The organism is Holophaga foetida DSM 6591 (assembly GCF_000242615.2).
In the GTDB taxonomy this organism is placed as follows: Bacteria; Acidobacteriota; Holophagae; order Holophagales; family Holophagaceae; genus Holophaga; species Holophaga foetida.
Genome location: NZ_KI912269.1, coordinates 403775 through 458899, shown reverse-complemented (window position 1 = coordinate 458899; position 55125 = coordinate 403775). Strand labels below are relative to the sequence as shown.

Here is a 55125-nt window from a genome sequence, read left to right as displayed (position 1 = left end):
TTCCCGGAGAATCTGCTGCGCTGCTGTTTGGGGGAAAGTGAGGGGCAGAGTGGGGGATTCTCCGGGATCCATCGATTTGTTAATAATAAAATATTTTGTAAGCGTTCAGCCCCCGCAGGGGGATGGACGCTTACAAATTCAGTCCATATGAGCCATTAGGTTGTACTTTTCGTTCAGGGTGGCCATGCTCATGGAATGAGCGAGAACGAGCGTCAGCTGATCTCTGAAAACCAGGCCCTAAAGGCAATGGTGGAACAGCTTTTGGGGCGCGTGGCGGATCTGGAGGCGCGCATCACCCAGAACTCCGGCAACAGCTCCAAGCCCCCCAGTTCGGACATGGGTAGGAAGCGCAAGCCACCGGTAGATCCGAGTGGACGGAAGCGCGGCGGTCAGCCGGGTCACGCCGGAAAGACCCGGGAGCAGGTTCCGCCCGAGGAGGTGGATGAGGTGAAGGACGCCGATCCCGAGGCCTGCGAGCGTTGCGGGGAATCCCTGGAGCAGGCCCCCCGGCGGGATGCCATCATCCGGCAGTTCTGCGAGTCGCCAGCGTTCCGGGCCTTCATCACGGAGCTGAGGCAGTGGTCCAAAGCTTGCCCCCGGTGCGGGCATGTCACCCGCGCGGCTGCGCCGGTGGGGACCCCAAAGGGTGCTTTCGGCCCCCGTCTCCAGGCGCTCACCGGGGTGCTCTCGGGGCGCTTCCGGCTGACCAAGCGGGAGATCATGGTGATGCACCGATCCGTCTTTGGCGTGCGGATGTCCCTGGGTTCCGTGGCGGCCTGCTGCAAGTCGGTGAGCGAGGCTGTGGCCCCGACTGCCAGAGCGATCCACGAAGAGGTGAAGGCCTCCCCAGTGGTGCACGCCGATGAAACGGGGTTCGGTCGCTGCGGAGAGGATCGGATGTGGCTCTGGGTCGCCGCAACGGCGGAGGCCGAAGCCTTCCGACTTCTGCCAGGACGGGGCCAAGCGCAGGCCAAGGACATCCTCGGCGAGGACTACCCGGGCATCATCCAGCGCGACCGATGGAAGCCCTACGAGAAGTTCCTCAAGGCCAAGCACCAGCTCTGCCACAGCCACATTCGACGTGACGTGCAGGGGATGTTGGAGAGCAAGGGTGAGACGGGAACCCAGGGCTGCATGCTGAAGCTGGCCAGCGACAAGGCTTTCCATCTGTGGCACCAGTGTGAGCAAGAGGAAATCAGTCGGGAGGAACTGGCCAAGGGGACACAGTCGATCCAGGCGGAGATGCGGGAGCGGTTCGAGATCCTGGCGAAGCACCCCGATACCACCAAGAAAGCACGGGGGACAGCCAACGATCTGCTCCGGCAATGGGATCGACTCTGGACCTACCTGACCCATGAAGGGGTGGTGCCGACCAACAATGAAGCCGAGAGGGCGATCCGCAAGGCGGTGCTGTGGCGGAAGGTGAGCCTGGGGGTGGAGAGCGAGCATGGCGCCCGCTTTGTGGAGCGCATGCTGACCCTGGCAGGCACGGCCCGGAAGCGCGGCGTGGACCTGCTGGAGTGGCTGACTCAGGCCATGAAGGCCAGCCTCGTCGGAATCGCCGCACCGGATTTCACAGCCTGATGCGGTCCCCGTGGAATCAGAAACCCCCTCCATGCGGAGGGGGCTGAACGGCTACAATATTTTTAATATTGTGGAGGGGGCATGCCTAGCGGTGACTCTCTGAAGTGGGTACCCGGGTGGTGTGGGCGCATGCTGTCTGCGGCGTTTCGCATGGTGCTCGTGGCGTTATTCCTGCTCGTCTGCTCTACTTCGTCCGCTCAGTCTCCGGCGGCCACGCATCTGGTTGCAGAAGGGGGCGAATGCCTCATGTACTCCATGGCCCTGTGGGGAGACGCGTTAAGGGCGAGGGCGCCGGAATTCAGCCTGGAAGTCCGGACAGGGGGCGAAGCCAAGGCCATGCGTGATCTGGGGGAAGGAACCGTCCAGATGGCCATGCTGGCGCGGGATGCCACCGCTGATGAACTCGGCTTTTTCCGGAACCGATGGGGGTATCTGCCCACCCGGATTGCGCTTGCCATGGATGCACTGGTCCTTGCGGTCCATCGGGACAATCCCATCCAGGCGATCCATGTGGAGGAAGCCGATGCGATCTATTCCGAGGACCGGACCATGGGATGGCCCAGGGATATCCTGAAGTGGGGGGATCTGGAGGGCTGCGGTGCAAAATGGGCTCAACGCCCCATCACCCGGTACGGCAGAACCCTCGATTCGAGTGTGACGGGGCTTGTCCTCATGTACTTCCCGGAGCAGAAGATCCTCAGGATGCCCATCCAGCTCCTTCCGGACGGCATGGCCATGGCCGAGACCCTGGCCGCAGACCCCAATGGCATCTGTGCGGCCAATCTGGTGGAGAACTTCGCGTCCATCAAGTTCCTTGCCATGTATCCGGCCGGCTCCAGGACCGCTGTGTTTCCCACCCAGGAGGCGGTCTCCTCCGGCGAATATCCCTATTCGCGCAATCTGTATGTGTATGTCAATAAACCCCCCAGGCGGGATATGGATCCTCTGCTGAAGCAATTCCTGTCCTTCGCCCTTTCCCGGGAAGGTCAAGAAGTCGTGAAGGCCGTCGGCCAGGCCCCTCTTGGGAGAGACCTGAGAATTCTCAATCTCACAAAGCTTTCCAAATCCTCTGTGAGTGATCTGCTGAGGGTTCGATGAGATGAAATATATTAAGGATGTAAATGAATAATAAATTTAGTGTGCCGTCGTTTGAACTTAGTGGCGAGGTTCGGCAGGAATTGATCCAGATTGCCTTCTCCCAGAATGAACCCAGGGCCAATAGGGTCAGGGCAAGAGTTCTGCTCGGCCACGCGGGGGGAGTGGATCTGGTGATGATCGTAAAATACTTGAAAGTTCACCGAGCACAGGCGATCCGAACCATCGAGCGTGCGCTTCAGGAGGGGGTGCTCGAATCCGTACTGCCCCCGCTTGACGCCCAGGGCTGCCGGGATGCTTGAACCCGGGTAACGGCGGTGTAACCGTGACCCTATGGATTTGTCTAGTCGTGAAAGCCTTGCGCGATGAGTTGGCCCCCTCCGAAAGGACGGGGCTTTGTTCTTGTGGCGTCAGATACCTTCGGTTCTGGGACAGGTGATGGCTCCCAGGGAGACGGGCACGATGTGCCCATCCTGAATCGGTCCAGTCACCGTCAAAAGCCCACACCATGCGGAGGGGGCTTTTGACGGTCAGTGAGGATGCTTGCGACTCATCACCCGCGGCGAGTGCCCTCTTCCCGGAACGGGGAGTAGTGTGTGTGCAGCAGCTTGTGGGCGAGGGGGGAGTTGGGCTCCCCGAAGAACTCGTCATAGAGGCGGTGGATGTCGGGGTTTTCCTGGGACTTGCGGTGGCTGGAGGTCTTGTCGATGTCCACAAGCACCTGTTGGCGATCATTCAGGGTTCCGACCTTTTCGGGCACGGGATGGCCAGCTCCGCAGATGCAGCCACCGGGGCAGGCCATGACCTCGATGAGGTCGTAGCCGGTCTCTTGTCCTTGTGCTATCTCTTCCGCCAGCCGGGCCGCGTTGTGGAGGCCACTCACCACCGCCACTCTGACCCGCGAGTCCTGGGTCTCGATGGTGGCTTCTTTGAGGCCCTCGAATCCGCGGATCTCTTCGAAGTCGAGCTGGGTGCATCTGGCCTGGCCGGTGAGCTTTTCCACCGCTAGGCGCAGGGCGGCCTCTGCAACCCCACCCGAAGCGCCGAAAAGGACGCCTGCACCGGACACCTGCTGATAGGGAGGATCGAAGGGCACCATGGGGATCGTCGAGGGGTCAATGCGCTTCAGGTAGAGCATCTCGAGGATTTCCGTTGAGGTCAGGACTGCGTCGACATCACGGATGCCGTCCGGGGCGAACTCCGGGCGGGCCGCTTCGTGCTTCTTTGCGATGCATGGCACGATTGAAACCACGAAGAGGTTCCTCCTGTCTGCTCTGGAAGTGCTGGCGAAGTGGTTCTTCACGGTGGCGCCCATCATCATCTGCGGCGATTTGCAGGACGACAGGTGGGGGATAAGGTCCGGATAGCGGCGCTCCACGAAGTTCACCCACCCGGGGCAGCATGACGTGAACTGAGGAAGGACCCCGCCCGATGAGACGCGGTCCAGGAATTCCGTGGTTTCCTCCATGATGGTCAGGTCGGCCGCAAAGCTGAAGTCGAACACTTTTCCGAATCCGAGCTTCTTCAGGAGGCCCGACATGAAGTTCGAAGCCTGATCGAAGGGAATGCCGAACTCGGCCGAAATGACGCTCCTGACCGCCGGGGCCACAAATGCAACTGTCGTGAGGTTTTGGTTATTTATAGCTCGAAAGACGCTCTCCTTCTCGCTTTTTGCGATGAGTGCACCGCATGGGCAGGCATTGACGCACTGGCCACAGCTGACGCAATCGGTATCCTTCAGGGGCAGGCCGTTCCGGGTGGCGACGATCTGTCGGCCTTCCCGCGCATGGAAGGCGAGGACATCCGGGCCCTCCACCTGCTGGCAGACCGCGATGCAGCGACCGCACGCGATGCACTTGTTGTGGTCGCGGACGATGAACGGATGGTCTTCTGTGATCTCAAGGCGTGGGCGCTCATGAAGGGGGGCTGTGAAGACGATTTCATGGGCGCTGGCCTCCTTGCGAAGGGCGCAGTCATAGCGCTCGTGGCACCCGCACTTCATGCAACGGCGGGCCTCGGCTACGGCACTTTCCTCGTCGAATCCGAGTTCCACTTCGGCGAAGGATCGCAGCCGGGCGTAAACGGGGAGTGCTGGCATGGGGTGCCGCTCCAGCCTTGGGAAGGCTTCCATCTCCCACCTGGGAAGGTCTTCCAGACTGCCACGGCTGCAGCTGTAATCAACACTGCCCTCCCTGACATAGCCGTGCCGCAGGAGGTCGTCCATGGCTTCCGCGGCGCGACGGCCCGCAGCCACGGCCTGGATAACCGTAGCCGGTCCGGTGACACAGTCGCCGCCTGCGAACACCCCTGTTTCGGAGGTCTGCGATGTCTTGCCGTTGATTTCGATATCTCCCCAGGGATTGAGCTTTACCGGGAGATCATTGAAAAGGAACTGGGTGTCGGTGCTCTGGCCGATCGCGCCGATGATCGTGTCGGCCTCAAGGCTGAAGTCGCTTCCCTCGATGGGGATCGGTCGGCGGCGTCCGGAACGGTCCGGTTCTCCCAGCTGCATCTTGAGGCAGAGGACCTGCTTCCTGCCATGGGCGGCTGTGATCGCCTGGGGGGCTGTCAGGAAGAGCATTTCCACCCCTTCGTGGAGCGCCTCTTCGATCTCCATGGGTTCCGCTGGCATCTCCTCCTGGGTCCGGCGGTAGAGGAGTTGCACCTTCTTTGCCCCCATGCGCTGGGCGACCCTGGCGCAGTCGATGGCGGTGTTGCCGCCTCCCACGACCACCACGGTCTCCCCCAGATGCACAGGGGCTCGCTTGGTGACTGCCGCCAGGAAGTTGATGCCCTGCCAGACCCCATCCTGGTTTTCGCCCTCGAGGTTCATCGATGTGGCCCGCCATGAGCCAATGGCCAGGAATACAGCGTCGAAGTTGTTGCGCAGCTCCTCGAGCCGGAGGTGGGTCCCCAGCGATCTGCCTGTCTCCAGCCGCACCCCCAGTTTCTGGATGTGGTTGATCTCGGCGTCCAGTGTCACCTTGGGCAGACGATACTCTGGAATGCCATAGCGCATCATGCCTCCGGCCTCGGGTTGGCGCTCGAAAACGGTCACTTCGTGGCCGTTGATGGCGCTGTAGTAGGCTGCGGACAGCCCACTTGGGCCCCCACCGACAATCGCGATGCGCTTGCCGGTGGGGGCCTCCTTCTCTGGGAGCCACGCGGTGTCGCGGCTTATGTCCCAGTCGGCGATGAAGCGCTTGACGTGGTTGATCGCCACCGGGGTGTCGACGAGGTTCCGGCGGCACTGCGTCTCGCAAGGATGCGGGCATACCCGGCCGCAGGCCTGGGGAAAGGGGTTTCGGTCCTTGATCACCCGCAGCGCGTTCTCGAAGTTCCCGTGGCTTGCGTGGCGGAGGTATTTCTGGATGTCGATACCGGCCGGACAGGTCTGGACGCAGGGTGCCACGCAATCCGCATTGTGGTCTGCCAGGATCTGCTGAAGCCGCACCTTGCGATAGCTTTCCAGCTTCGGGTTCTGGGTATGGATGACCATACCCTCGCGGATGGGGGTCTGGCATGCCTTCACTTCGCGGATGACTTCGCCTTCAACCACTTCAACGACGCACAGTCCACAGTTTCCGATGGATCTCTCCAGTCGGATGTCGTAGCAGAGGTGAGGAATGTGCAGATTCTCCTGCAGGAGGGCCTGCAGGATGGTCAGGTCGCTGTAAACCTGGATTTCCCGGTGATTGACGTTCACCTTGATTCGCTTGTGTGATGAAAGATGGTCCATGGGGGCTCCGTGGTTAGGCTTGCGTTTCTGCTGGGCCTCCGGTGTCTGGTGATCCATGAACGCAGAGCACCGCCTATCGCTATGGCGATGAACTGGATGGTCCCTTTTGACCTTATGGGTTGGCTCCAGCCTTCCGGTGAGTGCTGGTGTGAACCAGATAGCAAGCTCTGGTTGGTTCCTGTGAACGATGTTTTGGGGTGTGCCCCTGAGCGGGTCCTGCGGCCCGTCGTGGTTGTATCGTATCAAAAATTGATCACGGTAAGTTGAAAAAATGATCACAAGCTGAAACCAAAGGGTTTGCGTCTGATTTTTGTGGTGAATATCTTCTCGGCGCCTCCTGCTCCTGTTGCTCGCGGAGAGCGTGGGATGTGGGGGGGGGTGGTTCTTCGGACGCAAACGTACTTCCCCCTGCGGGCACGGGGCCTTCCCTCAGCAGCTTCAGCCCCACTTCGGGTCCCGTGGGCACCTCCGTGACCCTGACGGGGACGAATCTCGCCGACACCACGGCCGTGAGCTTCAACAGCACACCCGCGGCCACTTTCCAGTCGGTGAGTGCCACCCAGGTCACCGCCGAGGTGCCCACCGGTGCCTCCAGCGGTTCGATCTCCCTGACCACGCCCCAGGGGACGGCCACCAGTGCCACCAGCTTCACTGTCACCCTGGTGGCGGCCGAATGTCCGGTGACCACCCCCGCCGAGACCTTCACGGCGACGGATGCGCCGGTCACCCAGACGCTGGACAGCCTCGACCTGGTGACGCCCTGGGGTTACGGCCGGGCGGCGAACGCCTCCAGGACCTATCCCCTGGTGGTGAATGGCTGCTGGGGCGAGGGTAATCTCTTCCCGACGGCCACCCGCCAGGAATACCCCTCCTTCTACCTCGACTTCAACAACTACTCCACGGAAGAGCATGGTGCCTGGCTGGGCGATCTGATCGATCAGGCCTTGCAGGCGGGCTACCGCATCGATCCGAACCGGATCTATCTGACGGGCTTTTCCCAGGGCGGCTCCGGCAGCTTCAAGCTCGTCCGCGGCATGCTGACCAAGGGCAAGCTGTTCGCAGGGATCATCCGGGTCGCGGGCCAGAGCGAGTCTCAGCTGGCCACGGCGGCTGTGGGCAAAAGCGCGCTCTGGTACCACATCGGCTTGAGCGACACCGCAGATAGAGTCCAGGTCGCCCGCACGACCTATGCCAACCTCAAGGCCGCCTATGCACAGGCCGTCGAGTCCACCACGACGGATACCCTCACGGGCCACAACCGGACCACTAAGACCCTGACCCTGAACGGCATCGCCATTGTCAAATACAGCGAATACGAGGGCATGGGCCATGACCCCAGCCCCTGCTACCGGGATCCTGCGCTCTTCGATTGGCTCTTCAGCCAGTCTCTCGCCTGCCGCTGAGGTGAGAGGGCATCGTATGCCGGAAGTCTAGTCAGCCCCCAAAGTCCACGTGATCCGGCAGCTCGTTCCGATCGGCCTCGCCTGCATGGGGGAAGTGATCGGCAAGCCGCTCCCCGATCAGGGAGATACCGTTCTCCAGCCCCTCGGTGAAGGCGCCCCGTCGGAAGGAGGCCTGAAGGCAGGCCGCCACATCGCTCCAGAAGTCCTGACCGACCTTCGCGTGGATGCCCTCGTCGCCCAGGACCATGAAGCGGCGTCGGCTGGGCACCAGGAAGATCAGGATGCCATTCCGCTCAGCAGCCTGATCCATGCCAAGCCGATGGAAGGCCTTCCAGGCAACTCGGTCCACCCGCCCCCAGAAGAAAGGCGCCACCGAGACACGGATCTCCCCCGATGTCGCGCGCTCGGCGGATTCGATGGCCGCGACAATGCGGGCCTGGTCCAGGCACTTCACCAGGCTTCTCCGCGTCATCCAGAACATGGGCCCCTCCCCTCGATTACCATGAACCCGAAGCCCCACCACCCCCCGAACGTCCACCCCCCCCGGACCATCCCCCCGAACCGCCACCACCTCCCCCGCGGCCTCCGGAGAGAAGGCTGAAGATGAGTCCGATGGCCAGGCTGGGATGGGTCACCAGGAGGACCAGGAAGCCCAGCCCCAGGATGGCCAACAGGATGATCTGGCCAAGACTGAGGCTTCGCACGCCCTTTTGCCGGGCACCTTCGGCGCGCGCCCCCTCCCGGGTTTCGCCTCCCAGTTTGGCCAGGAGTCCGTCGACCCCCGCTTCCACAGCCCCGTCCCAGTCCCCCGCGGCGAGCCTGGGTGTGATGGCCTCCCGGATGATCCGGGAGGCCACGGCATCGGGCACCTGGCCCTCCAGTCCGTAGCCCACCTCGATGCGGAGCTTGCGGTCCCGGGCCAGGATGAAAAGGACGAGCCCATCATCCTTTCCGCTGCGTCCGGCCTTCCATGACTCGAAGGTGCGGGCCGACCAGTCCTCCAGGGCACCGCCTCCGATGCTTCCCCCAATCCACACCAGGACCTGGTGTCCGGTGGCCTTTTCGTACTGCGCCAGGCGCCGGTTCAGGATGGCCCGCTTCGCGGGAGAGAGCACTCCCTGGGTATCGGTCACCCACTGCCTGGGGGCCGGAGGAAGGGGCTCCTGGGCATCCAGCCCCAGGCTGCCCCAGAGGAGCAGCAGGGGCAGAAACAGGGAGAGGAGCCTGTGCATGTTACTGGAAGGAGACCTTCGGAGCCGTCTCGGCCCCGGCCTGGGCCTTGAAGTAGGCCTTGTCCCGGAATCGGTCACCCAGGAAGCCCGCTACGATCAGGGTCGGGAAGCTGTTCCGCTTGGTATTGAAGGCCTGGGCCGCCTGGTTGAAGCGCATGCGCTCCACGGCGATGCGGTTCTCGGTACCCTCCAGCTGGGCCTGGAGGTCCCGGAAGTTCTGGGTGGCCTTCAGGTCGGGATATTTTTCGACCACCACAAGGAGGCGGGAGAGGGCCGATCCCAGGCCCTCCTGGGCCTGCTGGAAGCGGGCCAGGGAGGCTGCATCGGAAGGTGCCTTTCCTGCGGACACCTGGCCCACCTTGGCGCGGGCCTCCGTGACGGCCATGAAGGTCTCCTTCTCAAAGGCCGCCGCGCCCTTGACCGTTTCGACCAGGTTGGGTACCAGGTCGGCCCGCCGCTGGTAGACATTCTCCACTTGGCCCCACTGGGCCTCCACCGCCTGGTTGAGGCTGTTGAGCGAGTTGTACGAGCCCACCCCGGTAAGTCCCAGGACCACCAGCACCAGGACCACGAGTCCGCCACATCCCAGGGCAATCTTGCTGGCCATACCCATGTTCCCTCCGAAAGGATCTCCCCGCCATCATAGCGGTAACTGGCCCAGAGTCCCTCGGTCTTGGTTGAAGCAAGCTGATAATGGGGAACACTATTCCGACACGACCCCTTGTCGGGGACTGAGGACCTCGATCAAGTCCTTGAGGGCCTCCCGGAGCCCTTCGGCGGCGGAGAGATCCGCCCGCTGCTGGAGGCTGCACACCATGTTCTGCCGCATCTCCAGAGCCCCGGCCCGGAGGGCCAAGCCTCCCTCCGTGAGGCTGACCAGCACCCTGCGCTCGTCCTCAAGGCTGCGGCGGCGGGTGACGTAACCCAGGCCCTCCAGGCGCTTGAGCAGGGGCGTCAGGGTTCCCGAGTCCAGCCTGAGGCGCTCGCCGATCTCGCTCACGGTGAGGCCATCGCCCTCCCATAACACCAGCATGACCACGTACTGGGGATAGGTCAGGCGCAGGGGGGCCAGGAAGGGCTGGTAGGCCTGGGTCATTGCCCGGGAAGCGGCGTAGAGGGCGAAGCAGAGCTGCTCATCCAGGCGCATGCCATCGGAGCTCACAGGAGGGCCTCGATTTCGGCGGCAAGCTTGGCTGGGGGCGTGGTGGGGGCGAAGCGGTTCACCACCTCTCCCTGGCGATCCACCAGGAACTTGGTGAAGTTCCACTTGATGGCTTCGCTGCCCAGCAGGCCCCGGGCTTCCCCCTTGAGGAAGCGGTAGAGGGGGTGGGCTCCCTCGCCGTTCACCTCAAGCTTGGCGAAGAGAGGGAAGTCCACTTGATACGTGAGTTGGCAGAAGGTCTGGATCTCGGCGTCCGTGCCGGGTTCCTGCCCGCCAAACTGATTGCAGGGAAAGCCCAGGACTTCAAATCCCCTGTCGCGGTAGCGGCGGTAGAGCTCTTCAAGGCCTTCATACTGAGGTGTGAACCCACACTTGCTGGCGGTGTTGACGATCAGGAGCACCTTGCCGACGTAACGTTCCAGAGGAATCTCCTCGCCTTCGATGGTCGTCACATGGATGTCGTAGATGGGTGCCGCCATGGGATCTCCTTTCGCGGAAATAAATTCCGTAGTCAATTATATTGTGCAAAATTTAATTTTCAAGGAGGGATCTGCCCGGCCCTAGCGTGGTGTCAGCCCTGCTTTGAATGATCCGCATCTCACTGGGACACCACCCTAGCCGCAGCCTCGGGGGACGAGGTATCCTGGTCCTTCTTTTCGGAAGGAACTCCATGGCCGTCCTCACTCCCGTCTCCTGGGGCGAACTGATCGACAAGTACACGATCCTTGTGATCAAGACCGAGCGCATCGAGGACCCCGCCAAGGTGGCCAATGTCCGCAAGGAGATGGAGGCCCTGGCGCCCCTGCGCAACCAGGCCCGGGAGGCCCAGGCCGGACTTGCGCAGCTGGAGGCGGATCTCAAGAAGGTGAACGAGGGCCTCTGGGAGATCGAGGACGAGATCCGGGACTGGGAGCGCAGGAAGGATTTCGGCGCCCGTTTCATCGAACTGGCCCGGGCCGTCTACCACGAGAACGACACGCGGGCGAACCTGAAGCGCCAGATCAATGAGCTGCTGGGCTCGGACCTGGTGGAAGAGAAGTCCTACAAGCCGTACTGAACCGGGGAATGTCCATGCCCAAGAAGATCCTGGTGATCCGCCTTTCGGCGATCGGGGACGTGGTGCGCACCGTGCCTTCGGTCCTGGCTCTGAGGGGGATCTTCCCCCAGGCCACGATCCACTGGCTGGTGGAGGACCGCTGCGCCGAGATCATCACCGGCCTGGAGGGGGTGGACGCCCTGAAAATCGCGCCCCGCCGCGCCTGGAACAAGCTCAAGGGCCTGGCGCGCTTCCGGGCCATGCTGGCCTTCGGTCGCGAACTGAAGGCCGAAGGCTACGATCTGGTGGTGGACTTCCATGGGGTGGCCAAGAGTGCCTTCCTGGCCTTCCTGACCCGGAGCCCCCGGCGGGTCGGCTACCCCAAGGGGATCGCCAAGGAGGGATCCCATATCTTCCTGACGGAACGGGTGCCTCTGGTGGCGGGCAAGCTCTCTCGCTACGACCGCAATTTCCTGCTGCCCCGTTATTTTGACCCTGCGGTGACCGAGCCGGAGCCGACCCTCCCCATCGGGGAAGGGGACCGCTCCATGGCCCAGGGCTTCCTGGCGGAGCATGGGCTGGTGCCCAAGGGCTATGCCTTCCTCTACCCGGGTACCAGCAAGGTGGGGGCATACAAACGCTGGCCTGCGGAATCCTTTGGGCGGGTGGCAGATCTGGTATGGGAGCGCTTCGGCGTCCCGGCGGTCATCGGCTGGGGCCCCGGCGAGGAGGAGATGGTCGAACGCCTGGTCAAGGTCGCCCGCCATCCGATCCATGTCCTGCCCCTCACCTCCATGAAGGAGATGGCGGCTGTTCTTGAGCAGGCCCGTATCTACATCGGCGGCGATACCGGCCCCCTCCACATCGCCTCCCTGGTGCACACCCCGGCCCTGGCCATCTACGGCCCCTCGGACCCGGTGCTGAACGAGCCCTGGCGGAAAACGCCGTTCCGCATCGTTCGCACGGGGATTGGCTGCTCTCCCTGCCGGAACCGCAAGTGCGACCACCTTTCCTGCCTTCGGCTCCTGGAACCTTTGCGGGTGGCGGAGGAAGCTGGCCTGCTGCTCGGGAAGGTCTAGGTCGCTACCGGATCGAACCGCGCTCGAACATGCTTTCCAGCGCAGCCTTGGCGTCCTCCACCCTCACATCCTCCATTCGGTGGTGGAGGGTGCAGCTCTGCTCGCGGCAGGCCGGGCACTGGGTATTGCCCCGCAGGGCCTGGTGTTCGGGTGAGGGGTAGGTCCAGTTGGCCGGGAGCGTGGGGCCCATGATGGTCAGGGTGGGCGTGCCGACAGCCACCGCGATATGCCGGGGACCCGAGCAGTTGCCGATGTGCAGATGGGATTTGGCGATGAGGGCGGCCAGCTCCATGAGGGAGGTTGGCGGAGCCAGCAGGTGGGCGTGACGCCCCTGTGTGATCAAGTCCTCGACTTCCTCCTTTTCCCCGGGCCCCCAGATGAAAACGACCCTGGCTCCGTGCTTTTCTGTCAACCAGTCCGCCAACTGAAGGAAACGCTGGCCTTCCCACTTCTTGTCCGCAAGGCGGCTGGTGGTATCCATCGTCACCAGCCTGGCTTCAGGCGCGATGGCCGAATCCTGCAGGAACTGGGCGATCCTGTCTGCGGATTCCCTGGGGATTTCGAGGATCGGCGGGCAGATCGCGGCCGGGACGCCCATGGCCCTGAGCAGGGCCAGCTTGTGTGTCGGCGAGTAGACATCCTCCTGATGGTTCACCACCGGCGTGTGGGAATAGAGGAAGTTCCGCCCGAATCGGCTCCGGGCGACGCGGCAGGGAGCTCCGCTCAGGCGGGCGAGTATGGCGCTGGTGGGATTGCTGAAGAAATCGAAGACCAGGTCGTATTGGGTCCGGCGCAGGGTGCGGATCAGGGCCCAGTCTTCCCTCAGGGTGGCCTTCCGCTTCCGGAGGATCACGGCGTCGATGTGGGGATTTCCCCTGAGGATGTGGGAGGGGCCGGGTTCCGTGAGGTAGTCAATCCGTGCCTGGGGATAACGATCCCTGAGTGCCTTCAGGGCTGGGGTCGTGAGGAGCACATCTCCCACATGGCGGAACTGGATCACCAGGATTCGGAGAGGACGGTCAGGCAACTGAGGCATCCGCCAAATTAACAGGAGGGATGGAAGGGCCGCAAATCGGAGAAACAGCGTTTGGACTTCCCGTCCCTCCATGGGAAAATGGGCGGTTCGCTTGAGGGGCCCTGCCATGACTTTTTCCGCCACCAACATCGACAAGCTCTGCGTCGATTCCATCCGCTGCCTGTCCATGGACGCCATCCAGAAGGCCAACAGCGGCCACCCCGGTGCTCCCATGGCCCAGGCCCCTGCAGCCTATGTGCTTTGGACCCAGTTCCTGAAGCACAATCCCGTCAATCCCCTCTGGGCGGATCGGGATCGCTTCGTGCTCTCCTGCGGCCACGCCTCCATGCTGATCTACAGCCTGCTGCACCTCTCGGGGTACGGCCTGGAGCTGGAGGACCTCAAGAACTTCCGCCAGTGGGGCTCCAAGACCCCCGGCCACCCCGAGTTCGGCCACACCGTCGGCGTCGAGACCACGACGGGCCCCCTGGGCCAGGGTATCGCCAACGCCGTGGGCATGGCCATTGCCGAGCGCTGGATGGCGGACCGGTTCAATCGCCCCGGCCACCAGGTGGTGAACCACCGCACCTTCTCCTTCGTGGGTGACGGCTGCCTCATGGAAGGCATCAGCTATGAAGCCGCCAGCCTGGCGGGCCACCTGGGCCTGGAGAAGCTGGTCGTGCTCTACGACAGCAACACCATCACCATCGAGGGGCACACGGATCTGACCTTCAGCGAGGACATCCAGGGCCGCTTCGAGGCCATGGGCTGGCGCTACCTGAAGGTCGAGGACGGCGAGGACCTGACGGCCCTCCACCGGGCCTACAAGAAAGCCCAGGAGCCCTGCGGCAAGCCCACCCTCATCGAGTGCAAGACCATCATCGGGTGGCCCGCCCCCACCAAGCAGAACTCCCACAACGCCCACGGCGCTCCCCTGGGCGAGGAGGAGATCCGGGCCACCAAGCAGATCCTGGGCGTGGACCCCGAGGCCCACTTCTCCGTGCCCGCCGAGGCCCTGAGTCATTGGCGGAACTGCCAGGACCGGGGTCAGAAGCTCGAGACCGAATGGAAGGGACGCTTCGAGGCCTACCGCACGGCCTTCCCCGAACTGGCCGCCGAGTGCGAGAGCTTCCTCAAGGGCGAGCTGCCCGCGGGCTGGGAAGGCGCTGTGCCCTCCTTCGCTGTCACCGAGAAGGCCGCCACCCGCGAAGCCAGCGGCAAGGTGCTCAATGCCATCGCCGCCAAGCTCCCCAACCTGGTGGGCGGCAGCGCTGATCTGGCTCCTTCCAACAACACCAACCTCAAGGATGGCGGGGACTTTACCCCCAAGGCCAGCGGCCGGAATTTCCATTTCGGCATCCGCGAGCACGCCATGGGCGCCGTCATGAACGGCATGGCCCTCCACGGCGGCCTCAAGGTCTTCGGCGCCACCTTCCTGGTGTTCGCGGACTACATGCGTCCCAGCGTGCGCTTGGCGGCCCTGATGGGCCTGCCCGTCACCTATGTCTGGACGCACGATTCCATCGGTGTGGGCGAGGACGGCCCCACCCACCAGCCCATCGAACACGTCATGGCCCTGCGCCTGATCCCTGGCCTCCAGGTCTTCCGCCCCGCAGACGCCAACGAGACCGCCGAGGCCTGGAAGATCGCAGCCGCCAGCACCAAGACCCCCACCGCCCTGGCCCTCACCCGCCAGAAGCTGCCGGTGCTGGATCCCGAGAAGGCCAAGGGTGCCACCAAGGGCGCCTACATCCTGGAGGAGGCCAGCGCCTCCCCCAAGGTCATCCTCATGGGCTCCGGTTCCGAGGTCCACATCGCCATCGAGGCCCGCAAGGCCCTGGAGGCCGAGGGCATCCCCACCCGCGTGGTGTCCATGCCCTGCTGGGAGCTCTTCGAGGCTCAGGACAAGGCCTACCGCGAGCAGGTGCTCCCCAAGGCTGTGACGGCCCGTGTCTCCATCGAGGCGGGTGTTACCACCGGCTGGCAGCGCTTCACCGGCCTGGAGGGCGCCAACATTGGCCTGGACCACTTTGGCGCCAGCGCCCCCGCCGAGATCCTCTACGAGCAGTTCGGCCTCACCGCCGAGAACCTGGTGAAGACCGCCAAGGCCTGCCTGTAGGACCCTTTCCAGACAGCGAGCAGAGGGGGTGTCCGGATGGCCTGGGCACCCCCTCGTGTTACGTGTGCCGGATGCGGTCAGCCAGATCGTGCAGCAGGTTCTTCCATATGAAGTTGCGGTTGAAATGGGCACTCGCCCGCTGGGAGAAATCGGCCAGTCGATCCTGATCCCCCATCAGTGTGCTCAGGGTGTCGGCCCAGGCTTTGGGGTTCTCGCCTTCGATCATGAAGCCCGCCCGCCCATCATCAGTGAGGTCTGGGGCTGAAACGATCTCCTTCGACATGACCAGCACATTCCCGAAGGAGAGGGCTTCCCCGCAGACCAACCCCCAACTTTCCCAGCGTGAGGGAAGGCAGAAGATCTTGGCTCGGCTGTAGAAGCCGAAGAGCTCTGACTTGTTGCTGATGTTCCCAAGAAACTCGGCGTGCCCCTTCAGCCTTGGGTGTGTCTCCAGGAAGTCGTCCTTCAACCGCCGGAATTCGTTCGTCATGGGGCCAATGAAGAGGACTCTCCAGTTGCCGAGATCTTCCATGAGTTCCATGGCTCGCAGCATGAGCTCGGAATTCTTCTGTCTGGCGCCGTGCCGTCCAACCAGCAGGATGATATTTTCTTTCTGGTCGAATGGGCGGGGTTTTACGCCATAGTGGACGGCCATCTCTGGATCGAAACCATTTGGCATGTGGATCTTCTTGCCGGATGGCACCTGGGTAATCTTTTCAAAGACCTCTCTGCATTCGATGGACAGCAGGTCCAGTTTTCGGAGGAGGGAGCGGAAAAGAATGGATCGCTTAAGCTGGGTGAGATGGTTTCGGTTCCCCCATTTCGCATAGGCCAACTCTGAGTCTCCAATGTCCGCCTTGAGGTAGGCGAAGCCATTCGGATTCAGGAATTTATATAGCAGGATGGCATAGATGGATTGAGTGCTTACATGGAATACCATCAGGGAGTCAATTTTGCGTGCATTTTTTATTAGATATATCCACGTGTTTGATTTGATGATGTTCAGGCCGTGGAGTTCACTTTCGATGTAATCGAAATGATCTGTCTTATTGTTGTATACGATGTTTGATTCGAATCCGAAATGTTTGTGAAGCTGAAATGGGACTTGGCCAACATCCTTGTGCAGATGCACACTCTGTAATGGTTTGAATATCAAGGTAAAATTCATTTTGGGGCTGATGTTGGATTCCATATTGCGCCACTCTGGGTTCAAATGTGCGGGTCTTCTGCACAGATTCTTGATTCTCCGGCCATTGTCCGTGCCTTCAGGAATGCCTCCAGCACCTCCTCGAAGAGCCTCATGGTTTCCCGGATCTCCTCCGGCGTGATGTCATCGAAGTGTACCCCCGCCACGACGGTGCAGGTGCAGTTCAGGGTCGATGAGATCCGCTCTGCGGCCTTGTGGGCCATGCGGTCGTCCCGGTGTTCGGGCAGGGAGATGACCGAGGCGCTGGCCCGGACCCCCAGGGGACACCCGACCCCAACGGCGCCGATATGGGGCTCGCCCCCGGTGATCAGGACCAGGAGATCCTTGCCGATCTGGCGGGCCCGGAGTTCCACGGCCAGACGGCCCGAGGAGCTCACCCAATGTCGTTCCACCTCTTCCTGACACTGTCTTGCCATTTCGACTCCCCGTCAAAGAAGATTAGCGTATGCTGGGGCCACGAATCAGGAGCTGCCATGTTTCGCCGCGTTGAGGACTTTCTTGCCTGCTGGGACGAGGAATCCCGGGGCTGTGTGCGGTTATTCCAGGCCATTCCCGAGGGGGCGGTGGCGCAGGCCGTGGGGCCGGAGCACCGGGACCTGCGCCGCCTGGCTTGGCACATCGTGGAGTGTCTCATCGAGATGCCGGGGCGGATGGGGCTCCGACTGGAGGGGGCTGATCTGATCCAGGGGGGCTTCATCTGTGAACCGCCAGCCACCATGGCGGAGATCTGCCAGGCCTACAGCAGGGCCAGCGCCAGCCTGGTCAAGGCGCTCGGCGGCTGGTCCGACGCAGCGCTTGAAGAGAAGGACGATATGTACGGTGAGACCTGGATGCGGGGCCTCTCGCTTATGGTGCTTATCACCCATCAGACCCACCACCGTGGCCAGATGACGGTGCTGATGCGCCAGGCCGGTCTCCAGGTCCCGGATGTCTACGGGCCCGCCAAAGAAAGCTGGGGGCACTTCGGGATGGAGCCGCCGAGGGTCTAGTTCCCCTGCCGCAGTGCCTTCACGCGCCACTCCCCCTTGCGGCGCTCCCACTTGATCCGGAATGCCTGGCGGGAGCTCTCGTCGGGGAGAACGGATTGGGCTCCGCGCTGGGTCACCACGACGGAAATCTCCTGGTTGGCGTCCTGCTCCCGGGCTTCGATGTGGCTCTGAAGGACGGTGATGCCCAGCCGCTGCTGTTTCAAGGTGGCCAGGAGGAAAAGCCGGGCGGCATTCCGGTCCATGCCATCCGGTCCTTCGAATGCCGGGCTCAGGATTTCCGCGGCGGCAGCGCCGTTCCCGCCCTCCAGGTCCCGGATGCATTGGTTGAAGGCCCGCTTGACCTGGGCCTCGGGAGACTCGCTGGTGCAGCCCATGCAGGCGATCAGGGTGAGCACTGCGAGATGGGTGCGTCCGGAAATCATGGATGGCCTCCGTGCTCGGGTTCGGGGTAAAACATCCCCATGCTACCTCCCACCATCGCCCTGCTGCTCATCAATGTCCAGAAGGCCTGGGACGAGCCCCACTGGGGTGCCCGCAGCCACCCGGAGGCTGAGGTCCGGATCCAGGAACTGCTCTCGGCCTTCCGCCGGAGTGGCAGGCCCGTGGTCCATATCCGGCATGACTCCGCGGATGCCCATTCCCCCCTGCATCCCCGGGAACCCGGCCATGCCTTCAAGCCGGAAGGCGAGCCCCTCGAAGGGGAGCGGGTCCTGGGCAAAATGGCCCAGAGCGCCTTCGTGGGCAGTGAACTCGAAGCTGTCCTGAGGGGGATGGGTGTGGATCGTCTGGTGGTGGCCGGTTTTACGGCGGCCCACGACGTGTCCTCCACCGTTCGGACAGCATCGGATCTGGGCTTCAAGGTCCTCCTGATGCGAGATGCCATCGTCGCCTTTGAACTGGAGGATGCCGAAGGGCAGATCCTGGCGCCCGATCAGATTCACCGGACGGTTATGGCGGAACTCCAGGGGACTTTCGGGGTGGCCATGGATGTCCCGGGACTGCTCCCCCATATCGGCGCTTGAATCCTGGCCCAGGCTCGGGATACTAGGCACATGTTCGCCACGGAAGAATTTCGGGGCACGGAGCGTTTCACCCTGCGGAGGTGTCTCGGTTCGGGCTCCTTCGGGAAGGTCTACGAGGCCTTCGACCAGGAGCGTAAAGCCTGGGTGGCCCTCAAGGTGCCCCACGCCTTCAAGGCCGCAGATCTTCTGCGACTCAAGCAGGAATTCCGGTCCCTGGCGGACATCAGCCACCCCAATCTGGCGACGCTCCACGAGCTGCTGACGGAGGGAGATCGCTGGTTCTTCACCATGGAGCTGGTAGAGGGCCGGGACTTCTTCACGGCCCTGAGGGAGGAAGATACAGGCCGCTCCGATTCCGGGCCTACCCTGCACCCGGACGGGGGGACGGAGCTGCCCCTCCGGTCGGACATCACCCTGCTGCCGCTACCCCCGGACAGCGGGCCGGATCATGTTTTCTCGGGAGGCGCTTTCCGCTTCGCCACGACCTATCCCTGTTCCCCCCCCCAAGGATTTCGAGATCATCCGCAGGGCCCTGGTGGATCTGGTCCACGGCATGGGTGCCCTGCACGAGGCGGGGATCATCCATCGGGATCTCAAGCCGGGCAATGTGCTCATCACGCCCCAGGGGCGTCTGGTGATCCTGGACTTCGGCCTGGCCACCCATCTGGTGACAGAATCCAAGGATGCGGGCGGACCTGCGGGAACACCTGCTTTCATTGCTCCGGAGCAGCTGGAGGGAGGGGAGTGCTCCCCCGCAAGCGACTGGTACAGCCTGGGGGTTATGCTCTACCAGGTCTTGACAGGCCAGCCTCCCTACGTTGGCACCTACCTGGACATTGTTCGCGCCAAGGCGGAAATGGATCCCTGTCCGCCTTCGCTCCTGGTGGAAGGGCTCCCGGAGGATATCGAGGGGCTTTGCATGGCCCTGCTGGAGCGGGATCCCGCCATGCGCCCCTCCGCCGAGGAGATCCTCTCCCGCCTCAGGAACCCAGTGCCCCAGGAACGCCATCATGCCAGGTACCTGCCTGTCCGGGAGGTTCCTGGACGCGAGGCAGAACTGGGCCTCCTGCTCCGCGAGTTCCAGCGACTCCAGGATGGCGACCCCCACACCGTCTGGCTTCACGGCGAAGCCGGATCCGGCAAGAGCGGTCTTGTGCAGCGCTTCCTGACGGAGGTGCGGCGGCGGGAACCGAGGGTCCAGATCCTCTCAGGGCGCTGCTATGAGCAGGAAACCGTGCCCTTCAAGGCCCTGGACAGCCTGGTGGATGCCCTGAGCACCCGCCTGAAGGCCCTTCCTCCCCTGACCTGCAAGGCTCTCTTCCCCAGGCATATGCAGGCTCTGGTGAGGCTCTTCCCCGTGTTGGCGCAGGTTCCCAGCCTTGCGGAACTCCCGACCTTGACCTCCCTGCCGGATGCCGTGGAATTGCGGAGAAGGGCCTTTTCCGCCTTCCGGGAACTCATGGTCCGGCTTGCCAAGCTCTATCCCCTGGTACTGGTCCTTGAGGATCTGCAGTGGGGAGATCTGGACAGTGAGGCCCTTCTGGCCGAGCTTTTCCGCTCCCCGGATGCACCCGCTCTGATGTTGATCATCACCTTCAGGAGTGATGACCTGCATACATCGCCGATCCTGCGTCGGCTCCGCTCCTCGCAGGCTGAGGTCTTCGGCCCCGTCGTCGAGATCGAGCTTCACAGCCTGAGCCTGCCGGACTCCCGGACGTTTGCCATGGGTTTTCTGGGAGGGCCTGGGGAGGGGCGGGAGTTGCTGGCGGAGCGGATCGCCCGGGAATCCGGCGGCAATCCTTTCTTCATCCGCGAACTGGCCTATTTCCTCGGAGAGGGACGGGGTGCCATTTCCGCTTCGGGAAGCGGTCTGGACAGCTACATCCAGGACAGGATCCAAACCCTGCCAGAGGAGGCCCGGGAGCTGCTGGAGACGGTGTCCCTGGCTGCCTGTCCCGTACCCTGGGGCCTAGCCCGGGAGGCCATGGGCAGGCCTGGTGGAGGTTACCACGGTCTCTCCCAGCTTCGGGCCTTCCGGCTGATCCGGGTGCGGGGAGCCCAGGAAGAGAAGGTCCTGGAGCCCTACCATGAGCGGGTCCGGAAGGCGGTGGTGGAGGGGATGGACGCTCCGCGGGTGGTCCAGGGAAACCTTAGTCTGGCGGTTGCCATGGAATCCCGTGGGGATGCCGATGCCATCCTTCTGGCCTCCCACTTCAAGGCTGGCGGGGGCCAGGAGAAGGCCGCCCACTATTTCGGGATCGCTGGCGAGCAGGCCGAGCGTGCTCTGGCCTTTGACCAGGCTGCGAATCTCTTCGGGGAGGCCCTGGCCCTCCTTCCAGGTCCCTACATCAAGCACAGAGCTCTGGCTCTGCGACACGCCGAAGCGCTCAGCAGCGCCGGTCGGAGCGCGGAGGCCGGTGAGGCCTATTCCCGCCTCGTACCCGGAAACGATGCCCAGGAGGACGTCTTCCTGCAGCGACGGGCTTCCGAGGAGTTCATGCGGAGCGGTCACATGGACCGGGGCGTCACCATCCTGGAGGGCCTGCTTCCCCTGGCCGGGGCCAGGATCCCGCGCACGCCGACCCGGGCCCTGCTTTCGGTCCTGTACGGGCGGCTCCGGTTGAAGCTGCGTGGCCTCTCCTTCACGGTGAAGGCCAAGGAATCCATCCCAGCGGGATTGCTCAACCGCATCGACATCCTTTGGGCTGCCGCCATGGGCTATGGTCCGGTCGATCCCATCCGGGGAGCCGACTTCCAGGCCCGGCAGCTCCTCCTGACCCTGAAGGCTGGTGAACCCTTCCGCCTGGTCAGGGCCTTGGCTCATGAGGCGGCTTTCCTGGCCCACGGCGGTTTGCGTTCCGAGAGGGAGACGGGGCGCGTCCTGGCCCAGGCACTCTCCCTGGCGGAGCGGATGGGGCACCCCAACCCCATGGGAAGGGCCTTCATCGGTGCCGGGATCGCCGCCATTATGCAGGGCCGGTGGAAGGCAGGGGCCGAGCTTCTGGACAAGGCTGAGCAACTGCTACGGGAACACTGCACGGGGCTGGATTACGAGATCCATATCGCCCAGTTCCAGGCCCTCGTGGGTTACAGCGTCATGGGGGACTTGCCTGAGGTGGCGCGGCGCTTGCCGGAGCTCCTTCAGGAGGCCAAGGGGCAGGGGGATCTGCTGGCCCTCACCAATCTGAAGACCGGATACTCCTACCTGCTCCACTTGGCCCAGGATGATCCTGACCGGGCTCGAGTGGTCCTCCAGGAGTCCATGGCTTTCTGGTCCAATCGGGCCTTCCATGCTCAGCATTACAACGAGTTCATCTCCAGGGTGAGCATTGAACTCTATGCGGGTGCCCGCCTGGAGGCCCTGGACTACCTGGAACGCTGCTGGAAGGAGCTGAAACGCTCGATGCTGCTGCGGGTCCAGGCCATTGCCATCACCTGCTGGGAGTTGCGGGCCCGGACCATCCTGGGCCTGGAGATCTCTGTCGGAGGGATGATCTCCCGCCGCCAGTGGCGGCAGGTCCGGTCAGACATCCACGCCATTGAAAGGGAGGGGACTCCCTATGGGCACGCTCTGGCGTTGCGTCTGAGGGCCCTTGAGGCTCTGGCCCAGAAGCGGGGGACGGATGCCCAGGGCTTCCTTCTCCAGGCGGAGGTGGCCTTCGAAGCCTGTGACATGCTCCTGCACGCCATTACGGCCCGCCATGGCCGGGCCAGGCTTCAGGGGGAGCATGGCAGGGAACTCCTGGAGAGTGCTGATAGTGCCATGCGGCAAAGGGGGATCCAGAACCCCGGGCGTTTTGCTGGGATGCATCTGCCTTTCGTCGTTCAGGCCTCCGTCAAGGAATAGGGAACGGCGGGGAAAGTGCGATCCACGGCTTCAGGGGGCGATGTAAACCCAAGGGTTTACAGGGTAGACAGGAAGACACCAAGGATTCACCAAGGGCTTACCAACGGACCATGGCTTTGCCCCAGGGCGAATGTGAAAGCCAGCCCGTGCCATATCGCTCCACCAGGCTGGACACTCAGGCCGCCCCGCTACGCGGGGGCGCGCAGCAAAGCCGCGCGCGTTCCGGGAGGGACAGGCGGCGAAGGCACGTGAGCGTGCCATAGCCACCTGCCCCTCCCGGAACCGAGCCTGAGTGTCTTGGTCAACGCATCCTGCTTTTCTTGGTGAAACTTGGTGCCCTTGGAGCCTTGGTGGTGGAATTTATTCTTTTGTTTGCGAATGCATATCATCCCGGGGTCAGTACTTGAATCGCACCCCGCACTGCACTTGCCGCATGGCCTCGTAGTCCGTGGGGGTGCCATAGGCAGGGGTATCGGAGTTGAGGGTGTTCTGCACTTCCGTCACATTCGCATGGTTGAAGAGGTTGAAGACATCCAGGGAGGCCTCCCCCTGGACGGTCGCCCAGGCAAAGCCCCGGCTGATCCGGAGATCCACGCGCCGACTCCAGGGGAGGTTCTCGGAGTTGCGGCCCACGCCAGCCGGGCGGTCTGAGGACCCGTCACCGTTCAGGTTGAGATCCAAACCCGCCAATTGGGTGTAGGGACGTCCGCTGCCCATGGACACCTGGAGGCCCAAGGTCCAGTTCCTGCGCCAGGGCCCGCCCGCATCCCCGCTGCTCAGCACTGCGCTTACGAGGATCCGGTGCCGCTGGTCCTGGGAGCTGGCACCCCACTCGGTGTCGGGATCCAGAGGGTTCTGGGGGGCCAGGCTGGTGGCCCAGTCCGTGACGTTGTCCTCCGCTTGGCTGTGGCAGTAGGATGCCTGGAATCGGGCGCGGGAGGAGGGGCGCCAATCCACCGTGAGGCCCTGGCCGGAGTAGCGGCTCGCCCCGGAGTCATCTATCCGGTAGATGCTGGAATAGGCGGGGTTGATCCGCTGGGTGAGGTTCACGTATGGGTTCACATCCCTCATGTTCATGAGGTGGCTCCCCTGGGATCGCAGGATGTCCAGGGTGAGGGTCAGGTCTGGCCTGGGCTTCCATTCCACTCCCAGGTTGAGCTGGCGGCTCATCGGAGCTTCGTGGGAACCAGGGATGACAAGGCTTCGGGGAAGGCCTCCCGGATCGGAGGTGTAGCGATGGTCGGGGTTGAGCCATGCCTGGTAGGGGGTGTTCGTATCGAGGGCCGTCAGGAGGATTCCGTAGCCCTGGCTGCCGTTCGTGGTCCGTATGCCGAAGATGGGGCTTAGGTTGGTCTGGCCCATGAAGGACCCGAAGCCGCCGAAGAAACGCCAGGCCTGGGCGGCCTGCCAGCTGAAGGAGAACCGGGGGGACCAGCGGGAGGAGGTCCAGTCCCGCTGCGTCTTGAAGAGCTCGGAATAGGCTCCGACGGTATTTCCGAGAGCCTGGTAGTCCGCCGTGTCCGTGAAGGCTGGGATGCGCTCCCGGTCGTAGCGGACCCCGAATCGGAGCAGCAGATCCTGGCGGGGGCGCCATTCGTCCTGAAGGAAGGCGCTCTGGTTGTCCGTTCGAAAGGAGGTGAACGGATCTCCGAAGGCCTGCACGAAGGCCACCGGGAAGTACCCATTCTGGAACGGGTAATACTGGGGTGGGAGACCGGGCAGCGCCTGGAAGAGGTAGTAGCCCGCGTAGTTGTTTTCCACCGAACCACGGTTGTAGGTGTTCAGCCAGTCGATTCCGGCCTTGAGGGTGTGGTCACCCAGCACCTTCGTTGTGGTGTCCACCAGCTGGAGGTAGGTGGTGCGGGTGGCCTGGGGCGTCAGCCGTTGGGTGCCGAAGCTGGCGACTCCCTGGATGTCCACCTGGACCGTCCGGTCGTCGTCCAGGGCCCGGAGATCGTTCCTCCGGGTGGTGTACATGAGCTTGGTTTCCCGGATCAGAGTGGCGTTCGGTATCCATTGCTGGGTGAGGGTAAGGGCCGTGTCGCGGAGATCCTGGCGGCCTCCCACGCTGCGGGCCCTCAGGCCCCCCCAGGGGATCCGGTCGTCACTGCGCTGGTCGCTGTGAAGCAGGCGCAAGCCCCAGCGGCTTTCTGAGCTTTGGAGGTAGTCCAGCTTGGCCAGGAGGGACAGGCTCTCCTCGGTGGTCCTCTGGGAGCCCGTCTGGAGATCGAAGCCAGCGCTGCGGATCGCGGCGGCCACCGCCGGGTCTATGGTCACCTGATTCTCGTCGCTACGCCTCAGACCTTCAACACAGACGTAATAGAAAAGGCGATCCTTGAGGATGGGCCCGGAAGCCGAAGCGCCGTACTGGTGCATCCGCAAGCTGGAGCTGCTTCCGGACAGGGGGGACTTGGCGTCCAGGGCTCCGGGGCGGAGGTAGTAGAACAGGGTGCCTTCGGTCTGGTTGCTTCCGCTCCTGGTCACCGCGTTGACCACCCCTCCGGTGGCCCGACCGAACTCGGCGGCGTAGCCGTTCGTGATGACCTGGAATTCCTGGATGGCTTCCTGGCTCATCAGGAGGCGGCTGCTGCCATTCCCAAGGTCGTTGTTGTCCAGGCCGTCCACCATGAAGTTGTTCTGGCGGGGGCCGGCCCCAGCAAAGCTGAGCCCCGAGTCGGGGGCGCCGGAGTTGATGGGTCCCCGGGCGGTGGTGGCCAGGGGGGTCACCAGGCTGAGGTCCGCAAAATTCCTGCGATTGATGGGCAGCTCGGTCAGGAGCTGCGAGTCCACCACCCAGGCGGCCTGGGTGCGGCCGTTACCCGTCGACCCCAGGGTGTCCTCCACGCTCACCTGGGCCTGGGCTGGGGGCGGGACCAGCAGGGAGAGCTCATGGGTATTGCCCGCGTGGAGCTGGATATCGGGCAGGTGCAGGCGGACATTCCCGGCGCTCCAGACCTCAAGTTCATAGGCTCCGGGGGGAAGCAGATGGAAGATGAAGGTGCCCTGGGCATCGGGAACCACCCTCCAGCGGGTCCCGCGAGCCTTGAACAGGAGCCGCAGCTCCGAAGGGGCGGAGGAACCGGCCCAGCGGACTTGGCCCCTCAGGTCAGCCGTGGTGGTGCCGGTACTTTGGGCGCTGAGGGTTGCCGCCGAAAGGAGGCTGCAGGCAGCCTGTTTCCAGGGGAAGGAGCTCATGGCCTAGGCCGCAGTGATGAGCGCGCGAAGCTCGTCCGTTCCGGATGGGCTCACACAGGTCACAGCTACGGCGCAATGGCCGGGCTGGCTCATGGGGAGCTCCACTTGGCCGACAAAGAATCCATCGGCGTCGGTGCGTCCCACCAGGAGATTGCTGGCCTTCTTGAGGCTGGAGACGAGTCGGACGGCCACTTCCGCATCAGGGACCGGGTTCTGGCTGACGCAGAGGCGGGCCCGGACCTTGACCTGGAAGAGGGTGCCGAAGGTGGGGTGCAGGGGGGTGTCCAGGACCAGTTCCAGGGTGTCCACATCCCCTTCGTGCTGGAGGTATTCCAGGATGGCCTGGTCCAGGGGGCGATCATTGAAGACGCGCCTCTCTTCGGATTCCAGGTCCGAAGGGGTGGTGTCGTACTTGCCGGTCTTGATGTCCCGGATGATGGCTTTGTGCTGCTCATCCATGCGGGTCTGGATGGCGGCCTCGGGAATGGGGGGGACAGCGGTCAGATCCTCGTAAGAGCTGCGGTAGCTGTCCAGGATCTCGCCCCCGACGTAGATCAGGGTTTCGATGCGGGGGTTGGAAAGCCCCTTGTCCTCGGTCTGGACATGGTAGACCCGGCTGCCGTGGCGGACATCGGTGTTGTATCCAGTGATCATGTCCGTCCCGTCCTATAGGAGCTTCTGGCGTTCAGCGATCTCCGGCATGATCTCCCAGGCGACTTCACGCAGGGTCTTGTCCGAAAGCTGGGCCGCCACCGCCTTGGCCAGGGCGCCCATGAGGGCTGGGTCTGCCATGAGCGCGGCGACAAGGGCTTGGGTCGTGGGGAGCTCCTGGGGCGGCTGAGCAGAGCCCTGTTCCTCGGGGGTTTCCACCGGGGCGGCGACGATGGGGGCCTCTTCAAGGGCGGCCATCGACTCCTCCGGGAGCTCCAGATCGAGTGCCGTGGCGGCCTCCTCTGTGGATGCTTCGCTTGCAGGAACCTCCTCAAGGGCGGCGGCGGCTGGCTCCTCAGAAGGCTCGTGCGCGAACTCTTCGGGGGCTTCGGGGAAGGGGGATTCCAGCATTTCTTCCATGGACTCCGGTTCGGCGACCGGCTCCAGGCTGATGACCGGGGTCTCCTGGGTGGTCCGTGCGTTGGCCTCTTCCAGATCCGGCAGATCGTCGACGGTGATGAGATCGGTGTCGAGGGGGAGCTCCTGCAGGGGGGCGGGCTCCACGGGCGAGAACGCTTCGGGGGCCAGCAGGTCCTCTGGATCACTGAGATCCTTGAGGCTTTCCAGGTCCAACTCCTCCAGGTCCAACTCCTCCTCCAGGGGTTCCTCGGCCGGGAGCCCGGAGGGCTGGGCCTCCTCCTCGGGATAGAGATCCTCTTCGGTGAGCTCCAGGATGTCGTCGGTGTTCAAGCGGGCCTGAAGATCCGAAAGGTTCTGGGCGGGCAGGGTCTCGAAGGGGGAGGTGGTGGGGACTTCGGGCTCCTGGATCGGCTCCGGCTCGGGAACCGGGGTGTCCAGCAGCACCTGGATCCGGTCGGCCAAGTCCCGCAACTCCACGGGCTTCTTGAGGAAGCCCTGGATGGGGGCCTTGGCCAGGCGGTCGGGATCCACCGTGTCCAGCACGCCCGCCATCATGGCGATGGGCAGACGGGCTGTCCCGGGAGCGGAGCGCAGCTTGTCCAGCAACTCCCACCCGTCCATTCCGGCCATGGAGATATCGATCAGGGCTACATCGAAGGGGGATGACGACTCGACAAGTCCCAGAGCCGTATGGCCGCTTTCGGCACAGACCAGCTCGATCTGGGTATGTGCCAGGAGGGATTCGGCGATCTTGTGGATGCTGGGATTGTCGTCCACGAGGAGAAGACGTGGCATAGGAACCTCGGGATGCCGTGGGGCGATGAGAATGCTGCGCTTACGCTATCAGAAATTCAGGCGGAACCCGTACTTGAAAACGCGTCGTTCAGGTTCCCTTCATTTCCACCTGCCGTGTTTCCGCATCCAGCGCATCCGTTCCAGGGGCGGCAGGCGCACCAGGAGCACCCGGTCTCCGGTCCAGATCCAGGCGGCGCCCTGGACCTCCCTCAGGGCGACCTCCGGTCCCTCCTTGAGCCAACCTCGCACGGAGGCCCGCAGCCTGGAGGCGGTCCTCCAATCGGAGCGGAAGGCGCGGTCCAGGGCCGCCCTCTGGCGTTCCTGGGGAAGCCCATCCATGTCCTTTCCCCATCGGAGGTCCCAGGAGGTGTGGCCCCCTTCGAGGGAGAGCCAGGTCCAGGCAGGGTCGTAGTCGGGCCAAGCCTTGGAATCCGCTGGCACCTCGCTCCAGGCGCCCCCCTCCACCGGGGCGGTGGAGCGGAGCCCCGCTCCTGTCCTGGGCTTGATGGTCCTGGCCATGGCCACTGGCGGAAGGGCGCTCAGGCGGCCTTCACCAACTTCCATGCGACGCCAGACTCGATCCTCCAGCTTCCAGGACGACCAGCGATCCTTCTCGCTGATCCAGAGCCTGTCCTTGCGGGGGAACCAGAGCCGGGCCTCCGGGCCCCAGGGGACCATGAGGCGGAACCCGCTGATGTCCCGTCCTGCGTCCCAGAGCTGTTCCTCCTTGGTGGCCAGGCCCTTGGGAGCCGCTGGCAGCCCCTTCTCGTCCCAGGGGGCCAGGGTGGGCTCCAGGGGCTCCTCGTCCATCGGAAGGGAGGCCAGAAGCAGCCCTCCCTCCGGGCGGAGCCTCCCCAGGAGCACGGATTCGCCGTCCCAGCTGAAGCGGCTCCATGGGCCGCTCTCCACAGACCAGATCACTCGGCCCTCGGGGATTTCCAGGAGCTGGGTCCTGAATCGGTCCGCGCCGAGCACGAGGGTCACCAGCAGGCGGGTGCCCTTGTCTGGATCGAGGCGGGCGCTGGCAATCGGGGCATCGAAACGGTAGTGGCGCCACTCCAGGCCTTTCCAGAGGGCCACCTCGCTCTGGCCCTTGGGGCCGTTGAGAGCCACCCCCTGGTCGCCAAGGTAGGCGGAAGCCGGTTCCCAGGGCGTTCCGAATCCGCCGCCGTAGGGCCAAGCCTCCCATTGGTCCGGATCCAGCGCCCCCTGGAAGCGGGGAGCCCATCCCTCCTGCACCTTCAGCTCTGCGATCCGCTCAAAGGATTCCAGGCCCAGGGGGGCGGCCACCGATTCCGGGCTCCTGCCTCCGGTCCGAGCTGCCTCGGGACCCCGCACCACCGCCATGATCAAGAGCATGGCGGCGATGAAAAGGGTCGCAATGAGGTAGCGTTTAGGGATCAAGCAGTCTCCACATCCTTCATCATGCGATCAGTCTCCCAGGAACCGCCATGCCCCATCCTCTTGAAACTGAAGTGAAGCTCCCTGTTTCCGATCTGGGTGCGCTCCGACCCCTCCTCCTGGCCCGGGGGTTCCGGACTTCCGTGGAGGCCCAGAACGAGAAGAGCGTGCTCTGGGATCGGCAGCGGGAACTGCTGGAGAAGGGGTGCGCCCTGAGGGTGCGCCAGTACGGATCGGCCACTCGGCTGACCTGGAAGGGGCCCAAAGTGCCGGATGCCAGGCTCAAGATCCGTCCGGAGCTGGAGACCGGCATCGAAGACGGAGGCGTGCTGGAAGGCATTCTGCTGGAACTGGGCTTCGCCCCCGTGCTTTCCATGGAAAAGCGCAGGGAAGTCCTGACGCGTCCCGGACTCACGGCCTGCCTGGACGAGGCCCCCTTCGGCTCCTACCTGGAGCTGGAAGGCAGCGCCGAGGCCATCCAGGAGGCGCTTGTGCAGCTGGGGCTGGAGGATGCCCCCGTGGAGACTCGCAGCTATCCGGCGTTGTACGAGGCGCACGGCCTGGTGTAACTCTTTTTTTACTATCGCTATCCCGTGTTGCCGCGAGGGTTTTACCTTTCGGTCACGCCGGGGCGCCACCCTGGTCTCCAGGAGGTGGCCCATGAGCCCGATCCAGATCCAAAGCCCCGGTCTGCACGTTCGTTCCCTGCAGTCTTCCGACTTCTGGCACCTGCGTCGTCTGGAGCACGAAGTCTGGGGTGGGGATGCCACCGGGGAGCTCTGTCCCCACTATCTCCGGCTCTGCACGGAGCTCTATCCCGAGTGGTGCTTCCTCGCCCTGGACGGAGAGCGGCCCGTGGGCTACGTGCTGAACTTCCCCAGCGGTCGGACGGCCTACTGCGCCACCCTGGCGGTGCACCCCGATTACCAGAAGGGGCGGACCAACTACCTGCTGATCCGGGCCATGGTTTCCAAGCTGGTGGCGGAGGGGATGGAGGAGTGCCGCTTTCTGGTGGAGCCCGATAACGCCGATGCCCGCAGCGTCCATCAGTCCCTGGGCGCAAGGGTGGTCGCAGAGGTGGATGACTACTACCGCAAGGGCGACAAGCGCCTCTGGTCTGTGATCACCCGCGAGGACATGGAGCGGATCCGGGCCCGCTACAGCCGCCTTCGGCTGGTCTCGTGAACACCCTCCTGTCCACGGCGGACGGCACTGTGTCCGGTAGCGATGCCTTCTGGCGCCTGGCCAGAGTGCTGGGGCTGACCCTTGGCAGGGGGCTGGGAAGCTGTCTGCGGGAGCCTTCCCCGGAGGATCTCGGCCACTGGTCCCGCGATGTCCTCAAGGCTCTGGGCGTCCAGGTCCAGGTGAAAGGGGCCATTACGGACGAGGCGCCGATCTGGGTTGCCAACCATATGAGCTGGCTGGATCCCCTGGTTCTCCTCAGCCTGCGTCCTGCACAGGTTCTCGCCAAGGCCGAGGTGGCGGACTATCCCCTCATCGGCAACCTTGCCCGCCGTCACGGATTGCGTTTCGTCCAGCGGGAGAGTCTGGCGAGCCGCACCTCGGCCCTCCAGGGGCTAATGGGGGCCATGGATGCCGGGGAACCTCTTCTGCTCTTTCCCGAAGGCACCACCACCCGGGGCCCCCGACTGGCCCCCCTCTTTCGTGGGGGGATCTGCGCCGCCTTCCGCAAGGGGGTGTCTCTGCTCCCGATCCATCTCTCCAGCCCCGACACCTGGTACCCCTGGGTGGGAGAAGCCGAGCTGGTGCCTCACCTGAAAACCATGGCTCTGCATGGATACACACGGCTTGGCGTGCGGCCAGGCACCCTGATGAAACCCTGCGACTTCCCGGACGAGACCGCCTGGGTCGATGCCATCCGACGCACTCTTGGAGACGCTCCTTGACGCTTGAAAATCCTCTCCATCCCTTTCTTTCCGGGGTTACCTCCTTTCTCGGTCTCTCCCTGGCTGCGGAGCCGTGTCCCGCCGCAGGCGTGGTGCTGGGGGCGCCCTTCGATGGTGGCGTCATTCACCGCCCAGGGGCCCGGATGGGTCCCTGGGCCCTTCGGAGCGCGAGCCTGGGGATGGGCCGCCTGCCCATGCCCCTCCGCCTACAGGGGCGGGAGGAAGGGCGGAGCGGCTGGACCGGGGTGGATTGGGTAGACGGGGGCAACATCCCCACGCGTCCCTTCTCCGCCGAGGAAGCCCTGGGGGCGGTGGCCCAGTGGGTGAGCGCCTGGGCCGCTCAGGGAGCACGTCCTCTGATGCTGGGGGGAGATCACCTGATGACGCTGGGGGCCTTGCGGGCTTTGGCCCGGATCCATGGGCCCCTTGGACTGCTGCACTTCGATGCCCACCCTGACGCTTCCGATGGCGAGCCCTGGGGGAGCACCCTGCACCATGGCACCTGGGTCCGGCGTGCCCTGGAGGAAGGGCTCCTGGACGGGCGCCGCTGTGTCCAGCTTGGGCTGCGGGCCCCGCGCTTTGATAGCGAAGAACTGGCCTTCCTGAGCGATGCCGGGTTCCGTTTCTGGAGCCCCTGGGACATGCGGGATGCGCGTCTGCACACGCAGTTGAAGAGTGATATCGCGCGGGTCGGGCAGGGGGCTTCCTACCTGAGCCTGGATCTGGATGTCCTGGATCCGGCCTTCTGTCCGGCGGTGGCTGAGCCGGTGCCCGGTGGGCTATCGACTTCTGAGCTGATTCCGCTCCTCCATCTGGCTCATCAGTGGGATGTGCCCTGGGTTGGGGCGGACCTGATGGAGCTGGCTCCTACCCTGGAGGGCGGCGAGCTCAGCGCCCGGGTCGGCGTCCATCTCGCCCTCCACCTTCTGTCCTGACCTGAGGTGACCCATGAGTGGTGAACACTGGCTGGCACTCTTGATCCGTCACACCCCTGCGGGGGAGCGACCCGGCTGGGATGAAGTGATTGTGGGGTACGACTTCGGATTCCTTGCTCCGGAGACGATTCTGGCTTGGGTCCGGAGGCAGGGCGCAGAGGGCCCCGCCTGCCTGGATCTCCTGGCGCTGGAAGGGATCGGGATGCTGGAATTCGAAGCGACGCTTTGGGACGCGTGCGCTGAAAGCACCGGGAAGGTGCCGCGACCGGGGAGCCGCCGCTGGGAGCGGGCCCAGGATCGCTGGAGGCTGGCCCTCCTGAAGGATGCCCTGGATGCCCCCCTCACCCTCCAGGCCCTGGGCCTGGCTGTGGAGGCGATCTACGAGCGGGTGGGCTGCCCCGAGGACATGCTGGGGCTCTGGAGGAAGACTGGTCCAGGGAAGGAGGCGAATCTGGCAGCCATCGCTGCCTTCCTCGACCGCCAGGAGCGACGCCTTGCCGAAAACTGTCCTGGACATCCCGTGAAGACCTGCTAGACTAGGGTTTCTGCGGGCGTATAACTCAGCGGTAGAGTGCTATCTTCACACGGTAGAAGTCCCAGGTTCGAACCCTGGTACGCCCACCACCTCAAAGGCCCCTGAAGCATCAGGGGCTTTTGTCCGTTAGAACCGAGGAAACCATGGCCAACATCCTTGCGACCCAGCTCCGTGCCGGCATGATCATCAACTACGAAGGTGAGCTCTGCCGGGTCATCAGCGTGGAACATCAGACCCCTGGCAACCTCCCGGCTCGGGTGGTCACCAAGATGAAGCGCCTCAAGGACGGCATCAACCGCGAAAACCGCTTCGGCTCCTCCGACAAGATCGAGCGGGCCAGCCTTGAGCAGCACATGCTCGAATACCTCTACGAGGACGGCGACAACCTCGTCTTCATGAACAACGAGACCTACGAGCAGACCGAGCTCTCCAAGGAGATCCTCGGGGACGATATCGTCTTCCTTCAGCCCAACATGGAGCTGGAGATCGAGTTCAACGACGGGACGCCCCTCTCGGCTACCCTGCCCGCCAGTGTGGTGCTTGAAATCGTCGAGACCGAGCCCGTCATGAAGAACGCCAACGCCACCGGTTCCTACAAGCCGGCCAAGATGGAGAATGGCGTCACGGTCAACGTGCCCCCCTACATGGAGTCGGGCCAGAAGATCCGGGTGAACACGGTGGATCGCACCTACATGGAACGCGTGAAGTAGTATTTCGGCTGTTTATACCCATTAAAGCCCCGCTCCGGCGGGGCTTTTTGGAAGATAGGCGCCGGAAGTATGGTAAAAATTCGAATGGAACCTGGAGGGGACCCCATGGGTCAGACGGTGGAAAACCTGAGGAAGGTCAGTTTCCTGGAGGGGCTTACCTCTGTTGAGCTCCAGGAACTCAGTGCCCTTTGCGAGGTGCGTCGCTACGCCGATGGGGACCCGGTTTTCACCCTCGGGGAGCAGATTCCGGGGGTATTTGTGGTTCTTCGGGGGGCCTTCAAGGTCTTCAGGACCGATGGTCGCGGGAAGATGCAGGTGCTGGATCTCACGCACCCCGGCAGCTTCGTTGGCGAGGTCCAGGCCTTCGACGGAGGTCCCATCGCCTCCGGGGCCGAGGCCCGTGGGGAGACGGAGTGCCTGTTGATCCCGGCAACGGCCCTCAAGCGCATCGCCCTGGGCAATCCGGTGGTGGCGGATGCCATCATCCGACATTTCGCCTCCAAGGTCCGCAACCTCATCTCTCTGGTGGAGACCCTCAGTCTTCACAGTGTGCCGGAGCGGGTGGCCCAACTCATCCTGGATCACCAGCAGCGCAACCCCAACCGCACGCTGGTGGAGTTCTCCCAGACCCAGGAGGATCTGGCCCAGTGCATTGGTGCCAGTCGCGAAGCCTTCAGCCGGGCCCTGCGGCTCCTGTCGGACCTGGGGCTGATCCAGAGCACCTTCCCGGTGGTGCGTATCGTGGATATCCCCAAGCTTCAGCGCTACGCGAGGGGCTGACCGACGCTCCCGATCCTCCCCGCCAGCAGGTCCTGCTCCATGGTGTCCAGGTTCGTCACAAGCTTGCCCAGGCAGGCGCGGAGGGTGCTCTTCTCCTCTTCCGTCAGTCCGGCTTCCAGGCGCGACCGGTAGGTCTGCACGATGTGGTGAAGTTCGTCCAGGAAGGTCTGGTTGTCCTCGTCCAGGTGAATGAGCACCCGGCGCCGGTGTTTCGGGTCCAGTCTCACCTTGAGCAGGGCCCGCTCCTCTAAGGTGTGGACCAGTCGGGAGGCTGTGGGGTGGTCCAGGCGGAGCTCTGTCGCAAGGTCGCTCAGGCAGACGGGGCCCACCTCCCGCAGCGTTTCCAGCAGCAGGCACTGCTGGTCGGTGAGGCGGAATCGTTTCAGCCCAGCAGTGCCCAACTGCTTGATCTGCCGCTTGGCGGTCATGATGAGGAGGCTGAGGTTGGATTGGGCGAAGGACGAGCCAAGGGGTGGCATGGATTACCTGCTGGCTAAGTGTGAAAAGGGGGTGCCTGCAAGGGGATAGCTTACCTTGAAGCCGCACCCATCTACACCAAGGGCCGCCCAAAGGCGGCCCCAAGCTAGCAGGTGTTCCGCGGAACTAGTCCGTGGCGAAGGGCAGCAGCGCGATATTGCGGGCGCGCTTGATGGCCTCGACCAGCATGCGCTGGTGCAGGGCGCAGACACCACTGGTGCGGCGGGGCAGGACCTTGCCGCGCTCAGGGGTGAAGGAAGACAGGGTCTTCACATCCTTGTAGTCGATCATTGTGGACTTTTCGACGCAGAACTTGCAGAACTTGCTGCGCCGTCCGCCAAAAGCCTTCTTCTTCTTGGGCTTGCCCTTTGCGTCAGCCTTGCGCTTCATCCCATCACCTCTTCAGCACTACGGTCCTTGATCCCGGCCTGGGCCTTGCGCTTGGCTTCGCGGTCGTAGCGGACCTTCTGGCGATCGGCGGCCTTGGCCTGGACGTCCATGCGGACGGAGAGGTACTTGATCACGGAATCGTTGTTGCGGAAACGGCGCTCCAGCTCAGCGATGAGCGTGGAACCAGCGTTCATCTCGAAGAGCGTGTAGTAGCCTTCGCTGAACTTCTGGACTTCGTAGGCCAGCTTCTTGCGGCCCCACTTGTCGGTCTTGAGCAGTTCGCCACCCTGCTCGGCGATGATTCCCTCGAAATTGCGCACGAGCTCGTCAACCTGCTCGTCCGTCAAAGTGGGGGAGGCGACGAAGATCGTCTCATAACGACGCATCTATTATCCTCCTTGTGGATATGAAGCTTCGGTACACAGCCCGAAGCAAGGAGAGTCCCGGAAGTGGGACGCGAAGGGTCAGTCTCTCAGAGAATCCCCTCCTTGGCAATGTCAATGATCGTGCTCATCAGATCCCTGCCAGACATAGCAGGTGTTCCGCTTGACTCCCCGCTGGACCACCAGACCTTCGTCTTCCAGTTCTCCGAAGAGTCGGCGGAGGGCAGGGGGGGCCCAGTTGCATTCTGTGAGACCCAGGAGCTTCCTGGCCTGGAAGCTTGTCAGGGTTCCATGTGTCTTCATGGCTTCAACGATCTGTGTCTTGAGGGCCTGGAGTTCTGCGTTGGTACGGCGGGCGCGGGTCTTGAACTCAGGTGAAATCTGGGTGGCAGGGTCGGGATGGTCCACCGCCCCTGCGGGGCCGCCTTCGGATGGATGGGCGGAGCTCTCCAGTTCGAAATGCAGCACGGCCTGACCCGCGGGGAAACCCTCTTTGTGGAGCGCCGCGATCAAGGCTTCCTCAATGCGCTTCTTCTGTTCATTCCTCATGTGGCGTGTATGGATGACCACCATGTTCATGGTCTCTCTCCCTGCTGTCATGGTCTTATGCAGGGTCCGTGCCGGAGCTGCCGTGTTCATGTAAGTCATTTTATTGCATTTCTTGGTTGTTGGCAGCTCTGGCACGGAATAACTATTTTCATTACAAAAGTGTATGAACCCGTGCTCCGGCCTCCAAAGATGTAGCTTTGGCTTAGAGGCTTTCCGCCGTTTCTAGAAAGCCTTGGTGAGGGTCAGGGCCACCCGGCTGCCGCCGAGGGAGTCACCATCCACGACGCTCACGTAGCTGTCCTTGTTGCTGGCGTAGGTGTAGGCCAGACCCAGGGTGAAGGTGGGGACGATCTCCTTGGTCAGGGCGACCTTGTAGTCGTTGTAGTCGAGGTCGTTGTGCTCGGACGCGAAGTCCTGGCGGCCGGCGTGCAGACCGAGGGTAAGGCCCTGGGGCAGGGGCAGGCTGGCGTTGCACTCGTAATACTTGGTGTTCTTGAAGTCTTCGAAGGCGAACCAGTCGTTGCTGATGGCGTGACTGTACTTCAGGGTGACCCACTTGTAGCTCAAGCCCAGGTAAGCCTCGGTGGTGTGGGGCTTCACGCTGCCCTCATAGGTGCCGGGGTAATAGTATTCGACGGCGCCGATGTCCACGGTGACATCCTTGACGGGGCTGAATTTATAGCCCAGGTAGAAATCGGTTTCGAGGGAGTTGCTGCCGACACCGCCATCCTCGACCCAGGACACGTTGGAGCCCCAGAATCCCGCGTAGAAACCGCAGCTGTGGGCATAGTCATAGCCACCCTGGAGAGCGGGCTTGCCGTCGTTCTGGGTCAGGCCGCGGAAGGTGTAGTCCGTGGTCAGGCTGAAGTTGCCGGTGAGGGTATGGGGAGAGGCGGGCTTGGTGTCCTCTGCATGGGCCAGATTGCCCATGGTGGAAAGGGTGCCGACCAGCAGCAGGGGCTTCAGGTTCATCAGGTTCTCCTTTGAGAGGGCCTCGGGGGAATCTGGCCGAGGTGTCGGGTGACGGAACCTTCTGTGCATGGCTTGTGCCGAAATTGGCAATTTTTCGATATTTGATATAAGTTGTTATACTTCATGTATATACATTTATTTTTCTATTAAAAGACGTATCGAGATAATACAAAAATGTATGAAAATATTTCAAATATTCGGGGATGAACCTCCATGGATAGAGGGAGCCCTATCTGGATTTGATGGGTGTATGGGCTGCATGTTCGCATCTAACTCTCATTTTTTGTGCATATCTGTTCAGAAGTCTTTGCTGGAGGAAGTGGCCGGAATTCGCACTCATGTCGCAAAAAGGTATAAAACAACAAAAATGTATACTTTTTGTGTATTTTTAATTCGATATTACATAGCGTGGTGGAAGATTATTGTTTTTAAGTCATTGTATTTTAGCAAATGAACTCATTTAGAGGGGTGGCCGATCTCCCTTTGGCACGAACCCTGCGAAGGGTTATGGCAGTCCGGGGCTACCGTCGCCTTTGCGATTCTCCCTGGGGCATTTTCTGGATGACGGCGCTGCATCAGGGCGCTCGACCCAAAGCCTTCGGCCTGTCTGCATAGGTCTATGAATGCCTTTTTCGCTCAATCCAATGGTCCCCCACCTGGGGCTCACACTTCTATAAGGAGCACTCTATGGCACACCTACCTCCCCCCAGCGAGAAGCTGTCCTTCGGGGAAAAGCTTTCTCGCTTGAGTGTCCGGATGAAGGATCCGGAATGGCGGCGTTATGGCGCCCTGCTGGCCACTGGCAAGCTCATGGGCCTGGCCCTCACGGTTGCCATGGTGATCCTCATCCCCATGCTGCTCTCCGGCAGCCGGGCCCATGCGGACAGCGTTCCGGCTCCCGCTCCTGCTGCAGTCCAGATGGACTCTGCCGCCGTGGGGGCACCCGCTCCCGCCCCGGCGCCCGTCGCAACTCCGGCCCCCACCGTCGCTGCCTCCGATATTGTCAACCCCCTCAATACGGTCTGGACGCTCATTGCGGCTTTCCTGGTCTTCGCCATGCAGGCTGGCTTCGTGATGCTGGAGGCGGGCTTCTGCCGTTCACGGGAAACCGTGAATGTGCTGGTGGAGTGCGTCTTCGACACTTGCCTCTGCGGCATCCTCTTCTGGGCCTTCGGCTACGCCTTCATGTTCAGTGAGGGTAATGGCTTCATTGGCACCCACTGGTTCTTCCTGAAGAACACCCCGGCGACCTTCGGTGCCACGGGGATCCCCATCCTGGCCCACTGGCTCTTCCAGTTCGCTTTTGCGGATTGCGCCTCCACCATCACCTCCGGTGCCATGGTTGGCCGCACGGGTTTCTGGGGCGATATCCTCTACAGCATCGCGGTCTCGGGCTTCATCTACCCCATCGCGGGCCACTGGGCCTGGGGCCCAGACGGCTTCCTGGCCACCATGGGCAGTGCTGGCAAGTTCCTCCCTTCCCTCGGCATGAACTTCCATGACTTTGCGGGTTCCACTGTCGTCCACACCATCGGTGGTGCCGTGGCTCTGGTGGGTGCCATCGTCCTCGGCCCCCGCATCGGGCGCAAGTTCAAGCGGGATGGCGGCGGCCCCATGATGCCCCACGACCTGACCATCGCGGTGGTGGGCGGCCTCTTCCTCTGGTTCGGATGGTATGGCTTCAACCCCGGCAGCACCCTCTCCGCCATGGACTTCCAGGGCATCGGCCGCGTGGCCGCCAACACCACCCTGGCCGCCTGCGCCGCTGGCATGACCTCCGTCTCCTTTGTCTACTACCGCACCGGCAAGTGGGATGCGGGCTCCATCACCAACGGCTTCCTGGCGGGCCTGGTGGCCATCACCTGCCCCTGCTACTGGGTCAGCCCCTTCGGTTCGATCATCATCGGTGGCATCGCCGGGTTTGTGGTTATCCTCGGAACCGATCTGCTGGAATACCTCCGCATCGACGACCCCATCGGCGCTGTCCCGGTGCACCTGATGAACGGCATCTGGGGCACGCTTTCCCTCGGGCTCTTCGCTTCGGGTGAGTTCTCCGCCATCGGCAGCGACCCCCTTTCCCCGAATACCACCACCCTGTTGACGGGCCTCTTCTATGGCGGTGGCTTCAAGGTCCTCATCGCCCAGTTCATCGGCAGCTTCATCATCTTCTCCGCCACCGTGATCGTGTCCTACGCTGTCATGAAGGCTGTTGATGCCATTGGTCTTCTCCGCATCTCCAAGGAAGGTGAGCTGGATGGCATGGATCTCCACGAGCACGGCATCTCGGCCTATCCCGAATACGTGATCTCCGCTCTATCCGCCCCCGCCGGTCTGCCTGTGGAACTGTCGAAGAAGTAACCCACTACTTGAAAGGAGGGTAATCCCATGAAGATGGTTGTAGCCATCATCCGGCCAGATCGGTTCGAAGCGGTTCAGGCCGCCCTGGTCGAGAAGGAAATCCACTTGATGACCGTGTCCGATGTCCGGGGCTGCGGAAGTCAGAAGGGCTTCACGGAGCAGTTCCGGGGCCGCCAGGGCACCATCCGGCTCCTTCCCAAGGTGAAGCTGGAGATCGCCGTGAACGACGAATACGCCGACATCGCGGTCAAGACCATCCTGAAGGCAGCCTGCTCCGAGCCCCCCCGGGTGGGTGACGGCAAGGTCTTCGTCCTGTCCCTGGAGGAATGCTACCGAGTGAGGACTGGAGAGCAGGGGATCCTGGCCATCGGGCCCTGATCTGAACCGCCAGCCCAGGAGATGCGGAAGGGTTCTCGCCCCTTCCGCATTTTTTTTGGGGTGCGGGAAATCCTGTTTCCAGGGATTTTCCGGAGGCGGATTCCTCGCGGGAGGACTTGTCATGGATTCGTCATTTTTTTTCATGAAAAGAAACGATTACTCTTAAGTCTCCGGTTCGCTTCCCGACGCTCGCGGGTCAGGGGAGCCGATTCCGGCCCGAAACGGCCATAGTTCACCTTCTTCAACCGCATGGGAGCATTGCATGGGAAAGAGTCTCACCCGCAAGATCTTGGAACCGAGGATTCTCAAGGGATCCTGGGAGCCTGGCACGGAGATCGGCATCCGCATCGATCAGACCCTGACCCAGGACGCCACCGGCACCATGGCCTACCTTCAGTTCGAGACCATGGGCATCCCGAAGGTCCAGACCGAGCTTTCGGTGAGCTACATCGACCACAACACCCTGCAGGTGGGTTTCGAGAATGCTGATGACCACCGCTACCTGGCCAGTGTGGCTCGGAAGTACGGCCTCTACCTCTCCCGTGCTGGCAATGGCATCTGCCACCAGGTGCATCTGGAGCGCTTCGGCAAGCCCGGTCGCACCCTCCTGGGCTCCGACAGCCACACCCCCACCGGGGGCGGCATCGGCATGATCGCCATCGGCGCCGGTGGCCTGGATGTGGCCATGGCCATGGGCGGCGGCCCCTTCTACATGAGCTGCCCCAAGGTCATCCAGGTGAAGCTGAAGGGCGCCCTCCAGCCCTGGGTCTCCGCCAAGGATGTGGCCCTCAAGATGCTGGAGCTCTTCGGCACCAAGGGCAACGTGGGCTGCATCATGGAATACGCCGGGGAGGGCCTGAAGACCCTCTCGGTGCCTGAGCGCGCCACCATCGCCAACATGGGCGCCGAGATGGGCGTCACCACCTCCATCTTCCCCAGCGATGAGACCACCCTGGCCTTCCTGAAGTCCCAGGGACGCGAGGAAGCCTACGCCGAACTCGCCGCCGATGCGGATGCCGAGTACTTCAAGACCGTCGAGATCGATCTCAGCGAACTGGAGCCCCTTGCTGCGCTGCCCCACAGCCCCGGCAACATCGCCAGGGTCCGAGACATCGCCGGTACCCCCGTGCAGCAGGTCTGCCTGGGCTCCTGCACCAACTCCTCCTACCGGGATCTGGCCACCGCCGCCAAGGTGCTGGAGGACAAGGTCTCCCACCCCGATGTCAGCTTCGTGGTGACCCCCGGCTCCAAGCAGGTGGTCCGCAACATCACCAAGGACGGCTACTACGACATGCTGGTGGCCGCCGGTGGCCGCTTTGTGGAGCCCTGCTGTGGCTTCTGCATCGGCAATGGCCAGTCCCCCAACAGCGGGGGCGTCAGCCTGCGCACCTCCAACCGCAACTTCGAGGCCCGCTCCGGCACCCAGGACGCCCAGGTCTTCCTGGTGAGTCCCGAGACCGCCGCAGCTGCCGTGATCACCGGCAGGATCACCGATCCCAGGGATCTGGGCATGGCCTACCCCCAGGTGGAGGCCCCCGCGACCTTCCTGGTGGACGACCGCATGATCATCCGTCCCGAGGAGACCCCAGATCCCGCCGCAGTGGAGATCCAGCGCGGACCCAATATCGGCGAGCCCCTCAAGAGCGAACCCTACCCGGCGGACCTCGTGGGCCTGGCCTCCATCAAACTGGGAGACAAGATCACCACGGATCACATCGCCCCTGCGGGTTCCCGCATGAAGTTCCGCTCCAACATCAAGGCCTACGCCGAGTTCGTCTTCGAGAACGTGGATGCGGACTTCTCCCGTCGCGCTTCCGCCAGTCGGGACGCCGGGGTTCACAACATCATCGTGGCTGGGGCTTCCTACGGCCAGGGCTCCTCCCGGGAGCACGCCGCCATCTGTCCCGCCTTCCTGGGGGTCAAGGCCGTCCTGGCCCAGTCCTTCGAGCGCATCCACGCTGCCAACCTGGTGAACTTCGGCATCCTGCCCCTGATCTTCAAGGACGAGGCTGATCTGGCCAAGGTGGACGCTTCGGATCGCCTGGAGATCCCCGGCATCCGCAAGGCCATCGCCGAGGGGACCGCCATCATCGTCCAGAACCGCACCAAGGGCACCTCCTTCGAAGTGAAGGTTGAGCTCAGCGAGCGTCAGCGGGCCATCGTGCTGGCTGGCGGCTCCCTCGCCCACGCCAAGGAGTCGAAATGAGCAAGATCAAGGTGAAGAATCCCATCGTCGAGCTCGACGGCGATGAAATGACCCGCATCATCTGGGCCTCCATCAAGGGAAAGCTGATCCTGCCCTACCTGGATGTGGACCTGGAATACTACGACCTGGGCCTGCCCCACCGGGACGAGACCGATGACGCCGTGACCACCGAGGCGGCCCTGGCCATCAAGAAGCACCGGGTGGGCGTCAAGTGCGCCACCATCACGCCCGATGCCGACCGGATGGACGAGTACAAACTCAAGAAGTGCTGGCTCAGCCCCAATGGCACCCTGCGGAGCATCCTGGATGGCACGGTCTTCCGCAAGCCCATCACCGTCAAGAACATCGAGCCCGCCGTGCGGAGCTGGAAGAAGCCCATCATGATTGGGCGCCACGCCTACGGCGACATCTACAAGTCCCAGGACTTCGTGGTGCCGGGCCCAGGCGTGGTCGAGATGGTCTACACCCCCGAGGGGGGCGAGGCCGTTACGATTCCCGTCCACACCTTCAAGAAGGGCGGCGGCGTCGTCATGGGGATGCACAATGCCGATCCCTCCATCATCTCCTTTGCCCAGGCCTGCATCGCCTACGCCCTCTCCGAGAAGGTGGACCTCTGGTTCGCGGCCAAGGACACCATCAGCAAGAAATACCACGGGCGCTTCAAGGAGCTCTTCGGGGCCGAGGTGGCCAAGCGTGAGGCTGATTTCCAGGCTGCGGGCATCAGCTACCGCTACCTCCTCATCGACGACGCCGTGGCCCAGATCATGAAGCACGAGGGTGGCATGCTGTGGGCCTGCATGAACTACGATGGCGATGTCTTCTCGGACATGATCGCCTCGGGTTTCGGCAGCCTGGGCATGATGACTTCCGTGCTGGTGAGCCCCGATGGCTGCTTCGAATACGAGGCTGCCCACGGGACGGTTCGCCGCCACTACTACGAGCACCTGAAGGGCAATGCCACGAGCACCAATTCGGTGGCTTCGATCTTCGCCTGGACCGGCGCCATCCGGAAGCGGGGTGAGCTGGACGGAACCCCTGAGGTGGTGGGCTTCGCCGACAAGCTCGAGCATGCGGTGATCAGTCTCATCGAAGAGGGCGTGGTCACCAAGGATCTCGTGAGCCTAGTGGTGCCCGCCGCCAAGGGCTATGAGAACACCGAGGGCTTCCTGGATCAGGTCGCCAAGAGGCTTCAATCGACACTTTAGGGGGTGCCATGGCAAAAGAGACACTCACCATCACGGACAACCGTACGGGCCAGAGCTACGAGATCCCCATCCAGATGGGAACCATCCGGGCCATGGACCTTCGCCAGATCAAGGCCAATGAGGGCGACTTCGGCCTGATGACCTACGATCCGGGGCTGACCAATACGGCCTCAACCAAGAGCGCCATCACCTTCATCGAGGGGGACAAGGGGATCCTGCATTACCGGGGCTACCCCATCGAGCAGCTGGCGGAGCACAGCACCTTCCTGGAGACGGCCTACCTGGTCATCTACGGGGAACTGCCCACCCGTCAGGAACTGGCGGCCTGGGAGTTCGAGATCGCGCATCACAGCATGGTGCACACGAACATCCAGAACCTGATCCAGGCCTTCCGTTACGACGCCCATCCCATGAGCGTCTTCATCAGCTCTGTGGCCTCCCTCTCCACCCTGTACCCCGAGGCCCGGAACATCACGGATCCCGAGCTCATGCGGCTCCAGATCGTGCGAATGATCGCCAAGGTGCCGACCATCGCCGCCTACACCTACCGTCACAACCAGGGCTGGCCCATCAATAGACCGGATGACGGGTTGAGCTACCTGGGCAGCTTCCTGCGCATGATGTTCCGCATGACCGAGGTCCACTTCGAGCCCCATCCCGTGCTGGAACGGGCCCTGAACGTCCTCTTCATGCTGCACGTGGACCATGAGCAGAACTGCAGCACCACGGTGATGCGCACCATCGGCTCCTCCCAGGCGGACCCCTATTCCGCCCTGGCGGGTGCTGCGGCAGCCCTTTACGGTCCCCTCCATGGGGCGGCCAACGAGGCGGTGCTGCGGATGCTGGAGCAGATCGGAAGTCCCGAGAACGTGCCCGCCTTCATCGAGAAGGTCAAGCGTGGCGAAGGCCGACTGATGGGCTTCGGCCACCGCATCTACAAGAACTACGATCCCCGTTGCCGCATCATCAAGAAGACCGCCGAGGCCGTCTTCGAGGTGACTGGGCACAATAAGCTCCTGGACGTTGCCCTGGAGCTGGAGAAGGCGGCCCTGGCAGACGACTATTTCGTCTCCCGCAGCCTCTATCCCAACGTGGACTTCTACTCCGGCCTCATCTACCGGGCCATGAACCTCCCCGCCAACCTCTTTACGGTGATGTTCGCGGTGCCCCGCACCGTGGGCTGGATCGCCCAGTGGGTGGAGATGCTCAAGGATCCTGAGCAGAAGCTGGCCCGTCCGCGGCAGGTCTACATCGGACGCGAACTACGCCCGTACGTGTCCCTGGACAAGCGGGGCTGATGAATGGAAAGGGCCGCGAAAGCGGCCCTTTCCGTCTCTTGCTGGGGGCAGCGGTCAGAGCTTGGAGATGTTCATGCGGACCATGTCCCCGGGCAGGGGGATGGCGCCGAAGTTGGAAACGGCGGACTGGCCTTCCCTGGAAAGGACGTAGGTCAGGAACTCCTGGAGGGGGAGGGGCAGGGGCTTGCCCGGGGCCTTGTTTACGTAGATGTACAGGAAGCGGTTCAGGGGGTAGCTGGCCCCCAGGATGTTCTCCACCGTGGGCAGCATGGCCTTGCTTCCCCCGAAATCGACCAGGGGCAGAGCCTTGACCATGCGCACGGAGTGTTGGACGGGGCCATAGCTGATTCCTGAGCCATCCATGGCGGCGGCCTCAACGGTGGCGAACTGGTCAGGCAGGGCCTTCACGGTGGGTTTGTACTCGCCCTTCCGGAGGGCATGCTCCCGGAAGAATGCACGGGTGCCCGAATTCTGGTCCCGCCCGTAGGGCTGGATCGTGCGGGCTGCCCACTCCCCGGTCAGCCCCAGGTCGCCCCAGGTCTCGATGGGCTGGGGATGCCCCCCCTTGCGGGTGCTGGAGAAGATCGCGTCCACCTGCTGGAGGGTGAGGGCCTGGATGGGATTGTTGGCGTTGACGTAGACCGCCAGGGCGTCCACCGCCACCACGATCCGGGTGGGGGCGTACCCGAACTTCGCTTCGAACTGAGCCAGCTCGTCGGCGTTCATCTCCCGGCTCATGGGCCCCAGTTGGGCGGTGCCCGCCAGGAGTGCTTTGGGAGCCGTTCCGGAGCCCTTTGAGATGATCTTGAAGTCCATGCGCGGATAGATGGAACGGAAATTCTCAGCCCACAGCCGGACCAGGGGGTCCATGGAGTCGGAGCCGACCACTTCAAGGGAGCCTTCCAGGGCCTCGGCTACCGGGAGGTAGCCCGGAAGGACCGCATCCAGCTTCGCCATGACGGGCTGGGCCACGAGGGGGGTTTCCTCCGCCGGGGGGGCTTCTGTGGCAGTGAGGGTTTCCTTCTGGGGGCCCCAGCTGGGGCTTTGGCACCCGACCGTCACGATGGCGAGGGTGAGCACAGGGATGAGTTGTCGGAACATGGCGTCCTCCGTTCCCTTTCAGGGGAAGGCTCTGGTGTGAAGAGGGCGGGACGTCTGTGTGAAGAGATTGGTAATGATTGTAAAATAACTGTTGGAAACATCGTTTTAACAAACAAGGCGCATCGAGTTGGCTTGATGGAGGCTGGGCGGGGCCACAGGCTGATAGGGCATTGAGGAGGACCTCTCTTGACCACCATCGAGCGACTGCATGACCTTCTGGCCGTCTCATCCATATGCGACTCCGGGCCCACCAAGAAGTCCCTGATTACCCGGGCTCACCAGATCGCCAGACGGGTGCCTTCGGTGGAGTCCGAGATGACCAACGAGGAGGTCCGTCAGTGCCTTGCGCAGGACGCCGCGGCCGAGGCCCTGGCCGTCGTGAACGAGGACGGCTGCCCCATCGGCCTGATCAACCGGAGCATCTTCCTGGAGGCCTACGCCAGGCCCTATGCCCGGGAGCTCTTCGGCCGGAGATCCTGCATTGCGTGGATGGACAAGGATGCGCTGATTGTGGATGCGGAAACGCCCATCGAGGAACTGGTGAAACGTGCCGTTGCCAAGGGGGCGAAGGTCCTGAAGGATGGTTTCATCACCACCCGGAACGGCCTGTATGCGGGGCTGGGGACCGGGTTTGCCCTCATGGAATCCATGGAGGCCCTGGAGGCCGAGAAGTCCCGACAGATCCTCCAGAGCATTGAATACGCCAGCACCATCCAGCGCTCCCACCTGCGCAGCTCCCAGGAGGACCTTGGGGCAGGCCTGACGGATCATGCCCTGGTCTGGCAGCCTCGGGATGTGGTGGGCGGCGACTGCTACTTCTTCCGTCGCTTGCCGGAGGGGCTCTTCGGGGCCGTGGTCGACTGCACGGGGCATGGTGTTCCCGGTGCCTTCATGACCCTCATCGCCCTCTCCTTCCTGGAGCAGCGGGTGACCCGGGAGACCGGGAAGGTGGATCCAGGTCTGGTGCTGGGGGACCTCAACCGATACATCAAGCAGGTGCTGGCCCAGGGCAAGGAGTCCCACGCGTCCGGCGCATCCAGGTCCGACGATGGCATGGACGCCCTGTGCTTCCTGCTTTCGGAGGGGGGGGCATCCCTGCGTTTCGCCAGCGCCAGGCTCTCCCTGCTTCTCGTCCAGGGGGGCTCCTCCGAGCTCCAGTGCCTCGACGGAGAACGGGCCGGAATCGGGTACGTGGACACCCCTGATGAGGCTGTGTGGTCTACCCGTCACCTGGCCCTGGAGCCCCACAGCCGCATCCTGCTCTTCACGGATGGGGTCACGGACCAGCTGGGCGGTCCCAAGGACATCGCCCTGGGGCGGAAGCGTCTGGGGGAGTGGTTCAGCATGGTGGCGTCCCGTTCCGCCCGGGAGATCGGCGAGGCCTTTCTGCCCTACTTTGCGGACTGGCAGGGGAGCCAGGCCAGGCGGGATGACGTCACCCTGTTGGCCTTCACCTCGGAGATGGGTCAGTGAACATCGAACAGTTCGAGCGATTCCAGGGGCAGGCCCGGGAGGCCAATGTCATCTACTACTTCAGCGGGGACCTGAACCAGGCCATCCTCGGTGCCCTGGGCGAGGCCTTGCGCCACCGCCTGGAGGCCCAGGGCGTGGCGGGGCCTGTCCGGCGCAAGCTCTTCTCCACCTTCGTCGAGATGGCCCAGAACGTCATCCACTACGCGGCTCCGGAGGACGGTCCCAGCTCCGAGCAGCACCCCCACAAGCGCGCCTCCATCGCCCTGGGGTGGGATGGCTCCAGCTACTGGATCGTCTGCGGGAATCAGGTGCAGGTGGAATACATCCCCCGGATCTCCGAACGCTTGACAGAGCTTCGCAGCCTCAGCCTTCCCGAGATCAAGGAACGCTACAAGCACCAGGTGGCCAACGACGAGCACCAGAACCAGGACGGCATCAGCAAGGGGGCTGGGCTCGGCCTGCTTACCATCGCCCGGGACAGCAAGTTCCCCATTGAGTTCTCCTTCGCTTCTGACCCCGCCTCCAACGGGAGCCACGCCTTCTTCATCATCAAGGCCGTTGTCTGACCTTTCCAAGGATGACCCGCATGCGAACCTACCACTCGCCCGCCACTCCCATGACCCCGGAGGTCACGCTTTCCGGCAAGGACGCCCGGCTCAGCATCGCCGGGGAGTGCTACCCCGAGAATCCCCTCCGCTTCTTCGCCCCCCTCTTCGAGGCCCTGAATGACGTCTTCGAGGCGCACAACCCCGCGCGCTTCTCCGCCTGCATCCACCTGAAGTACATCAACAGTGCCTCCACCAAGGCTTTCCGTCAGATCTTCAAGCTCCTGGACGCCGCCGCCGCCAAGGGGGTCGGGGTTGAGGTGGAGTGGGTCTTCGATCCTGAAGACGACGCCCTTCAGGAACTGGGGATGGATCTGGCGGAGGACATGTGTTTTCTCGACTACCGGGAGTGCCCCCTGGAGTCGGTGGCCTAAGGAAAGACAACCCATGCTCGCAGTCGCGGTTTGCGAAGAGAAGGATCTCATGCCCCCCCTGGAAGATCTGCATGCAGAGTTACAGGACATCCTCGCAAATGGGCGCTTGCGGCCCATGTTCCAGCCCATCCTGGATCTGAAGGAAGGGACTGTCCACGGCTTCGAGGGGCTGATCCGGGGGCCCTCGGACAGCGTTCTCCATTCACCCCTGAACCTCTTCCGAGCCGCCCGTCGCCTCGGGATGGCTTTCAAGCTGGAGGCCGCCTGCTGTCAGACCCTGGTGAGGGCCTACGCGGAAAGCGGACTGGGTCAGCGGCTCTTCCTGAACGTCAGCGCGGATTCGCTTCACCGCTCCTTGGTTCGGAACCTGATCCATCCTGGGCCCCTGCGCGCCCTGGGCCTGGAGCCCTCGCAGGTGGTGATCGAGCTGACGGAGGGGCAGCCCTTCACGGACTACGTGGCCCTCAAGGATGCGGTGATCTCCCTCAAGTCCATGGGCTTCGCGGTGGCCATCGATGATCTGGGAGAGGGTTTCTCCAGCCTTCGCCTTTGGTCGGAGGTCGGGCCGAATTATGTGAAGATTGACAAGCATTTCATTGGTGGCGTCAGCGCCGATCCGGTCAAGCACCAGTTCCTGAGGTCCCTGAGGGATATCGCCCGCAAGACAGGGGCCCATGTGGTGGCCGAGGGTGTTGAGCTGGAAGCGGACATGGTGGTGGTGAGGGATCTGGAGCTGGACTTCGTCCAGGGATACTTCACGGGGAGGCCCCATCCGGTGCCCGTTCCGATGGTTTCACCGGAAGTCCTGCGGGTCTGTCGCGAGAAACGCCTCGGCGGGGAGGAACTGACCTGGATCAGCCACACCCGTGTCACCGCCAGCAAGCTGGTTCAAGAGATCCCGTCGGAGTCCCCCGATACCTCGATCTGGCAGGTGAACGAGCGCTTTTCCCGCGCGCCGGATCTCCAGTCCATCCCCATTGTCCAGGAGGGCCTTCCGGTGGGGTTGATCAACCGGCACGTCTTCATGGACACCATGGCTCGCCCCTTCATGCGCGAGCTGTACGGGAAAAAGGGGTGCGAGGGCTTGATGGAGCGCAACATCCTGGTGGTGGATCAGGGCACCAGCCTCCATGAACTGAGCCGCATGGTCGTGGAATCGGATCCGCGCCACATCCTCCACGGTTTCATCCTCACCTATCAGGGGCGCTATGTGGGCATGGGAAGCGGTCACGATCTCATGCGCGAGATCACCCAGATGCAGATCCATGCCGCCCGCTATGCCAACCCTCTGACTGGCCTGCCCGGCAACGTCCCCATCAGCGAACGCCTGGACGAGTTGATCGAGCAGGGCCAACCCTTTACGGTCTGCTACTGCGACCTGGACCACTTCAAGCCCTACAACGATGTCTATGGATTCCGGAAGGGGGATGAAGTCATCCACTGGACGGGCAAGCTCCTGGAACGCTCCGTGGATCTCGGTCTGGACTTCGTCGGGCATGTCGGCGGGGATGACTTCATCCTGATCTTCCGGAGCCCGGATGCCCTGAGGCGCTGCCACGCGACCCTGGAGGCATTCGAGGCCGGGCGGAACCGTTTCTTCGATCCGGGGGATCTTGCGGAGGGGGGGTACTGGACCGAGGATCGCAAGGGCAGCATGGCCTTCCATCCCCTCCTGAGTCTCTCCATCGGGGTCGTCCAGGTGCTGCCGGGAGTCTTCCCTAGCCACCACGAGATCTCCAGCGCCGCCAGCCTCGCCAAGAAGGAGGCCAAGCGGATTGACGGGAACAGCCTCTTCCTGGAACGGAGATCGAAGGCGGTCCCTAGCTATTTCCAAAGATCTTCTTGATCAAGCCCCGGTCCCATCCAGGGGCCTCCTTGCGGAGCCTGATCATGGCTGGGGGGTGCCGGGTGCGGCTCACCTGCATGGTCCAGGATTCGTAGCCGGGCTTCCTCAGCGTGAGGCGGTGCTGGCCCTCTCCGGGGATCGCCAGGGCCGACATGGGGGTGCTCCCTTTGGGAACCTCATCGAGGAAGACCTCAGCACCCTGGGGCTCGCTATGGATCTTGACCACGACCGGCGCCCGTTCCATGGAGACCTCCACGGTCTTGTCCTGGGGATCCAGACTCTTGTCCAGGGGCAGGAACCCCTCCAGCTCGAAACGCAGGTGTCTGGTCCGCCGGGGGATGGATATCTCCACCAGGGGGGTCCGCCCCAGGGGGCGGTCATCCGCCAGGACCCGGGCTCCGGAGGGGCTTGTCCGGATCGAGATCTGTCGGGGACGCAGGCCCAGGTATAGGCCAGCTGCCACCACCAGAGCCACGGCTCCGCCAGCGAACATCGCCCCGTGGGTGCGTCGCTGGGCCCCGTGGGCCAGGGGCTGGGTTGCCAGGGAGCTGATGGGACCCGTGGGCAGGGGGGCTTCCAGGTAGGAAAGGAGGGGCTGGGTCGCCTCCTCTGATAGGTCAAGGTGGCCCACGAGCTCCCGCAGGAAGGTGCGCAGATCCGGATGGCGCCGGGCGGGTTCCTTCTCGAAGGCCTTCCGGAAGGTCTCCCGGAGGGAGGGGGGCATGCTGGTGGGGAGATCCGGTTCCCCATGGGCGATCAGGTAGAGGAGCTCGCTGAGGCTGGCCCCCTGGAAGGGCATCTGGCCCGTGATGCACTGGAAGGCTGTGGCGGCGAAGGCCCACTGGTCGGTGATCGGACTCGGCGCACTGCCTTTCAGGAGTTCGGGATCCGCATAGCTGGGCGTGCAGAGGAGTCCCGATCCGGTCAGTCCATGATCTTCCTGGCGGGCGATGCCGAAGTCCATGAGCTTGAGGCGGCCTGCCTGATCCACCAGGAGGTTGGCGGGCTTGAAATCCCGGTGGATGATCCCCACTTGGTGGGCCGCCTCCAGGGCGTGGAGGGCCTGGATCAGGAGGGGCAGGGCGTGCTCCGGGGCCAGGGCCCCCTTCGCCAGGATCTCCTCCAGGCTCGGTCCCTCAATGTACTCCATGGCCAGGAATGGCCCCAGGTTGCTCTCCTCGCCCACGTCATGGACGGTGATGATGTTGGGGTGGTTGACCTGGGCGCTGATCTCCGCCTCCCGCTGGAAACGCTTGAGGGCGGCTGCCTGGGCCGCGGCACCGCCATGTACCACCTTGATGGCCACCGGGCGCTTCAGGAGCGGATCCTCCGCGAGATAGACCTTGCCCATGGCGCCGGAGCCAATCTCCCGCTGTACGTGGTAGCGCCCGATCGTGAGCGGATCCAGTTCCATGGCTTCAGTCTGGCAGAGGGGAGAGGGCTCCGCACCCTCCTGGCTTCAACTCTGTTCGGTCCTCAGGTCCAGTGCCTGGGGTAGCGGCGGTGGTACACGATGTTGTTGGTGATGAGGGCCATGATCAAGAGGATGGCCACTCCGGCCAGAACGGGCACCAGGAGGAATCCCCAGGTGGCATGGCCCTGGACGCCGATGAGGGCTGTGGCGCCGCCCGGGGGGTGGGTGGTGTGGGTCAGGTGCATGAGTCCGATGGCCAGACCCACTCCGATGGCGGCCGTCCATGGGTGGCTCCCCAGGGTGGCCACCAGGCCGATTGCCACCAGGGCTGAGAGCAGGTGCCCACCGATGAGGTTCCGGGGCTGGGCGAGAGGGGAGTCCGGGGCTCCGAAGAGCATGACCGCCGAGGCCCCGAAGGAGCCGATGAGTAGAGGTTGCCCCCACCAGCCAGCCACCGCCTGGATGGCCAGGATCGCGAGGGTTCCGCTGAGCAGCCCCCACAGGGCGAACCTGCGGGAGGCCTGGCCCCGCCGGGGCGGGGGGGCCCCTTTGAGCTTGCCTGGGAACTGCGCGAGCCTTTGCCTCATGGCTTCCATTCATACCCCGTCACGCCACGGGATGGATTGACCGATGTCAAGACTCCCCAAATAGAAGTCCGCTGTCTTGAATCCACTTGTGCCCATTCCATGGGCCTGTGGCTGATACGCCTTTGCTTCTCCTGGAGCCGAGCCCATCCTTGACACGGGTTCCGGTTGCGCCTTAGTCTGATTCTGGATATTTAACGATGCGTCCCTCCTCCTTTTTCGCCTTTACCTGCGCCTTCCGCCGATTTACTTGGCGGGGGCGGGAGATTGGCTGAAGACGAGGCTGGCACACACCCTAGACTCGACGTTCATGTCGCAACCCGTCCGCACTCCCTGGTGGACGGGTTTTTTGATACCCGGACGTGAACCCTGGGGGGCGGATCGAATCCGGAGGATCCATCATGGAACCCACACCCAAGGAAAGCCCTGAAGGTCTCGATCTCGTCCGCAAGGAGATCGACGAGGTGGATCGCGAACTGCTCCGCCTCCTGGCCCGCCGCTTCGATGCGGTGCGCCAGGTGGCCACCACCAAGCGGAACGAGGATGCCAAGGCGATCCTGGACAGTGCCCGGGAGCTGGATGTCCAGGCCCACTGGGTGCAGGATGCCGAATCCCTGGGCCTCTCCGCCCCCTTCGCCCGCCGGATCCTGAAGGAAGTCCTGAACCACTCCCGGCGCATTCAGGAGCCCCTGATCTCCGGGGCCTCCGAGCAGGTGGTCCACCACCTCAAGGTGGGCTACCAGGGCGTTCCCGGGTGCTACAGCTCCCTGGCTTCCGCCCATCTGATGGCAACCCGCACCAGCGCCACCGTGGATCTGGGGGGCTACCCAACCTTCCCGGATGTGGTGGATGCCCTTCAGAATCGCGAGATCGACTACGCCTTCCTCCCGGTGGAGAACAGCATCGGCGGCAGCATCCTGGACGTGAACCGCCTCATCGTGGACCAGTCCCTGCACGTGGTGGACGAGGAAGTCTGGGAGGTGGAGCATGTCCTGGCCGCCCGTCCCGGCGTCAAGCTGGAGGATCTGCGGGAGGTGCGCAGCCACCCCGCCGCCCTCACCCAGTGCGAAACCTTCCTCCGGGGCCTGGAGAACGTCGAGCGTCAGGCCTGGTTTGACACCGCCGGAGCTGCCGCCTCCCTGGAGGCCGAGGACCTGCGCCACGTGGGCGCCCTCTGTTCAGAAGAGGCCGCCCAGCACTACGGCCTGGTGGTCCTGGAGCGGGGCATCGCCGATCGCGAGCGCAATGAGACCCGCTTCCTCCTGCTCTCCCTGGAGCCCGAGGTCCCCGATCAGCGCCTGCCCTGCAAGACCTCCCTGGTCTTCAAGCTCAACCATCACGAGGGTGCCCTGGCCAAGGCCCTGGCCATCCTGGCGGATTCCGGCACCAACCTGACCCGCATCGAGAGCCGTCCCCAGCCCGATATCCCCTGGGAATACCTCTTCTTCGTGGACGTGGAGGGTCACAAGGACTCCCCCAACCTCTCCGCCGCCCTTCGCCAGCTGCGTTCCTGCTGCAACCACCTCCGGATCCTGGGGAGCTACCCCTTCCGCACCAAGAAGCAGGAACAGCACCTGGATGTCCCCGCTCCGGTGGCCCTGCCTCCGGTCCAACCCAGCTGCCGCATCGAGTCAGTGCCGGAAACGCCCAAGGCCGCGCCCAAGCGCACCACCTTCAAGATCGGCAATGTGACCCTGGGGGAAGGCACCTTCGTCATGATGTCCGGCCCCTGCGCCGTCGAAAGCCGGGAGCAGATCCTGGAGTCCGCCGCCATGGTCAAGGCCGCCGGGGCCACCATCCTCCGGGGCGGCGCCTTCAAGCCCCGCACCTCGCCCTACGCCTTCCAGGGCCTCGGCCTTGAGGGCCTGCGCTACCTCCAGGAAGCCGGCCGCACCTACGGGATGCCCGTGACCACCGAGGTCATGGCCATCGAGGACATCCTGGCGGTGGCGGCCCATGCCGACATCCTCCAGGTGGGCGCCCGCAACATGCACAACTTCAGCCTGCTCAAGGAACTGGGCCGCCTGGACAAGCCCATCCTCCTCAAGCGCGGCATGAGCGCCACCGTCAAGGAGCTGCTGCTGGCGGCGGAGTACATTCTGGCCGGGGGCAACCAGCAGGTGATCCTCTGTGAGCGCGGCATCCGCACCTTCGAGACCGCGACCCGCTCCACTCTGGATGTGAGCGCCGTGCCTGTCATCAAGCGTTCCACCAACCTGCCGGTCATCGTGGATCCCTCCCACGCCGCAGGCATCCGGGAACTGGTGGCTCCCCTGGCCCTGGCCGCCGCCGCCGCCGGTGCGGACGGTCTCATTGTGGAGGCCCATCCCCACCCCGAGCAGGCCCTCTGCGACAAGGAACAGGCCCTCACGGGCGAGGACCTCAAGCAGCTCATGGCCGACCTGCGCCCCATCGTGGCCGGTCAGGGACGTATCTGGTCGTAAAAAATGAATTCCACCACGAAGACACCAAGGCACGAAGGAAGAACAAAAGAAAGAAAAGATAAATCTGTGTTTTGTTTTTTTCTTTCTTTTCCTTTCTTGGTGTTCTTTGTGGCTTAGTGGTGGAATTTTCTTTTAGGGTTTTCGATGATTTCTGCTGATTCCATGCCTTCTCTCAATCCCCGCGCCTCGTCGGTGGGCATCTCGCCCACCATGGCGGCGGCGGCGGCGCTGTGCAAGCACCCGGACCCGGTGGACCTGACGGTCGGGGAGCCGGACTTCTTGCCGCCCCTGGAGGCCCGGGAGGCTGCCATGGCCGCCATCCGGGAGGGGCGGACGAAGTACGGTCCCGCTGCGGGGCTTCCGGCCCTCAGGGATGCGGTGAGCCAGGATCTGGCTCGCCGGGACGGGGTGGTCCGGGCGGCGGAGAACACGATCATGACCGCTGGCGGCAAGGCCGCCATCCATGACGCCCTGCGCTGCATCCTGAACCCCGGGGATGAGGTGCTGATCTTCGCTCCCTACTGGCCCACCTTCCGGGACCAAGTCCTCTGGTGCGGCGGCGTGCCGGTGATCGTCCCGCCCGGGAAGGATCTCCTGCCTTCCCTTGAGGCCATCGACGCGGCCCTGAGTCCCCGGACCCGGGCCGTGATCCTGAACCAGCCCTCCAACCCCACCGGGCGGGTCTGGGATGCCGAACGTCTGGCTCACCTGGCCCAGGTGGCCCGGGAGCGGGGGCTCTGGATCATCCTGGATCAGGTTTACGGCACCGTGACCTACGATGGCCCCGAGCGTCCCTTCCTGGCCCAGGCCCCGGATCTGGCGGACCGTTGCGTCGTGGTGGAGAGCTTTTCCAAGCGTTTCGCCATGACGGGCTACCGCCTGGGTTCCGCCTCGGCTCCGGCCCCCCTCATCACCGCCATGGTGGCCCTGGCGTCCAGCACCGTGACCCACCCTTCGATCATCGCCCAGCATGGCGCCCTGGCGGCCCTGGCGCTGGACGGGAGCTGGCAGCGGGAAACAGTGAGCATTTCGTCGGTGGGGCGTGGGCGAGGCTGCCTCAGGTAGACGGAGCCCCCACCGATGAAATGCGGTGTTGAACAAGCCCGGAGCGGCGGGGGAGTTGGGCGAGGGCTATGGGGAAATCGCGCCTGCTGATCCACTTTTGGGGACGCCAGGTCCCCTGTCGCCCAGGGATTGCTGACTGCTGAGC

The 55125-nt window shown here is 63.5% G+C and carries 50 protein-coding genes, 1 tRNA gene and 1 pseudogene; 30 read left to right on the top strand and 22 right to left on the bottom strand.

Features of this window, described 5'->3' with window-relative positions; genetic code table 11:
* Positions 1 to 195 precede the first annotated feature (195 nt).
* The 3 genes from tnpC (at position 196) to HOLFODRAFT_RS0217470 (ending at position 2981) form a co-directional block, all read left to right on the top strand.
* The gene (tnpC, locus tag HOLFODRAFT_RS0217480; protein ID WP_005031572.1) at positions 196 to 1584 is read left to right on the top strand and encodes an IS66 family transposase; all 1389 of its coding nucleotides are present in this window, start codon (positions 196 to 198) and stop codon (positions 1582 to 1584) included.
* 81 nt (positions 1585 to 1665) lie between these two features.
* Positions 1666 to 2682, top strand: a complete 1017-nt coding sequence (locus tag HOLFODRAFT_RS0217475) for a substrate-binding domain-containing protein (protein WP_005035179.1) — start codon at positions 1666 to 1668, stop codon at positions 2680 to 2682.
* 23 nt (positions 2683 to 2705) lie between these two features.
* Positions 2706 to 2981 carry a COG3415 family protein gene (locus HOLFODRAFT_RS0217470; RefSeq protein ID WP_005035182.1) on the top strand — a complete coding sequence of 92 codons (276 nt, stop codon included), beginning with the start codon at positions 2706 to 2708 and terminating at the stop codon, positions 2979 to 2981.
* A gap of 251 nt (positions 2982 to 3232) precedes the next feature.
* On the opposite strand, the gene HOLFODRAFT_RS0217465 is transcribed toward HOLFODRAFT_RS0217470, so the two are convergent.
* The gene (locus HOLFODRAFT_RS0217465) at positions 3233 to 6418 is read right to left on the bottom strand and encodes an NAD(P)-binding protein (RefSeq protein ID WP_005035184.1); all 3186 of its coding nucleotides are present in this window, start codon (positions 6416 to 6418) and stop codon (positions 3233 to 3235) included.
* Between the two features lie 368 nt (positions 6419 to 6786).
* Between HOLFODRAFT_RS0217465 and HOLFODRAFT_RS23610 the strand changes: the two genes are divergently transcribed.
* The gene (locus HOLFODRAFT_RS23610) at positions 6787 to 7821 is read left to right on the top strand and encodes an IPT/TIG domain-containing protein (RefSeq protein WP_005035186.1); all 1035 of its coding nucleotides are present in this window, start codon (positions 6787 to 6789) and stop codon (positions 7819 to 7821) included.
* A gap of 31 nt (positions 7822 to 7852) precedes the next feature.
* Here HOLFODRAFT_RS23610 and HOLFODRAFT_RS0217455 read toward each other — a convergent pair whose 3' ends face one another.
* From HOLFODRAFT_RS0217455 to HOLFODRAFT_RS0217435, 5 genes are all read right to left on the bottom strand, one after another.
* Entirely contained in the window at positions 7853 to 8302 is a 450-nt protein-coding gene (locus HOLFODRAFT_RS0217455; RefSeq protein WP_005035189.1) for a TPM domain-containing protein, read from the bottom strand.
* Between the two features lie 16 nt (positions 8303 to 8318).
* Positions 8319 to 9053, bottom strand: coding sequence for a TPM domain-containing protein (locus HOLFODRAFT_RS25145; protein WP_005035192.1), 735 nt, complete (start codon positions 9051 to 9053; stop codon positions 8319 to 8321).
* Between the two features lies 1 nt (position 9054).
* On the bottom strand, positions 9055 to 9666 hold the full coding sequence (locus HOLFODRAFT_RS0217445) for a LemA family protein (RefSeq protein WP_005035194.1): 612 nt from the start codon (positions 9664 to 9666) through the stop codon (positions 9055 to 9057).
* A gap of 90 nt (positions 9667 to 9756) precedes the next feature.
* Entirely contained in the window at positions 9757 to 10200 is a 444-nt protein-coding gene (locus tag HOLFODRAFT_RS22140; protein ID WP_005035196.1) for a MarR family winged helix-turn-helix transcriptional regulator, read from the bottom strand.
* A gap of 11 nt (positions 10201 to 10211) precedes the next feature.
* Positions 10212 to 10694 (bottom strand): glutathione peroxidase, encoded by a 483-nt coding sequence (locus tag HOLFODRAFT_RS0217435; RefSeq protein WP_005035198.1) that lies wholly within the window; start codon positions 10692 to 10694, stop codon positions 10212 to 10214.
* A gap of 191 nt (positions 10695 to 10885) precedes the next feature.
* Here HOLFODRAFT_RS0217435 and HOLFODRAFT_RS0217430 point away from each other — a divergent pair, with 191 nt between their 5' ends.
* Complete coding sequence (locus tag HOLFODRAFT_RS0217430) at positions 10886 to 11272, top strand: DUF6165 family protein (RefSeq protein WP_005035200.1); 387 nt, start codon at positions 10886 to 10888, stop codon at positions 11270 to 11272.
* 14 nt (positions 11273 to 11286) lie between these two features.
* The gene (locus HOLFODRAFT_RS0217425) at positions 11287 to 12330 is read left to right on the top strand and encodes a glycosyltransferase family 9 protein (protein ID WP_005035202.1); all 1044 of its coding nucleotides are present in this window, start codon (positions 11287 to 11289) and stop codon (positions 12328 to 12330) included.
* A 4-nt stretch (positions 12331 to 12334) separates the two neighbouring features.
* On the opposite strand, the gene HOLFODRAFT_RS22135 is transcribed toward HOLFODRAFT_RS0217425, so the two are convergent.
* Positions 12335 to 13357, bottom strand: a complete 1023-nt coding sequence (locus HOLFODRAFT_RS22135; protein WP_158412984.1) for a glycosyltransferase family 9 protein — start codon at positions 13355 to 13357, stop codon at positions 12335 to 12337.
* Positions 13358 to 13472: 115 nt separating this feature from the next.
* Here HOLFODRAFT_RS22135 and tkt point away from each other — a divergent pair, with 115 nt between their 5' ends.
* Positions 13473 to 15464, top strand: a complete 1992-nt coding sequence (tkt, locus tag HOLFODRAFT_RS0217415) for a transketolase (RefSeq protein WP_005035206.1) — start codon at positions 13473 to 13475, stop codon at positions 15462 to 15464.
* A gap of 58 nt (positions 15465 to 15522) precedes the next feature.
* Here the strand turns inward: tkt and HOLFODRAFT_RS0217410 are convergent, their stop codons facing one another.
* Positions 15523 to 16656 carry a glycosyltransferase family 4 protein gene (locus HOLFODRAFT_RS0217410; RefSeq protein WP_005035208.1) on the bottom strand — a complete coding sequence of 378 codons (1134 nt, stop codon included), beginning with the start codon at positions 16654 to 16656 and terminating at the stop codon, positions 15523 to 15525.
* 17 nt (positions 16657 to 16673) lie between these two features.
* Complete coding sequence (gene lpdD / locus HOLFODRAFT_RS0217405) at positions 16674 to 17087, bottom strand: prenylated flavin chaperone LpdD (protein ID WP_005035210.1); 414 nt, start codon at positions 17085 to 17087, stop codon at positions 16674 to 16676.
* Positions 17088 to 17144: 57 nt separating this feature from the next.
* Between lpdD and HOLFODRAFT_RS0217400 the strand changes: the two genes are divergently transcribed.
* Entirely contained in the window at positions 17145 to 17660 is a 516-nt protein-coding gene (locus tag HOLFODRAFT_RS0217400; RefSeq protein ID WP_005035212.1) for a DinB family protein, read from the top strand.
* On the opposite strand, the gene HOLFODRAFT_RS0217395 is transcribed toward HOLFODRAFT_RS0217400, so the two are convergent.
* The gene (locus HOLFODRAFT_RS0217395; RefSeq protein ID WP_005035214.1) at positions 17657 to 18082 is read right to left on the bottom strand and encodes a hypothetical protein; all 426 of its coding nucleotides are present in this window, start codon (positions 18080 to 18082) and stop codon (positions 17657 to 17659) included. The two genes, HOLFODRAFT_RS0217400 and HOLFODRAFT_RS0217395, sit on opposite strands and share 4 nt — an antisense overlap.
* A gap of 39 nt (positions 18083 to 18121) precedes the next feature.
* On the opposite strand from HOLFODRAFT_RS0217395, the gene HOLFODRAFT_RS22130 reads away from it, so the two are divergent.
* From HOLFODRAFT_RS22130 to HOLFODRAFT_RS0217385, 3 genes and pseudogenes are all read left to right on the top strand, one after another.
* On the top strand, positions 18122 to 18682 hold the full coding sequence (locus HOLFODRAFT_RS22130) for an isochorismatase family protein (RefSeq protein ID WP_005035216.1): 561 nt from the start codon (positions 18122 to 18124) through the stop codon (positions 18680 to 18682).
* 30 nt (positions 18683 to 18712) lie between these two features.
* A pseudogene (locus tag HOLFODRAFT_RS25865) lies at positions 18713 to 19009 on the top strand (protein kinase domain-containing protein); the annotation flags it as partial.
* Positions 19010 to 19130: 121 nt separating this feature from the next.
* Positions 19131 to 22529 carry an ATP-binding protein gene (locus HOLFODRAFT_RS0217385; RefSeq protein ID WP_005035219.1) on the top strand — a complete coding sequence of 1133 codons (3399 nt, stop codon included), beginning with the start codon at positions 19131 to 19133 and terminating at the stop codon, positions 22527 to 22529.
* A 396-nt stretch (positions 22530 to 22925) separates the two neighbouring features.
* Here HOLFODRAFT_RS0217385 and HOLFODRAFT_RS0217380 read toward each other — a convergent pair whose 3' ends face one another.
* The 4 genes from HOLFODRAFT_RS0217380 to HOLFODRAFT_RS0217365 form a co-directional block, all read right to left on the bottom strand.
* Positions 22926 to 25724 (bottom strand): TonB-dependent receptor, encoded by a 2799-nt coding sequence (locus tag HOLFODRAFT_RS0217380; RefSeq protein WP_005035222.1) that lies wholly within the window; start codon positions 25722 to 25724, stop codon positions 22926 to 22928.
* Between the two features lie 3 nt (positions 25725 to 25727).
* Positions 25728 to 26378 (bottom strand): hypothetical protein, encoded by a 651-nt coding sequence (locus tag HOLFODRAFT_RS23605; RefSeq protein WP_005035225.1) that lies wholly within the window; start codon positions 26376 to 26378, stop codon positions 25728 to 25730.
* Positions 26379 to 26390: 12 nt separating this feature from the next.
* Complete coding sequence (locus HOLFODRAFT_RS0217370; RefSeq protein WP_005035227.1) at positions 26391 to 27590, bottom strand: response regulator; 1200 nt, start codon at positions 27588 to 27590, stop codon at positions 26391 to 26393.
* Positions 27591 to 27689: 99 nt separating this feature from the next.
* Positions 27690 to 28994: a hypothetical protein gene (locus HOLFODRAFT_RS0217365; RefSeq protein ID WP_005035230.1), complete on the bottom strand. Its 1305-nt coding sequence runs from the start codon at positions 28992 to 28994 to the stop codon at positions 27690 to 27692.
* 47 nt (positions 28995 to 29041) lie between these two features.
* On the opposite strand from HOLFODRAFT_RS0217365, the gene HOLFODRAFT_RS23600 reads away from it, so the two are divergent.
* From HOLFODRAFT_RS23600 to HOLFODRAFT_RS0217325, 8 genes are all read left to right on the top strand, one after another.
* Positions 29042 to 29560, top strand: coding sequence for a class IV adenylate cyclase (locus tag HOLFODRAFT_RS23600; protein ID WP_005035232.1), 519 nt, complete (start codon positions 29042 to 29044; stop codon positions 29558 to 29560).
* Positions 29561 to 29651: 91 nt separating this feature from the next.
* Positions 29652 to 30176 (top strand): GNAT family N-acetyltransferase, encoded by a 525-nt coding sequence (locus tag HOLFODRAFT_RS22115; RefSeq protein ID WP_005035235.1) that lies wholly within the window; start codon positions 29652 to 29654, stop codon positions 30174 to 30176.
* Complete coding sequence (locus HOLFODRAFT_RS23595) at positions 30173 to 30898, top strand: lysophospholipid acyltransferase family protein (RefSeq protein WP_005035238.1); 726 nt, start codon at positions 30173 to 30175, stop codon at positions 30896 to 30898. Before HOLFODRAFT_RS22115 ends, HOLFODRAFT_RS23595 begins: the two co-directional genes overlap by 4 nt.
* Complete coding sequence (locus HOLFODRAFT_RS0217345; protein ID WP_005035241.1) at positions 30895 to 31833, top strand: arginase family protein; 939 nt, start codon at positions 30895 to 30897, stop codon at positions 31831 to 31833. Before HOLFODRAFT_RS23595 ends, HOLFODRAFT_RS0217345 begins: the two co-directional genes overlap by 4 nt.
* 13 nt (positions 31834 to 31846) lie before the next feature.
* Positions 31847 to 32368 (top strand): hypothetical protein, encoded by a 522-nt coding sequence (locus tag HOLFODRAFT_RS0217340; RefSeq protein ID WP_005035244.1) that lies wholly within the window; start codon positions 31847 to 31849, stop codon positions 32366 to 32368.
* A 14-nt stretch (positions 32369 to 32382) separates the two neighbouring features.
* Positions 32383 to 32457, top strand: a tRNA-Val gene (locus HOLFODRAFT_RS0217335).
* 54 nt (positions 32458 to 32511) lie between these two features.
* Positions 32512 to 33078 (top strand): elongation factor P, encoded by a 567-nt coding sequence (efp, locus tag HOLFODRAFT_RS0217330; protein ID WP_005035247.1) that lies wholly within the window; start codon positions 32512 to 32514, stop codon positions 33076 to 33078.
* A gap of 105 nt (positions 33079 to 33183) precedes the next feature.
* Complete coding sequence (locus tag HOLFODRAFT_RS0217325; protein WP_005035249.1) at positions 33184 to 33858, top strand: Crp/Fnr family transcriptional regulator; 675 nt, start codon at positions 33184 to 33186, stop codon at positions 33856 to 33858.
* Here HOLFODRAFT_RS0217325 and HOLFODRAFT_RS0217320 read toward each other — a convergent pair.
* The 5 genes from HOLFODRAFT_RS0217320 to HOLFODRAFT_RS22100 form a co-directional block, all read right to left on the bottom strand.
* Positions 33843 to 34337 carry a MarR family winged helix-turn-helix transcriptional regulator gene (locus HOLFODRAFT_RS0217320; RefSeq protein WP_005035251.1) on the bottom strand — a complete coding sequence of 165 codons (495 nt, stop codon included), beginning with the start codon at positions 34335 to 34337 and terminating at the stop codon, positions 33843 to 33845. The two genes, HOLFODRAFT_RS0217325 and HOLFODRAFT_RS0217320, sit on opposite strands and share 16 nt — an antisense overlap.
* Positions 34338 to 34461: 124 nt before the next feature.
* Positions 34462 to 34725, bottom strand: a complete 264-nt coding sequence (rpsR, locus tag HOLFODRAFT_RS0217315) for a 30S ribosomal protein S18 (protein ID WP_005035253.1) — start codon at positions 34723 to 34725, stop codon at positions 34462 to 34464.
* A complete protein-coding gene (rpsF, locus tag HOLFODRAFT_RS22105; RefSeq protein ID WP_005035255.1) occupies positions 34722 to 35111 on the bottom strand; it encodes a 30S ribosomal protein S6 in 390 nt (129 codons plus the stop codon). The genes rpsR and rpsF overlap by 4 nt, the downstream gene beginning before the upstream one ends.
* A gap of 111 nt (positions 35112 to 35222) precedes the next feature.
* Positions 35223 to 35687 carry a hypothetical protein gene (locus tag HOLFODRAFT_RS0217305; protein ID WP_005035257.1) on the bottom strand — a complete coding sequence of 155 codons (465 nt, stop codon included), beginning with the start codon at positions 35685 to 35687 and terminating at the stop codon, positions 35223 to 35225.
* Positions 35688 to 35879: 192 nt separating this feature from the next.
* Positions 35880 to 36629: a TorF family putative porin gene (locus HOLFODRAFT_RS22100; protein ID WP_005035259.1), complete on the bottom strand. Its 750-nt coding sequence runs from the start codon at positions 36627 to 36629 to the stop codon at positions 35880 to 35882.
* A gap of 687 nt (positions 36630 to 37316) precedes the next feature.
* On the opposite strand from HOLFODRAFT_RS22100, the gene HOLFODRAFT_RS0217295 reads away from it, so the two are divergent.
* The 5 genes from HOLFODRAFT_RS0217295 to HOLFODRAFT_RS0217275 all read left to right on the top strand — a co-directional run bounded on the left by HOLFODRAFT_RS0217295 (position 37317) and on the right by HOLFODRAFT_RS0217275 (position 44074).
* Positions 37317 to 38987: an ammonium transporter gene (locus HOLFODRAFT_RS0217295; protein WP_005035262.1), complete on the top strand. Its 1671-nt coding sequence runs from the start codon at positions 37317 to 37319 to the stop codon at positions 38985 to 38987.
* Between the two features lie 27 nt (positions 38988 to 39014).
* A complete protein-coding gene (locus tag HOLFODRAFT_RS0217290) occupies positions 39015 to 39365 on the top strand; it encodes a P-II family nitrogen regulator (protein WP_005035265.1) in 351 nt (116 codons plus the stop codon).
* Between the two features lie 262 nt (positions 39366 to 39627).
* Entirely contained in the window at positions 39628 to 41571 is a 1944-nt protein-coding gene (locus tag HOLFODRAFT_RS0217285; protein WP_005035266.1) for an aconitate hydratase, read from the top strand.
* Complete coding sequence (locus tag HOLFODRAFT_RS0217280; RefSeq protein WP_005035268.1) at positions 41568 to 42776, top strand: NADP-dependent isocitrate dehydrogenase; 1209 nt, start codon at positions 41568 to 41570, stop codon at positions 42774 to 42776. The genes HOLFODRAFT_RS0217285 and HOLFODRAFT_RS0217280 overlap by 4 nt, the downstream gene beginning before the upstream one ends.
* 8 nt (positions 42777 to 42784) lie before the next feature.
* Positions 42785 to 44074: a citrate synthase gene (locus tag HOLFODRAFT_RS0217275; RefSeq protein WP_005035270.1), complete on the top strand. Its 1290-nt coding sequence runs from the start codon at positions 42785 to 42787 to the stop codon at positions 44072 to 44074.
* Positions 44075 to 44128: 54 nt separating this feature from the next.
* On the opposite strand, the gene HOLFODRAFT_RS22095 is transcribed toward HOLFODRAFT_RS0217275, so the two are convergent.
* Positions 44129 to 45175, bottom strand: a complete 1047-nt coding sequence (locus HOLFODRAFT_RS22095; RefSeq protein ID WP_005035273.1) for a PstS family phosphate ABC transporter substrate-binding protein — start codon at positions 45173 to 45175, stop codon at positions 44129 to 44131.
* A gap of 186 nt (positions 45176 to 45361) precedes the next feature.
* On the opposite strand from HOLFODRAFT_RS22095, the gene HOLFODRAFT_RS0217265 reads away from it, so the two are divergent.
* Genes HOLFODRAFT_RS0217265 through HOLFODRAFT_RS0217250 form a run of 4 tightly spaced genes read left to right on the top strand, consistent with a single transcriptional unit; the run spans position 45362 to position 49473 of the window.
* Positions 45362 to 46648 carry a PP2C family protein-serine/threonine phosphatase gene (locus tag HOLFODRAFT_RS0217265; RefSeq protein WP_005035276.1) on the top strand — a complete coding sequence of 429 codons (1287 nt, stop codon included), beginning with the start codon at positions 45362 to 45364 and terminating at the stop codon, positions 46646 to 46648.
* Complete coding sequence (locus HOLFODRAFT_RS0217260) at positions 46645 to 47214, top strand: SiaB family protein kinase (protein ID WP_005035279.1); 570 nt, start codon at positions 46645 to 46647, stop codon at positions 47212 to 47214. The genes HOLFODRAFT_RS0217265 and HOLFODRAFT_RS0217260 overlap by 4 nt, the downstream gene beginning before the upstream one ends.
* A 20-nt stretch (positions 47215 to 47234) precedes the next feature.
* A complete protein-coding gene (locus HOLFODRAFT_RS0217255; protein ID WP_005035280.1) occupies positions 47235 to 47627 on the top strand; it encodes a DUF1987 domain-containing protein in 393 nt (130 codons plus the stop codon).
* Positions 47628 to 47640: 13 nt separating this feature from the next.
* Positions 47641 to 49473 carry a GGDEF domain-containing protein gene (locus HOLFODRAFT_RS0217250; protein ID WP_005035282.1) on the top strand — a complete coding sequence of 611 codons (1833 nt, stop codon included), beginning with the start codon at positions 47641 to 47643 and terminating at the stop codon, positions 49471 to 49473.
* Here HOLFODRAFT_RS0217250 and HOLFODRAFT_RS23590 read toward each other — a convergent pair.
* Entirely contained in the window at positions 49448 to 50887 is a 1440-nt protein-coding gene (locus tag HOLFODRAFT_RS23590) for a serine/threonine-protein kinase (RefSeq protein ID WP_005035284.1), read from the bottom strand. The two genes, HOLFODRAFT_RS0217250 and HOLFODRAFT_RS23590, sit on opposite strands and share 26 nt — an antisense overlap.
* Before the next feature lie 62 nt (positions 50888 to 50949).
* A complete protein-coding gene (locus HOLFODRAFT_RS0217240) occupies positions 50950 to 51474 on the bottom strand; it encodes an HPP family protein (protein ID WP_043487237.1) in 525 nt (174 codons plus the stop codon).
* Between the two features lie 398 nt (positions 51475 to 51872).
* Between HOLFODRAFT_RS0217240 and aroF the strand changes: the two genes are divergently transcribed.
* Entirely contained in the window at positions 51873 to 53915 is a 2043-nt protein-coding gene (aroF, locus tag HOLFODRAFT_RS23585; protein WP_005035287.1) for a 3-deoxy-7-phosphoheptulonate synthase, read from the top strand.
* Positions 53916 to 54077: 162 nt separating this feature from the next.
* Entirely contained in the window at positions 54078 to 54980 is a 903-nt protein-coding gene (locus HOLFODRAFT_RS22080; RefSeq protein ID WP_158412983.1) for a pyridoxal phosphate-dependent aminotransferase, read from the top strand.
* The last annotated feature ends 145 nt before the right edge of the window (positions 54981 to 55125 follow it).

What these genes read in the sequence shown, in the direction of transcription:
- tnpC (WP_005031572.1), top strand. Translation starts at nt 196, where the DNA reads ATGAGCGAGAACGAGCGTCAGCTGATCTCTGAAAACCAGGCCCTAAAG.
- HOLFODRAFT_RS0217475 (WP_005035179.1), top strand. Translation starts at nt 1,666, where the DNA reads ATGCCTAGCGGTGACTCTCTGAAGTGGGTACCCGGGTGGTGTGGGCGC.
- HOLFODRAFT_RS0217470 (WP_005035182.1), top strand. Translation starts at nt 2,706, where the DNA reads ATGAATAATAAATTTAGTGTGCCGTCGTTTGAACTTAGTGGCGAGGTT.
- HOLFODRAFT_RS0217465 (WP_005035184.1), bottom strand. Translation starts at nt 6,418, where the DNA reads ATGGACCATCTTTCATCACACAAGCGAATCAAGGTGAACGTCAATCAC.
- HOLFODRAFT_RS0217455 (WP_005035189.1), bottom strand. Translation starts at nt 8,302, where the DNA reads ATGTTCTGGATGACGCGGAGAAGCCTGGTGAAGTGCCTGGACCAGGCC.
- HOLFODRAFT_RS25145 (WP_005035192.1), bottom strand. Translation starts at nt 9,053, where the DNA reads ATGCACAGGCTCCTCTCCCTGTTTCTGCCCCTGCTGCTCCTCTGGGGC.
- HOLFODRAFT_RS0217445 (WP_005035194.1), bottom strand. Translation starts at nt 9,666, where the DNA reads ATGGGTATGGCCAGCAAGATTGCCCTGGGATGTGGCGGACTCGTGGTC.
- HOLFODRAFT_RS22140 (WP_005035196.1), bottom strand. Translation starts at nt 10,200, where the DNA reads ATGCGCCTGGATGAGCAGCTCTGCTTCGCCCTCTACGCCGCTTCCCGG.
- HOLFODRAFT_RS0217435 (WP_005035198.1), bottom strand. Translation starts at nt 10,694, where the DNA reads ATGGCGGCACCCATCTACGACATCCATGTGACGACCATCGAAGGCGAG.
- HOLFODRAFT_RS0217430 (WP_005035200.1), top strand. Translation starts at nt 10,886, where the DNA reads ATGGCCGTCCTCACTCCCGTCTCCTGGGGCGAACTGATCGACAAGTAC.
- HOLFODRAFT_RS0217425 (WP_005035202.1), top strand. Translation starts at nt 11,287, where the DNA reads ATGCCCAAGAAGATCCTGGTGATCCGCCTTTCGGCGATCGGGGACGTG.
- tkt (WP_005035206.1), top strand. Translation starts at nt 13,473, where the DNA reads ATGACTTTTTCCGCCACCAACATCGACAAGCTCTGCGTCGATTCCATC.
- HOLFODRAFT_RS0217410 (WP_005035208.1), bottom strand. Translation starts at nt 16,656, where the DNA reads ATGGAATCCAACATCAGCCCCAAAATGAATTTTACCTTGATATTCAAA.
- lpdD (WP_005035210.1), bottom strand. Translation starts at nt 17,087, where the DNA reads ATGGCAAGACAGTGTCAGGAAGAGGTGGAACGACATTGGGTGAGCTCC.
- HOLFODRAFT_RS0217400 (WP_005035212.1), top strand. Translation starts at nt 17,145, where the DNA reads ATGTTTCGCCGCGTTGAGGACTTTCTTGCCTGCTGGGACGAGGAATCC.
- HOLFODRAFT_RS0217395 (WP_005035214.1), bottom strand. Translation starts at nt 18,082, where the DNA reads ATGATTTCCGGACGCACCCATCTCGCAGTGCTCACCCTGATCGCCTGC.
- HOLFODRAFT_RS22130 (WP_005035216.1), top strand. Translation starts at nt 18,122, where the DNA reads ATGCTACCTCCCACCATCGCCCTGCTGCTCATCAATGTCCAGAAGGCC.
- HOLFODRAFT_RS0217385 (WP_005035219.1), top strand. Translation starts at nt 19,131, where the DNA reads ATGTTTTCTCGGGAGGCGCTTTCCGCTTCGCCACGACCTATCCCTGTT.
- HOLFODRAFT_RS0217380 (WP_005035222.1), bottom strand. Translation starts at nt 25,724, where the DNA reads ATGAGCTCCTTCCCCTGGAAACAGGCTGCCTGCAGCCTCCTTTCGGCG.
- HOLFODRAFT_RS23605 (WP_005035225.1), bottom strand. Translation starts at nt 26,378, where the DNA reads ATGATCACTGGATACAACACCGATGTCCGCCACGGCAGCCGGGTCTAC.
- HOLFODRAFT_RS0217370 (WP_005035227.1), bottom strand. Translation starts at nt 27,590, where the DNA reads ATGCCACGTCTTCTCCTCGTGGACGACAATCCCAGCATCCACAAGATC.
- HOLFODRAFT_RS23600 (WP_005035232.1), top strand. Translation starts at nt 29,042, where the DNA reads ATGCCCCATCCTCTTGAAACTGAAGTGAAGCTCCCTGTTTCCGATCTG.
- HOLFODRAFT_RS22115 (WP_005035235.1), top strand. Translation starts at nt 29,652, where the DNA reads ATGAGCCCGATCCAGATCCAAAGCCCCGGTCTGCACGTTCGTTCCCTG.
- HOLFODRAFT_RS0217340 (WP_005035244.1), top strand. Translation starts at nt 31,847, where the DNA reads ATGAGTGGTGAACACTGGCTGGCACTCTTGATCCGTCACACCCCTGCG.
- efp (WP_005035247.1), top strand. Translation starts at nt 32,512, where the DNA reads ATGGCCAACATCCTTGCGACCCAGCTCCGTGCCGGCATGATCATCAAC.
- HOLFODRAFT_RS0217325 (WP_005035249.1), top strand. Translation starts at nt 33,184, where the DNA reads ATGGGTCAGACGGTGGAAAACCTGAGGAAGGTCAGTTTCCTGGAGGGG.
- HOLFODRAFT_RS0217320 (WP_005035251.1), bottom strand. Translation starts at nt 34,337, where the DNA reads ATGCCACCCCTTGGCTCGTCCTTCGCCCAATCCAACCTCAGCCTCCTC.
- rpsR (WP_005035253.1), bottom strand. Translation starts at nt 34,725, where the DNA reads ATGAAGCGCAAGGCTGACGCAAAGGGCAAGCCCAAGAAGAAGAAGGCT.
- rpsF (WP_005035255.1), bottom strand. Translation starts at nt 35,111, where the DNA reads ATGCGTCGTTATGAGACGATCTTCGTCGCCTCCCCCACTTTGACGGAC.
- HOLFODRAFT_RS0217305 (WP_005035257.1), bottom strand. Translation starts at nt 35,687, where the DNA reads ATGAACATGGTGGTCATCCATACACGCCACATGAGGAATGAACAGAAG.
- HOLFODRAFT_RS22100 (WP_005035259.1), bottom strand. Translation starts at nt 36,629, where the DNA reads ATGAACCTGAAGCCCCTGCTGCTGGTCGGCACCCTTTCCACCATGGGC.
- HOLFODRAFT_RS0217295 (WP_005035262.1), top strand. Translation starts at nt 37,317, where the DNA reads ATGGCACACCTACCTCCCCCCAGCGAGAAGCTGTCCTTCGGGGAAAAG.
- HOLFODRAFT_RS0217290 (WP_005035265.1), top strand. Translation starts at nt 39,015, where the DNA reads ATGAAGATGGTTGTAGCCATCATCCGGCCAGATCGGTTCGAAGCGGTT.
- HOLFODRAFT_RS0217285 (WP_005035266.1), top strand. Translation starts at nt 39,628, where the DNA reads ATGGGAAAGAGTCTCACCCGCAAGATCTTGGAACCGAGGATTCTCAAG.
- HOLFODRAFT_RS0217280 (WP_005035268.1), top strand. Translation starts at nt 41,568, where the DNA reads ATGAGCAAGATCAAGGTGAAGAATCCCATCGTCGAGCTCGACGGCGAT.
- HOLFODRAFT_RS0217275 (WP_005035270.1), top strand. Translation starts at nt 42,785, where the DNA reads ATGGCAAAAGAGACACTCACCATCACGGACAACCGTACGGGCCAGAGC.
- HOLFODRAFT_RS22095 (WP_005035273.1), bottom strand. Translation starts at nt 45,175, where the DNA reads ATGTTCCGACAACTCATCCCTGTGCTCACCCTCGCCATCGTGACGGTC.
- HOLFODRAFT_RS0217255 (WP_005035280.1), top strand. Translation starts at nt 47,235, where the DNA reads ATGCGAACCTACCACTCGCCCGCCACTCCCATGACCCCGGAGGTCACG.
- HOLFODRAFT_RS0217250 (WP_005035282.1), top strand. Translation starts at nt 47,641, where the DNA reads ATGCTCGCAGTCGCGGTTTGCGAAGAGAAGGATCTCATGCCCCCCCTG.
- HOLFODRAFT_RS23590 (WP_005035284.1), bottom strand. Translation starts at nt 50,887, where the DNA reads ATGGAACTGGATCCGCTCACGATCGGGCGCTACCACGTACAGCGGGAG.
- HOLFODRAFT_RS0217240 (WP_043487237.1), bottom strand. Translation starts at nt 51,474, where the DNA reads ATGAGGCAAAGGCTCGCGCAGTTCCCAGGCAAGCTCAAAGGGGCCCCC.
- aroF (WP_005035287.1), top strand. Translation starts at nt 51,873, where the DNA reads ATGGAACCCACACCCAAGGAAAGCCCTGAAGGTCTCGATCTCGTCCGC.
- HOLFODRAFT_RS22080 (WP_158412983.1), top strand. Translation starts at nt 54,078, where the DNA reads ATGCCTTCTCTCAATCCCCGCGCCTCGTCGGTGGGCATCTCGCCCACC.